The organism is Variovorax sp. YR750 (assembly GCF_900109805.1).
Taxonomy (GTDB): Bacteria; Pseudomonadota; Gammaproteobacteria; order Burkholderiales; family Burkholderiaceae_C; genus Variovorax; species Variovorax gossypii.
In genome coordinates this window covers 52633-109992 of record NZ_FOBJ01000008.1, presented here as the reverse complement: position 1 = coordinate 109992, position 57360 = coordinate 52633, and the positions used below count along the sequence as shown (strand labels likewise).

Sequence of the window (57360 nt, the reverse complement as noted above, 5' to 3'; positions counted from 1 at the left end):
TTGCCATCGGCCTCGGCGGCCGCGCGCGCGGCGCTCACCACATCTTCAGGCACGCCTTCGAGCTCGCCGAGATTGGCGTAGTACGCGAAGGCGTCGGTGGCGTCGAGCGCGTTCTCGCTGAATTTCTGGCTCAGCTCGGCCTGGCGTTCCTGGATGTCGGCGAAGCGCTTCTTGGCCTCGCCCTGCAGCTCGGCGCCGCCCAGCACGAAGTTGCGTACCGCGTTGCTGTGCGCCTGGCGCTGCTCTGCGTTGAGGGTGCCGACGTCGATGGCCTTGTACTTGGCATACAGGCGCTCGTCGGAGCCCAGCCGGGTCCAGAAGGCGGTGACGCGCGGCATCGCCTCGTTGTAGGCGGCGCGCAGCTCGGGCGTGTCGGCCACGGCGTTGAGATGGCCGACGGCACCCCAGGCGCGGCTGAAGCGCTCGGAGGCCACGTCGAGCACCTTGGAGATGGCGTTCCAGTCGGCGGGAAACCCGGGCGCGGTCACGGTCTGCAGCGCGGCCTCGGCATCGGCCAGCAGCGCATCGACGGCGGGCGACACGTGCTCCGGCTTGATCTTGTCGAACAGAGGGAGATCGGTGAAATCGAGGAGCGGGTTGGTCATTGGAGAAATCCTGTTCGAACTGACGGGGCCATTTCGGGAGCCGCTGCGGAACCGCCCGTAAAGGCGGCTGCAGGCAGCGGGCAAGCGACAGGCTGATTCTTATCTTGCGGCGCGCTCTGCGGCTTCAAGGGTGTTGACCAGCAGCATGGCGCGCGTCATGGGGCCCACGCCGCCGGGCACGGGCGTGATCCAGCCAGCCACTTCCTTGACGCCGTCGAAGTCGACGTCGCCGGCGAGCTTGCCATCGGCCTTGCGGTTCATGCCCACGTCGATGACGACCGCGCCGGGCTTCACCATGTCTGCAGTGAGCAGGTCGAGCTTGCCCACCGCCGCGACGATCACGTCGGCCTGGCGCGTGATGGCGCCGAGGTCTTTCGTCGCGCTGTGGCAGATGGTCACGGTCGCGCTCTTGGCGAGCAGCATCATGGCCATCGGCTTGCCGACGATGTTGCTGCGGCCGATGACCACGGCGTGTTTGCCGCGCAGGTCGTAGCCGATGGATTCGAGCATCTTCATGCAGCCGTGCGGCGTGCAGGGCCAGAAGCCGGGCGCACCGGTCATCAGCGCGCCCGCGCTGGCGACGTGGAAGCCGTCGACGTCCTTGGCAGGCGAGATCGTCTCGATGACCTTCTGGCTGTCCATGTGCTTGGGCAAGGGCAGCTGCACCAGGATGCCGTGCACCTTCGGGTCATCGTTGAGCGTGCGGATGCGGGCCAGCAGGTCGGCCTCGCTCATGTCGGCGGGGTAGGTCTCGAGCGTGGCGTCGAGGCCGGTCTGGGCGCTGTCGTTGACCTTGTGCTTGGTATAGACCTGGCTGGCCGGGTCTTCGCCCACGAGGATGATGGAAAGGGCCGGGTTCACGCCACGGGCCTTGAGTGCGGCGGTGCGGCCGGACACCTCGGCGCGGATGGTTTTGGCGAGGGCGTTGCCGTCGATCAGTTGGGCGGTCATCGGTTTCGATTTTCCAAGTAAAAACGCCCGCTTGCGCAGGCGTGGGGGTCATTCGTCGCTATCGGGCGGATAGCTGCTTCTAGGCCTTGGCCGCTGGCGCCGCCTGCCCCAGCGCGATCTTGAGCAGATCGGCCACGGTGTTGGCGTTGAGCTTTTCCATGATGTTGGCGCGGTGCGCCTCGACCGTCTTGATGCTGATGCCCAGGTCGTCGGCGATCTGCTTGTTCAGGCGGCCGGCGACGATGCGCTCGAGCACCTGCGCCTCGCGGCCCGTGAGCTTGGACAGCAGCGCGTCGCGGCTGGCCGATTGCTGGTGCTGCGTGAAGGCGCCGCGCGCATGTTCGAGCATGCGCTCGACCAGCGTGACGAGTTCTTCGTCGTTGAAGGGCTTCTGGATGAAATCCATCGCGCCCTTCTTCATGCTGTCGACCGCCATCGGCACGTCGCCGTGGCCGGTGATGACCACGATGGGCAGCGGGGAGCGCCGTTCGATCAGGCGATCCTGCAGCTCCAGGCCGGTCATGCCGGCCATGCGGATGTCGACTATCAAACAGGCGACTTCACGCGGGTCGTATCGGGAGAGAAAGGATTCGGCGGAATCGAAACAGCGGACTCTGTAGTCCTTGCCTTCGAGCAGCCATTGCAGCGAATCGCGTACGGCTTCGTCGTCGTCGACGACATAGACCGTGCCCTTCTTCGGAATCAAACTCATGCAGGTACCTTTGCCTCGTCGCTAGCTACGGAACTGATAGCGTCCAACACCGGAATCCAGAAGGAAAAACGGCATCCGATCACATCCGGGCCATTGTAGATGTTCTCCGCCTGCATCCGGCCGCGATGCGACTCGACGATGGTGCGGCACAAATTGAGCCCGATGCCCATGCCCTCGGGCTTGGTGGAGAAGAAGGCCTCGTAGAGCCGGTCCATCACCTCGGGCGCCAGGCCCTTGCCGGTGTCCTGCACCGAGAACTCGATGGCGTTGTGGCCCTCGATCACCTTGGGCAGCACGCGTAGCTCGACGCTGCGGCGCGCCAGCGGACGGTCGGCGAGATCGATGGATTCGGCCGCGTTCTTCAGCAGGTTGACCATCACCTGCTCGATGAGGATGGGGTCGACCCGCACCACCGGCAGCCGCGCGGCCACGTAGTGGTTCAGGCGCACGTTGCGCCGGCGAAGCTCGATGCCGGCGAGCTCCACCGCCTCGCTTACCATGGTGGCCACGTCGGCCGGCGTGCGGTTGGGTTCGCTGCGCTTCACGAAGGAGCGGATGCGCTGGATGATCTGGCCCGCGCGCTGGGCCTGCTTCGAGGTCTTCTCGAGCGCGGCGAGCAGGGCGTCGTTGTCGATCGACTGGCCCTTGATGCGCGACATCATCCCGTTGCAGTAGTTGGTGATGGCGGTCAGCGGCTGGTTGAGCTCGTGCGCCACGCTGGAGGCCATCTCGCCCATGGTGATGAGGCGGCTGGCGGCCTGGGCCTTGTCGGCCTGCGCGGCGGCCTGTTCCTCGGCGTCGCGGCGCTGCGTGATGTCGGTGGCGATCACCAGCTGCGCAAGCCGGCCGTCCACCCAGGTCAGGTAGCGCGAGCGCACCTCGAGCCACTTGCCGAGGTGGGGCACGAAGATCTCGTTGTTGGCGGTCTGCGCGGCGGTGAGCGTGTCGATCGGCAGGCCGGCGTACGGGTCCACGTCGTCAAGGCCCTCGTCGTGCGCATTCGAGGCCGGCACGCCCGCCTGCGCGACCATGCCCAGGTGGCCCACGGTGTCGGAGCCGAACCACAGGCGATAAAGCTTGTTGGCGAACAGCAGTTCCTCGCTGCCGATGGGAGCCACCGACACCGCCGCGTCGAGCGCTTCCAGCACCGTGGTGAAGCGCTCGTAGGAGGCCGAGAGCTGCTCGCGGATGCGCGTGGGCTCGGTGATGTCGGTCATCGACGTCATCCAGCCGGTCTGGTGGCCGCGCGCGTCGATCAGCGGAGACACGTAGAGGCGGGCGTTGAACACGCTGCCGTTCTTGCGCTTCACGCGCACCTGAAAGCCGCCGGGCAGGGCGCGGCCGTGCAGTTCTTCCTCGAGCCGCTCGTTCATCACCTCGCGGTCGGATTCGAGCCAGTAGGGGAAAGGCGGCGACTGGCCGACCAGTTCTTCCTCGCTCCAGCCCGTCATCGCGCAGAAGGCGGCGTTGACGTAGGTGATGCGGCCCTGCAGGTCGAGCACGCGCATGCCGGTGAGCATGGAGTTCTCCATCGCCCGACGGAAGTTGGTCTCGGCCACCAGCCGCTGCTGCGCCTGCAGCCGGCGACGCGTGTGTCGCCAGGTGCCGATCAGCATCCAGCTGGTGAGCACGCTGAGCGCGCACACCAGCCAGAAGAGCCCGTTGCCGACCACGCCCTGGGAGGTGCGGTAGGCCTGCGCCCGCAGCACCAGCGCATTGCCGACCGGGGACACCGGCACTTCGTATTCGTTCGTGCGCTCGCTCCAGGGCAGCAGGCGCGTGCCGCTTTCCTTCAGGTTCGTGGTGTTGCCGGCGATCACATGGCCCTTGGCGTCGAGCAGCGACACCGCGTAGCGCGCCTGCACCTCGGAAGGCATGCCGTAGCGCAGCAGCCCGTCGACCGAGAATTCGCCCAGCACCACGCCTGCGAACAGGCCCTGGTCGAAGAGGGGAATATGCAGCTGCAGCATCGACGCCGGGTCGCCGCCGGCCACGGGCTGCGAATAGACCGGCTGGCGCAGCTCGCGGGCCAGCGCGTAATTGCTCTCGATGTCGCCGGGGCGCAGCACGTCGCCGATCAGGTGCTGCTGCGCCGGGTGCACGCTGGGCGCCGCGTAGCCGGCCTTGAAGCGGCGGCGGTCGTCGATCCAGGTGATGGTCTGCAGCTCGGGGAACTGGCTCACCAGCGACTCGGCGCGGCTGGTGAACTCGACGGGGTCGATCTCCCGGTTGGAGGCATCGCGCGCGATGCGCATCAGCTGTTCCTGCCGCTCGAGCAGCCGCAGGCGCATGCGCTGCTGCGCGTACTCGACGTCGCGGCGCACCGACTCCTGCTCACGCTCGACCTCCTCGGTGCGCAGATACCAGAAGGCGGAAACGATGGCGGCGAGGAACAGCAGCACGGCCGCCATCGGCGCGAGCATGGCGACCGCGTCCTGCAGCACCGGAGTCTGGCGTCGCCACCACCTGCGCCACCAGGACAGCGGCGAGGCGTTCACGGCACTGCGGGCAACCGCCAGCGGAGAGGAGAGAGGCATGCGCGGATTCTAGGCTCGCCCCCTCGGCTTGCCACGCCTGGCGCGGGTATCCGGCATGACGGATGCGGCTTGGCAAGACAGGTTTTGCGGCGGGCTTTGCAGGCTCACGTTGTTCTTAAAATTTCATATCAAGAAATCAATGAGCACTATTTGAAATTGCGATGTTTCTATGCGAAACTCCGCCGCGTTCGCCATACGGCGCACTTAAATTACAGCCACTGCCCTAAAAGGAGAGACAAGCATGTCGGCAAATCCCGAGAACCTGTTCGGCTCGGCCGCAAACGATGCGGACGCCCAGGAGACCCGTGAATGGATGGATGCACTGTCCTCCGTCATCCAGAGCGAGGGGCCGGAGCGGGCCCACTTCCTTCTCGAGCAGTTGCTCGAACATGCGCGGCAGAACACGGTCGACATGCCGTTCTCGGCCAACACCGGCTACGTCAACACCATCGAACCCTCGCAGGAGGCTCGCAGCCCCGGCAACCTCGAGATCGAACAGCGCCTGCGCGCCTACATGCGCTGGAATGCGATGGCCATGGTGGTCAAGGCCAATCGCCACCATCCGCCCGAGGGCGGCGACCTGGGCGGCCACATCGGCTCCTTCGCCTCGCTGGCCAGCATGTTCGGCGCCGGCTTCAACCACTTCTGGCACGCCGAGAGCGAGAACCACGGCGGCGACCTGCTCTACATCCAGGGCCACGTCTCTCCCGGCATCTACGCCCGCGCCTACCTCGAAGGTCGTCTCTCCGAAGAGCAACTGCTTAATTTCCGCCAGGAAGTCGACGGCAAGGGCCTCTCCAGCTATCCGCACCCCAAGCTGATGCCCGAGTTCTGGCAGTTCCCCACGGTGTCGATGGGCCTTGGCCCGCTGATGGCGATCTACCAGGCGCGCTTCCTCAAGTACCTGCACGCACGAGGCATCGCCAACACCGAGAACCGCAAGGTCTGGGTGTTCTGCGGCGACGGTGAAATGGACGAAGTCGAATCGCTGGGCGCCATCGGCCTGGCGGCACGCGAGAACCTCGACAACCTGATCTTCGTCATCAACTGCAACCTGCAGCGCCTCGACGGTCCGGTGCGCGGCAACGGCAAGATCATCCAGGAGCTCGAAGGCGAGTTCCGCGGCGCCAACTGGAACGTCGTCAAGCTGATCTGGGGCAAGGGCTGGGACGCCCTGCTCGAGAAGGATCATGACGGCGCGCTGCGCAAGATCATGATGGAGTGCAACGACGGCGACTACCAGTCCTTCAAGGCCAACGACGGCGCCTACGTCCGCAAGAACTTCTTCGGCCGGGATCCGCGCACGCTGAAGATGGTCGAGCACATGACCGACGACGAGGTCTGGAACCTCCAGCGCGGCGGCCATGACTCGCAGAAGGTGTACGCCGCCTTCCACTCGGCCCAGAACCACAAGGGCCAGCCGACCGTCCTGCTCGTGAAGACCGTCAAGGGCTTCGGCATGGGCAAGATCGGCGAGGGCAAGAACACGGTCCACCAGACCAAGAAGCTCGGCGACGAGGACATCAAGGCCTTCCGCGACCGCTTCAACATTCCGATTCCCGACAGCCAGATCGCCGAGCTGCCGTTCTACAAGCCGGCCGACGACACGCCGGAAATGCGTTACCTGCACGAGCGCCGCAAGGCGCTGGGCGGCTACCTGCCGCACCGCCGCGTCAAGGCCGACGAGAGCTTCACGGTGCCGTCGCTCGACACCTTCAAGGCGGTGATGGAGCCCACGGCCGAAGGCCGCGAGATCTCGACCACGCAGGCTTATGTGCGCTTCCTCACGCAACTGCTGCGCGACAAGGCGCTGGGCCCGCGCGTGGTGCCGATCCTCGTGGACGAGGCGCGCACCTTCGGCATGGAAGGCCTGTTCCGCCAGATCGGCATCTACAACCCGCACGGTCAGCAGTACACCCCGGTCGACAAGGACCAGGTCATGTACTACAAGGAAGACAAGTCCGGCCAGATCCTGCAGGAAGGCATCAACGAGGCCGGCGGCATGTCGAGCTGGATCGCGGCGGCCACGTCGTACAGCACGAACAACCGAATCATGGTGCCGTTCTACGTGTACTACTCGATGTTCGGCTTCCAGCGCATCGGCGACCTGGCATGGGCTGCCGGCGACATGCAGGCGCGCGGCTTCCTGCTGGGCGGCACCTCGGGCCGCACCACGCTGAACGGCGAAGGCCTGCAGCACGAAGATGGCCACAGCCACATCCTGGCCAACACCATCCCGAACTGCGTGAGCTACGACCCGACCTTCGCGCATGAAGTCGGCGTGATCCTGCACCACGGCCTGAAGCGCATGGTCGAGAAGCAGGACAACGTCTACTACTACCTGACGCTGCTCAACGAGAACTACGCGATGCCCGGCCTCCAGCCCGGCACCGAAGAGCAGATCATCAAGGGCATGTACCTGTCGAAGCAGGGCCCTGCGATCAAGGCCGCCAAGGGCAAGGAAGCGCCGACCGTGCAACTGCTGGGCAGCGGCACCATCCTGCGCGAAAGCTTTGCCGCACAGGAACTGCTCGAACAGGACTGGGGCGTGTCGGCTTCCGTGTGGAGCTGCCCGAGCTTCAACGAGCTCACCCGCGACGGCCAGGACGCCGACCGCTGGAACCTGCTGCACCCCGACCAGACGCCGCGCGTGCCCTTCGTGGCCGAGCAGCTCGCCGCCTCGACCGGCCCGGTGGTCGCCTCGACCGACTACATGAAGGCCTACGCCGAGCAGATCCGCCCCTTCGTGCCGAAGGGCCGCAACTACAAGGTGCTGGGCACCGACGGCTTCGGCCGCAGCGACTTCCGCAGCAAGCTGCGCGAGCACTTCGAGGTCAACCGCCACTACATCGTGGTGGCTGCGCTCAAGGCCCTGAGCGAAGACGGCATCGTGCCGGTTGCCAAGGTGGTGGAAGCGATCAAGAAGTACGGCATCAATGTCGACAAGGTCAACCCGCTCTACGCCTGATCCCCAATCAACAACCAATCAACGAACGAACGGCGCCTGACGGCGGGAGACAACGATATGGCAGCAGTGGAAGTGAAGGTGCCGGACATCGGCGATTTCGATGAAGTCGCGGTGATCGAGGTGCTCGTGAAGGTGGGCGACACGGTCAAGGCCGAGCAGTCGCTCATCACGGTGGAGTCGGACAAGGCCTCGATGGAAATTCCGTCGTCGACCGCCGGCGTGGTCAAGGAACTGAAGGTCGAGGTCGGCAGCAAGGTGAAAGAGGGCTCGGTGGTGCTCGTGCTCGAGGCCGAAGGAGCGGGTGCCGCAGCACCGGCTCCTGCGCCTGCCGCGGCCCCGGCTGCCGCAGCGCCTGCACCGGCCGCGGCAACGCCCGCGCCGGCTCCTGCCGCCGCACCCGCGGCTTCCGGCCCGGTCGAGGTCAAGGTGCCCGACATCGGCGACTTCAAGGACGTCGCGGTCATCGAAGTGCTCGTGAAGGTGGGCGACTCGATCAAGACCGAGCAGTCGCTCATCACGGTCGAGTCGGACAAGGCCTCGATGGAAATCCCGTCGTCGGCTGCCGGCGTGCTCAAGGAACTCAAGGTCAAGGTGGGCGACACGGTCAACATCGGTGACCTGATCGCCGTGCTCGAAGGCGCCGCCGGTGCGGCTGCTCCGGCACCTGCCCAGGCTGCAGCAGCCGCTGCCGCTCCGGCAGCCGCCACGGCAAGCGCTCCTGCTCCGGCTGCCGCGGCGCCTGCACCCGCCGCAGCGGCTCCCGCCCACAACCCGACGGTCGCTCCCACCGGCAGCCTGCCGCACGCCTCGCCTTCGGTGCGCAAGTTCGCGCGCGAACTCGGCGTGCCGCTCGAGGAGGTCAAGGGCTCCGGTCCCAAGGGTCGCATCACGCAGGAAGACATCCAGAGCTTCACCAAGGCCGTGATGAGTGGCCAGGCCAGCACCAAGGCCTCGGCGGCCAAGGCGCCGGCTGGCGGCGGTGCCGACGGTGCGGCGCTGGGCCTCATCCCGTGGCCCAAGGTCGACTTCACCAAGTTCGGCACGGTCGAGCGCAAGGACCTGTCGCGCATCAAGAAGCTCAGCGGCGCGAACCTGCACCGCAACTGGGTGATGATCCCGCACGTCACCAACAACGACGAAGCGGACATCACCGAACTCGAAGCCTTCCGCGTCTCCACCAACAAGGAGAACGAGAAGTCGGGCGTCAAGGTGACGATGCTGGCCTTCGTCATCAAGGCGGTGGTCGCGGCGCTGAAGAAATTCCCCGAGTTCAACACCAGCCTGGACGGCGACCAGCTCGTCTACAAGCAGTACTACCACATCGGCTTCGCGGCCGACACGCCCAACGGCCTCGTGGTGCCGGTGCTGAAGGATGCCGACAAGAAGGGCATCCTGCAGATCAGCGCCGAGATGGGCGAGCTCGCCAAGAAGGCGCGCGACGGCAAGCTCGGCTCGGCAGACATGCAGGGCGGCTGCTTCTCGATCAGCTCGCTCGGCGGCATCGGCGGCACGCATTTCACGCCGATCATCAATGCGCCCGAAGTGGCCATCCTCGGCCTCTCCAAGGGTCAGATGAAGCCGGTGTGGGACGGCAAGCAATTCGTGCCGCGCCTCACGCTGCCGCTGTCGCTGTCGTACGACCACCGCGTGATCGACGGCGCCCTGGCTGCGCGTTTCAACGCCTACCTGGGGCAAGTGCTCGCGGACTATCGCCGTATCCTGCTATGACCACCGTAGTGGCCGTCCGCAAGGGTGGCCAGGTCACGATGGCAGCCGATTCTCTGGTGACCTTCGGCGACACGCGGCTCTCGCACCGCGCCGAGGCGAACCAGAAGATCTTCACCGTCGAGGACGCGGCGGGACAGAGCCTGTTCGCCGTGGCCGGCGCCGCCGCGCACTTCCTGGTGCTGCAGCACGCGCTGGCCGCGCAGCCGCGCGAGCAGCTGATGTTCGGCAGCAAGCACGAGATCTTCCGCACCTTCACGATGCTGCATCCGGTGCTGAAGGACTCGTTCTTCATGCAGACCAAGGAAGACGAGCACGAGCCCTACGAGTCGAGCCAGTTCACGATGCTGATGGCCAACCAGAGCGGCATCTACGGCATCTACAGCTACCGCGAGGTGTTCGAGTTCAAGGAGTTCTGGGCCATCGGCTCGGGACGCAGCTTTGCGCTCGGCGCCATGCACGCGGCCTATGACATCAAGTCGCGCACGTCGCGCGACGTGGCGGAGGCGGGCATCGCCGCCGCCTGCGAATTCGATCGCAATTCGGCCCCACCGGTCGACGTTCTCACACTCAAACTGAAAGTGTCCAAATGAGCGAACAACAAATCAAGGTGCCCGACATCGGCGACTTCGACGAAGTCGCGGTCATCGAGGTGCTGGTCAATGTCGGAGACACGGTCAAGGCCGAGCAGTCGCTGATCACGGTCGAATCGGACAAGGCCTCGATGGAGATCCCGTCGTCCGCCGCCGGCGTGGTGAAGGCGCTCGCGGTGAAGGTGGGCGACAAGGTCAAGGAAGGCTCGGTGGTGCTGACGCTGGAAGTCGACGGTGCCGCGGCCCCCGCGCCCGCAGCGGCGGCGCCCGCCCCGGCGGCAGCGGCTCCTGCACCGAAGGCGGCTGCTCCCGCGCCGGCCCCCGCTGCACCGGCCGTGGCCGTGTCCAGCTACGGCGGCAAGGTCGATGTCGAGTGCGACGTGATCGTGCTCGGCGCCGGCCCCGGCGGCTACTCGGCGGCCTTCCGCGCCGCAGACCTCGGCCTGAAGGTCGTGCTGATCGAGCGCTACGCCACCCTCGGCGGCGTGTGCCTGAACGTGGGCTGCATCCCTTCGAAGGCGCTGCTGCACGTGGCCTCCGTCATGGACGAGGTCAAGCACTTCGCCGATCTCGGCGTGAGCTTCGCCGCCCCGACGGTCGATCGCGCCAAGCTGCTCGGCCACAAGAACAAGGTGGTGGGCAAGCTCACCAGCGGCCTCACGGCCATGGCCAAGATGCGCAAGGTGACGGTGCTGCGCGGCGTCGGCAACTTCATCGACCCGTATCACATCGAGGTCGAGGAAACCTCCGGCACCAGCTGGGACACCACTGGCAGCAAGCAGACCGTGAAGTTCCGCAGTGCCATCATCGCGGCCGGCTCGCAGGCCGTGAGCCTGCCCTTCATGCCGAAGGATCCGCGCGTGGTCGACTCGACCGGCGCGCTCGAGATGGGTACCGACCCCAAGCGCATGCTGATCCTGGGCGGCGGCATCATCGGCCTCGAGATGGGCACTGTGTACTCCACGCTGGGCGCGCGCCTGGACGTGGTCGAAATGCTCGACGGCCTGATGCAAGGCGCGGACCGCGACCTCGTGAAGGTCTGGCAGAAGATGAACGCGCCGCGCTTCGACAACATCATGCTCAAGACCAAGACGGTCGGCGCCGAAGCCACGAAGGAAGGTATCAAGGTCACTTTCGAGGGCGAGAACGCGCCGAAGGAGCCGCAGGTGTACGACCTGGTGCTGCAGGCCGTGGGCCGCAGCCCCAACGGCAAGAAGATCGGCGCCGAGAAGGCTGGTGTCACGGTGAGCGACCGCGGCTTCATCCCGGTCGACATCCAGATGCGCACCAACGTGCCGCACATCTTCGCCATCGGCGACATCGTGGGCCAGCCCATGCTGGCGCACAAGGCGGTGCACGAGGCGCACGTGGCGGCCGAAGTCATTGCCGGCGAGCTGAAGGGCGACAAGGAGCTGTCGAGCGCGGCCTTCAACGCCCGCGTGATTCCGAGCGTGGCCTACACCGACCCCGAAGTGGCGTGGGTCGGCCTGACCGAGGACCAGGCGAAGGCCGAGGGCATCAAGGTCAAGAAGGGGCACTTCCCGTGGACCGCTTCGGGCCGCGCCATCGCCAACGGCCGCGACGAAGGCTTCACCAAGCTGCTGTTCGACGCGGAGACGCACCGCATCCTGGGCGGCGGCATCGTCGGCACGCATGCCGGCGACATGCTGGGCGAGATCGCGCTGGCGATCGAGATGGGCGCGGACGAGATCGACATCGGCAAGACCATCCATCCGCACCCGACGCTGGGCGAGAGCATCGGCATGGCGGCGGAAGTGGCTCACGGCACCTGCACGGACCTGCCGCCGCAGAAGAAGAGCTGACGGAAAAGAGCTGAAGGCGCCGGTCGACCGACCGGACGCCCATAAAAAAATCCCGCCGAGGCGGGATTTTTTTTCGTCCTTGATCAGGAGATCAGTAAACCGGGAAGAGGGCGGGGCTCAGTTGCCGGTATTGGCGACAGCCGCGGCCTTCACTTCGTCCGCCGGTCCGCCGACCACGCGGCGGGCACCGTCGAAGCGGCGCTGCCAGTAGCTGCCGTTCATGTCTTCCACGCGAACCTGGGCGCCGGAGCGGGGGGAATGGATGAACTTGCCTTCGCCGACGTAGATACCGACATGGCTGAAGGCGCGGCGCATGGTGTTGAAGAACACGAGGTCGCCGGGCTTGAGCTGATCGCGGTCGATCTTCTCGGTGGCGGCGGCCTGCTCTTCGGCGCGGCGGGGGAGCATGTGGCCGACCGTCTGGTTGTACATGGCGCGGACGAAGCCGCTGCAGTCGAAACCCGATTCGGCGGTGTTGCCGCCGCGACGGTAGGGAACGCCGAGGAATCCGATGGCGGTCACCACCAGGTCGGAGGTGCGTTCGGTGACGGTTTGACGAACCTGCTTGAGTTGTCCGATCAGACCTTTGTCGGCAAGCATTCGTGCCAGCTCGTCATCGGTCTTTTCCTGTTGGGGGGCTGCATGGACTGCAACGGCAAAGAGGAGGGACGCGGGTAGGACGAAAAAACGCATGGCGCGTAGGATATTGATGACGTGCGGTTATGTCAATTTAAAAAGAATTAGCGAATCCCTCTGTAAGTCATTGATTTACATGGAAAATTTCGATTCGGCCAAAGAAAAAATGTAACGACGAACGTTTATGCTCCATAAACGGTTGACCGCGAAAAGGCCTTCGCGAGTCGGGAGAACCAAGGGTTTTGCTGGATTCGGTCGTTATTTATCGACAAGATCCATGCAACTTCACGGAAAAGTCATGAACTTGCAGTGCTCCCCGTCTTTGATTTCTTTTCGCCGCTGGACATTTGTCACGGTAATCGGTTTCTGCGCGGCCGCTGCGGCCCAGACCAGGCCCGAGACGGTGGCCACGGGTCTCGAAAATCCGTGGGGCGTCGCCTTCCTGCCTGGCGGCCGTTTCGTGGTGACGGAGCGGCCCGGCCGCCTCCGGCTGGTCGGCGCCGACGGCAAGGTCGGTGCTCCCATCGCCGGCATGCCTCCCATTGCGGCAGGCGGCCAGGGCGGCCTGCTCGACGTGCTGGCCGACTCCGGCTTCGAGAAGAACCGCACGCTGTATTTCTGCTTCTCCGAGCCCGATGCCGCCGGCTCCGCCAACAGCACGGCGCTGGCCCGCGCCAACCTGTCGGCCGACGGCACGAGGCTGGAGGAGTTGAAGATCATCTTCAGCCAGCAGCCCAAGGTGGCCAGCCGCAATCACTTCGGCTGCCGCATCGTCGAGGCGCGTGACGCCACGCTGTTCCTCACGCTCGGCGACCGCTTCAGCCGCAAGGAAGACGCGCAGAAGCTCGACAACCATCTGGGCAAGATCGTGCGCATCGCCAAGGACGGCTCGGTGCCCAAGGACAACCCCTTCGTCGGCAAGGCGGGCGCGCTGCCCGAAATCTGGAGCTACGGACACCGCAACGGGCAGGGCGCCACGCTCGCGCCCGACGGCCGCCTCTGGATGACCGAGCACGGCCCGCAGGGCGGCGACGAGATCAACATTCCACTGGCAGGCCGCAACTATGGCTGGCCCGTCATCACCTACGGCGAGAACTATGGCGGCGGCAAGATCGGCGACGGCATCACGGCCAAGGAAGGCATGGAGCAGCCGCTGCACTACTGGGTGCCGTCGATCGCACCCTCCGGCATGGCGTTTCTGACCAGCGACCGCTACGGCGCCGCCTGGAAGGGCAACCTGTTCGTCGGCTCGCTCAAATTCGGCTATCTCGACCGTATCGAGCTGAAGGGCGGCAAGGTGGCCGCCGAGCACAAGCTGCTGGCCGAGGGCCGCGCCCGAATCCGCGACGTGAAGCAGGGGCCTGACGGATTGCTTTACGTGCTGACCGACGAAGCCGACGGCAAGCTGCTGCGCCTGCGGCCGAATTGAGCTCCGGTTGCCCGTTCAGCCGGGGCAGCCCGGCAGCGGCAGGGTCGGCAGCATGCGGCGCCAGAGGCGGTTCCACTCGGGCCAGTCGTGCCCGCCTTCGGTCGTGAAGATGCGTTCGGGCGGCAGCACGTTCGCCAGCAGCCGGTTGCTGAAGGCGAAACGGTCATCCAGGCCGTAACCCAGATAGAGCGGCGGCCGGGCGCCCGCCGTGTTCGTGAAGCCCGAATAGCCGCGCAGCCATTGCCAGAGCTGGGTCTCATCGGGCGTGCGGGGAGGGCTTGCGGCAGGGTCGACCAGCGGGCCGCGCCAACTGGCGAGACCACCGGCATTGGCGATGTCGGCGCTGAGCGCGCGCTCGCCGAGGTAGGGCGCCAGCGTCACCAGTCCCGCGAGTTCGCCGGGGTGGGTCTGCGCATAGAGCATTCCGCCGAAGCCGCCGAGCGAGATACCGACGAACCAGATGTGGCGATAACCCCGGCTGCGTGCCGGCACCATCACGTCGGCGCTCAGGCGGTCGAGGACGGACTTGTCGTTGAAGTAGCCGAGGTGCGAGTCGACCAGCATCACGTCGGCCGCGATGCGGTTCTCACGGACCGCGCGGACGAAGCCTTCGCGCTCGAATTCGTCGGGCGTCGAGTACGCGCCGGGGAGCATCACCAGCAGCGTGTCGACGTTGCCGCGCGGGCAGCTGCTTTTCTCGAGCGAGGTCGCCATCGGCACCGTGGCCTTGCGCACGCCGCCGCATGCCATGACGAGCAGCGCGGCGCCCAGGCCCACTGCTGCGAGCCGCAACCGTTTCGAGAAGAGCTTCATCCGCCGAAGTCTAGGCGCGCCGCGAGGCCGGCAGGTTGACCATCACGGACTGCCCGGGCGCGGTGCAGCCGGTGTCGCAGCACTTGCCGGGCTGGCGGTTGCGGGTGATGGCGCGCTCCGGGTCGTGAGGCGCGGCCGAGGGCGAGCCGTCGGCCGCGATGCCTCGTTCGAGGATGCGCTCGACCAGCTCGACCTTGGAGCCCACCGGGTAGTTGCGCCAGATCTCCTGCTTCATCGCCGCGGGCGAGCCGCCGCCGTGCAGGCTGATCACGCTGTACCAGCCGCCCTGGTAGCCGGCCGTCAGGTCTTCGATGAAGCGGGCGGTCTCGATGCGCTGCTCGTAGGGAATGGCGGGGTTGGCGCGCAGCACATCGGACAGGCGGGCGGCGGTCTCGGGGTTGTGGTCTTCGTCGGGGCCGGGCAGGGTGACGATCAGGCCTCCGCTCACGTAGTGCGCGATGCGGTGCATGTCGTAGATCTTCGTGGCGAGCAGCAGCTTGCCGATGTTGCTGAACACCGGATCGGGCATGAAGACCTCGCAGTGCTCGTCGGCCTTGCCGTACACGCTGGCCGCCACGCCGCAGGCGAAGAAGCTCTCGGTGATGGTGATGAGCTCGACCATCTGCTCGCGCAGGTGGGTTTCCTTGCCAGGGTCGAAGCCGTTGGCCTCGCACATCAGCGCGCCTGCGCCGATCAGCAGGTCGCCGAAGCCGGCGCGCGCACCGATGCAACTGTGGCGGTGGTGCGTGGCATAGCTGTAGGTCAGGTGGCCGGAGTGTTCCCACTCGCCGGCGTAGAACACGCGCTCCCAGGGCACGAACACCCTGTCGAACATGCACACGCCGGTGCTCTGGCCGTACTTGCGGCTGAACAGGGCCTCGCCGTGCTCCAGCTTCTCGCCGGGCCGGCCCGCCGGTCGCGCGACGATGGTGAGGCCCGGCGCATCGAGCGGCACGGCGCAGCAGACGGCGAAGTCGGCGTCCTCCCGGCCCATGTTGCGGCAGGGCATGACCAGCAGTTCGTGCACGTAGGGCGCCCCGGTCACGATGGCCTTGGTGCCCGAGATGAAGATGCCGCGCGCATTGCGCTCGACCACGTGCAGGTAGCTGTCGACGTTGGCCTGCTCGTGCGGGCGGCGGCTGCGGTCGCCCTTGGCGTCGGTCATGGCGACGCCGAGCGTCAGGTCCTGGTCTTGCACGCGGTGCAGGTATTCGTGGAAGCGCGCCGTGTGCTCGGTGCTGCCGCGGGCGTCGTCGATGCGGGCCGACACCTGGGCGATGGCGTTGAGCGCGTCGTGCGTCAGGTAGCGCTGGGCGCAGCCGGTTTCCTGGCAGACCAGACGTACGGCCTCGAGCTTGTTGAGCAGGTCGCCCGCGCTGGTGTTGATGTGGGAGAGCCGGTTGACCCGCTTGCCGCTGGTGTGCTGTACGGCAGTCATCAGCGGCTCGTATTCCTTCTTCAGGGCGTAGTCGTAGGTGAGGGCGATGGCATTGATGCCGGGCTGGAAGGCGGGTTCGTCGGCCACGCTGTCGACGCGGCGGCCATCGACGAAAACGGTGGGCTCGTAGCGGCGCAGCGATTCGCGGTAGTCGGCGCCGGACATGAGGGAGGCGCTGGGAAGCGGGGCGTTCATCGAGTTTGTCTCCTGGCTGTTCTGTCAAGATTTAAACACCGTTTAATTTTTCGATCAACGATCAAAAAACTGAATCGACAATCAATCCGAGGGCTATAGTCCCGCCCATGCACGCCAAGCTCCAACGCCGACAGGCGCTCACCGATGCCCGCCGTTCGCTCGTGCTCGATGCCGCCCGCGCGGTCTTCCTGGAGGCCGGCATCGAGGGGGCGAGCGTCCGCGAAATCGCCAGGAGGGCGGGCTATACCCCGGGCGCGATCTATTCGTACTTCGAGAGCAAGGAGGCGATCTACGCGGCCCTGCTCGACGAGTCGATTCAGCGGCTGCAGGCTGCGGTGGCCGAGGCCCCGGTGTCGCAGGACGGCCCCGGCCAGGCGCTCGCCGCGAGGGCCCAGGCGTGGTTCGACTTCTACGCCGCGAATCCGCGCGAACTGGACCTTGGCTTCTATCTGGTGCAGGGCATGCGACCGCGCGGCCTGACCAGCGAGCTCGACCACGAGCTGAACGACCATCTCTACCAGGCCCTGCGTCCCTGCGAGGAGGCGCTGCAGGAGCTGGGGCTCGACGCGGACGCCGCTCTGCGCGAGAACACCGCGCTGTTCGCCCATGGCGTCGGCCTGCTGCTGATGCAGCACACGGGGCGCATCCGCATGTTCAGGCAGTCGGCCGACGCGCTGTTCAAGGCCTATGTGGCGCAACTGGTGCAGCGCGTCGATGGCGGCACGCGTCAACCCGGTCTTTTCGGTGGTACGGTTCAGCCCGATTCAACCGATTCCTGAAAGAAACTGTTCATGCTGCTCGACGTCTCGCAATCCCAACTCGTCCTGGTCGACTACCAGGAGCGCCTGATGCCGGCGATCTTCGAGGGAGAAGCGGTCGCACAGAACGCCGTGCGGCTCGGCAAGATGGCGAAGCTGCTCCAGGTGCCGGCGTGGGGCACCGAGCACAACCCCTCCAAGCTGGGCCAGAACCTGCCCGACATCCGCGCGCAGTGCCAGCGCACCCTGTCGAAGATGCATTTCAGCGGCGTGGAGGAGGGCCTGGGCGAGTGGTTGCGCGTGCCGGCCAAGGCGCCGCAGGGCAATGCGCGGAGTCTGCCCAAGCATCTGCAGAAGCCGCAGACGGCCGCAGAGGAGCGCAACAGCATCGTCATCGCCGGCTGTGAGGCCCATGTCTGCCTGCTGCAGACGGCGCTCGATTTGCTGGAAGACGAGTTCGAGGTCTGGGTCGTCACCGACGCCTGCAGCTCGCGCACCGAGCGCAACCGCGATGCCGCCTTCGACCGGCTGGCCGGTGCCGGCGCCGAACTCGTGACGACCGAGATGGTCGGCTTCGAGTGGCTGCGCACGGCGGAGCATCCCGCGTTTCCCGAAGTGCTCTCGCTCATCCGGTAACCGAGGCAGCGGAGGAAAGCCGGGTTGCTCCGGCTGTCAGCTTGCTGCAAGATCGGTCTCCATAATTATGAATTCAGTTTTGGCGCGACAGCCGGAACGGAACGAATAACAGGAGACAAACCGAGATGAGCCGCTATGAAGAGTTCTATCGTCAATCCGTCGACGCGCCCGAGGCCTTCTGGGCCGAGCAGGCGAAGCTGATCGACTGGCAGACGCCCGCCCAGCAGATCCTCGACGCCAGTCAGCCGCCGTTCGCGCGCTGGTTCGTGGGGGGCACGACCAACCTGTGCCACAACGCCGTCGACCGGCATCTGGCGGCGCGGGGCGACCAGCCGGCGCTGATCTTCGTTTCCACCGAAACGGGCGTCGAGAAGAGCTACAGCTTCGCCGAGTTGCACGCCGAGGTGCAGCGCACGGCCGCCAGCCTCGTCGAGCTGGGGGTGGGCAAGGGCGACCGCGTGCTCATCTACATGCCGATGATTCCGGAAGCCGCCTTCGCGATGCTGGCCTGTGCGCGCATCGGCGCCATCCACTGCGTGGTGTTCGGCGGCTTCGCCAGCGGCTCGCTGGCCACGCGCATCGAGGATGCCGAGCCCAAGGTGATCGTGAGCGCCGATGCGGGCTCGCGCGGCAACAAGGTCATCGCATACAAGCCGCTGCTCGACGAGGCGATCCGGTTGTCGAAGCACAAGCCCTCGGCCGTGCTGCTGACCGACCGCGGCCTCGCGCCGATGGACCTGACGCCCGGCCGTGACCATCTGGCCCCCGAGCTGCGCCGCAAGCACCTCGACGCGAAGGTGCCCTGCACCTGGCTCGCCTCCACCGACATCAGCTACACCATCTACACGAGCGGCACCACCGGCAAACCCAAGGGCGTGCAGCGCGACGTGGGCGGCTACGCGGTCGCGCTGGCTGCGAGCATGAAGCACATCTTCGACGGCCGGCCGGGGGAAACCTATTTCTCCACCAGCGACATCGGCTGGGTGGTGGGCCACAGCTATATCGTCTACGGTCCGCTGATCGCGGGCATGGCGACCATCATGTACGAGGGGCTGCCCACGCAGGGCATCGACCGGGAGCCCGACGGCGGCATCTGGTGGCGCCTCGTCGAGAAATACAAGGTGACGGTGATGTTCAGCGCGCCCACGGCGGTGCGCGTGCTGAAGAAGCAGGACCCGGCGCTGCTGAAGAAGTACGACCTGTCGACCCTGCGCGCACTGTTCCTGGCCGGCGAGCCGCTGGACGAGCCCACCGCCCGCTGGATCAGCGAGGGCCTGGGCGTGCCGATCATCGACAACTACTGGCAGACCGAGTCGGGCTGGCCGATGATCACCATCGCCAACGGCGTCGAGGCCAAGGCCAGCAAGTTCGGCAGCCCCGGCGTGCCGATGTACGGCTATCGCATCAAGATATTGCACGAGTCGACCGGCGAGGAGCTCACCGGCGCGAACGAGAAGGGCGTGGTCGTGGTCGAGGGGCCGACCCCGCCGGGCTTCATGCAGACCGTCTGGAAGGACGACGCGCGCTTCGTCAACACCTACTGGAAGAGCGTGCCCGGCAAGATGGTCTATTCGACCTTCGACTGGGGCATCCGCGACGAGGACGGCTATTTCTACATCCTCGGGCGCACCGACGACGTGATCAACGTGGCGGGCCACCGCCTCGGTACCCGCGAGATCGAGGAAAGCATCTCGGGGCATCCCAACGTGGCCGAGGTGGCGGTGGTCGGCGTGGCCGACGCGCTGAAAGGGCAGGTCGCGATGGCCTTCGTGGTGCCGAAGGACGGCAAGGCCGTGGCGGACGCCGACGCGGCCCTCAGGCTCGAGGGCGAGATCATGAAAGTGGTGGCCGACCAGCTCGGCGCCCTGGCGCGGCCGGCCCGCGTGCGCTTCGTCTCCGGCCTGCCGAAGACCCGCAGCGGCAAGCTGCTGCGCCGGGCCATCCAGGCCGTCTGCGAGCAGCGCGACCCCGGCGACCTGACCACCATCGACGACCCCGCCACCCTGCAGCAGATCAAACAGTTACTCGCTTCCGCCTGAATGAGCGGCGAATGAGCAACAGGAGGGGTTGCGAAGCCCGGTTGGACCGTCATATGGTTGACGTGGCACAATGCCAAGGTACTCAGGCCCTTCCCCAGCCACAGTCGCATCCGCCAATCGGTTCAGCCGTGTCGCGGAAGGTTTCTTAAACCAGCTAGTGCTTCCCTCAGGGAAGCGAAGGTCAGCGGATCATGAGCGATTCCTCTACGCCCTCGGCGTATACCGCCTATCAAGGCAACACGTACCTCTTCGGCGGCAACGCCCCCTATGTCGAGGAGATGTACGAGAACTACCTCTCCAACCCCGGCAGCGTGCCCGACAACTGGCGTTCGTACTTCGACGCGCTGCAGAACGTCCCCGCCGCCGACGGCACCAACACCCGCGACGTCCCCCACCTGCCGGTCATCAACGCCTTCGCCGAACTGGCGAAGCAGGGCACGACCAAGGTCGTGCAGGCCAGCGGCGCCGACTCCGAACTCGGCCGCAAGCGCACGGCAGTCCAGCAGCTGATCGCCGCCTACCGCAACGTCGGCGCCCGCTGGGCCGACCTCGACCCGCTCAAGCGCGCGGAGCGTCCCTCCATTCCTGAACTCGAGCCCTCGTTCTACGGCTTCGCCGACGCGGACCTCGAGACGGTGTTCAACACCAGCAACACGTTCTTCGGCAAGGACACCATGTCCTTGCGCGACCTGCTGAACGCGCTGCGCGAAACGTACTGCGGCACCATCGGCGCCGAGTACATGTACACCACCGACCAGAACCACAAGCGCTGGTGGCAGCAGAAGCTCGAGAGCGCCCGCACCAATCCCAAGCTGAACGCCGACCAGAAGAAGCGCGTTCTCGACCGCCTGACCGCGGCCGAAGGCCTGGAGCGCTTCCTCCACACCAAGTACGTCGGCCAGAAGCGCTTCTCGCTCGAAGGCGGCGAGAGCTTCATCGTCGCGATGGACGAGCTCATCAACCGCGCCGGCGAGAAGGGCGTGCAGGAAATCGTGATCGGCATGGCCCACCGCGGCCGCCTGAACGTGCTGGTGAACTCGCTGGGCAAGATGCCCGCCGACCTGTTCGCCGAGTTCGACCACACGGCTCCCGAAGAGCTGCCCAGCGGCGACGTGAAGTACCACCAGGGCTTCAGCTCCGACGTCAGCACCCCTGGCGGCCCGGTGCACCTGTCGCTGGCCTTCAATCCCTCCCACCTCGAAATCGTGAACCCGGTCGTCGAAGGTTCGGTGCGCGCGCGCATGGACCGTCGCGGCGACAAGGAAGGCGACTCGGTGCTGCCGGTGCTCGTGCACGGCGACGCGGCCTTCGCCGGCCAGGGCGTGGTCATGGAAACGCTGGCGCTGGCCGAAACCCGCGGCTACTACACCGGCGGCACGGTCCACATCGTCATCAACAACCAGATCGGCTTCACCACCAGCGACCCGCGCGACAGCCGCTCGACGCTGTACTGCACGGACATCGTGAAGATGATCGACGCGCCGGTGCTGCACGTGAACGGCGACGATCCCGAAGCCGTGGTGCTGTGCATGCAGCTCGCGCTGGAGTTCCGCCAGGAATTCAACAAGGACGTGGTCATCGACATCGTCTGCTACCGCAAGCTGGGCCACAACGAGCAGGACACCCCCTCGCTCACCCAGCCGCTGATGTACAAGAAGATCGCCCAGCACCCCGGCACCCGCCGTCTGTACGCCGACAAGCTGGCCGCGCAAGGCATGGGCGACACGCTCGGCGACGACATGGTCAAGGCCTACCGCGCCGCCATGGACGCGGGCAAGCACACCATCGACCCGGTGCTGACCAACTTCAAGAGCAAGTACGCGGTCGACTGGAGCCCCTTCCTCAACAAGAAGTGGACCGACGCCGGCGACACCGCCATCCCCACGACCGAGTGGAAGCGCCTGGCCGAGAAGATCACCACCGTGCCGCAAGGCTTCACCGTGCACCCGCTGGTGAAGAAGGTGCTGGACGACCGCGCGGCCATGGGCCGTGGCGACGTCAATGTCGACTGGGGCATGGGCGAGCACATGGCCTTCGCCTCGCTGGTGGCCAGCGGCTACCCGGTGCGCCTGTCGGGCGAGGACTCGGGCCGCGGCACCTTCACGCACCGTCACGCGGTGCTGCACGACCAGAACCGCGAGAAGTTCGACGAAGGCACCTATGTGCCGCTGCAGAACGTGGCCGACAACCAGGCTCCGTTCGTCGTCATCGACTCCATCCTCTCGGAAGAAGCGGTGCTGGCCTTCGAATACGGCTACGCCTCGAACGACCCCAACACCCTGGTGATCTGGGAAGCGCAGTTCGGCGACTTCGTCAACGGCGCCCAGGTCGTGATCGACCAGTTCATCGCCTCGGGCGAAGTGAAGTGGGGCCGCGTCAACGGCATCACCATGATGCTGCCGCACGGCTACGAAGGCCAGGGCCCCGAGCACAGCTCGGCACGCCTGGAGCGCTTCATGCAGCTGGCCGCTGACGCCAACATGCAGATCGTGCAGCCGACCACGGCCAGCCAGATCTTCCACGTGCTGCGTCGCCAGATGGTGCGCAACCTGCGCAAGCCGCTGATCATCATGACGCCGAAGTCGCTGCTGCGTAACAAGGACGCGACCTCGCCGCTGTCCGAGTTCATCAAGGGCGGCTTCCAGACCGTGATCCCCGACAGCCGCGACCTGAAGGCCGAGAAGGTCAAGCGCCTGATCGCCTGCTCGGGCAAGGTCTACTACGACCTGGCCAAGAAGCGCGAGGAGAAGGAAGCCGACGACGTCGCGATCATCCGCGTCGAGCAGCTCTATCCGTTCCCGCACAAGGCATTCGCCGCCGAGATCAAGAAGTACCCGAATCTCGTCGACGTGGTCTGGTGCCAGGACGAGCCGCAGAACCAGGGCGCCTGGTTCTTCGTGCAGCACTACATCCACGAAAACATGCAGGAAGGCCAGAAGCTCGGCTACTCCGGCCGTGCCGCCTCGGCATCGCCGGCGGTGGGCTACTCGCACCTGCACCAGGAACAGCAGAAGGCGCTCGTCGATGGCGCGTTCGGCAAGCTCAAGGGCTTCGTGCTGACCAAGTAATCCAGTCCTCTTTCACACGAACACCCTGAAGAACAAATCGGAGCCCACTCCAAATGTCTATCGTTGAAGTCAAAGTCCCCCAGCTTTCCGAATCCGTGGCCGAGGCCACCATGCTCACGTGGAAGAAGAAGGCCGGCGAAGCCGTCGCCGTCGATGAAATCCTGATCGAGATCGAGACCGACAAGGTCGTGCTCGAAGTGCCCGCTCCCTCGGCCGGCGTGCTGGCCGAAATCGTCCAGCCCGACGGCGCCACCGTGGTTGCCGACCAGCTGATCGCCAAGATCGACACCGAAGGCAAGGCCGGCGCGGCCGCTCCGGCAGCGGCACCCGCCGCCGCGGCGCCGGCGCCTGCTGCAGCTCCGGCCGCAGCCGCTGCCGCCGCCACCGGCGGCTCGAAGGCCGACGTGGCCATGCCCGCCGCCGCCAAGCTGCTGGCCGACAACAACCTGAAGACCGGCGACGTGGCCGGCACCGGCAAGGACGGCCGCGTCACCAAGGGTGACGTGCTCGCCGCCGTTGCCTCGGGCGCCAAGCCCGCCGCACCCGCAGCCACCATCGCCGCGCCGGCTGCCAAGCCCGCGCTGCCGCAGGTCGCCGCTCCGACGAGCGCGCCCGACCTGGGCGAGCGCCCCGAGCAGCGCGTGCCGATGAGCCGCCTGCGCGCCCGCATCGCCGAGCGCCTGCTGCAGTCGCAGTCGACCAACGCCATCCTGACGACCTTCAACGAAGTGAACATGGCACCCGTCATGGAGTTGCGCAAGCGCTTCCAGGACAACTTCACCAAGGAACACGGCGTGAAGCTCGGCTTCATGTCCTTCTTCGTGAAGGCGGCAGTGCACGCACTCAAGAAGTACCCGGTGCTCAACGCCTCGGTCGACGGCAACGACATCCTGTACCACGGCTACTTCGACATCGGCATCGCCGTCGGTTCGCCGCGCGGCCTGGTGGTGCCGATTCTGCGCAATGCCGACCAGATGAGCTTCGCCGACATCGAGAAGAAGATCGCCGAGTACGGCAAGAAGGCCCAGGAAGGCAAGCTCGGCATCGAAGAGATGACCGGCGGCACCTTCTCCATCTCCAACGGCGGCACCTTCGGCTCGATGCTCTCGACCCCGATCATCAACCCGCCCCAGTCGGCCATCCTCGGCGTGCACGCCACGAAGGACCGCGCAGTGGTCGAGAACGGCCAGATCGTGATCCGTCCGATGAACTACCTGGCGATGAGCTACGACCACCGCATCATCGACGGCCGCGAAGCCGTGCTGGGCCTGGTCGCCATGAAGGAAGCGCTGGAAGATCCGTCGCGCCTGCTGTTTGATATCTGACCCACCCCCGTTGCTTGCTCACTTCGTGTAGCCGCCTCCCCCCTCGAGGGGGCGCACCCTGCGGCCCGGCAAAGCCGGTTCCGCGGGTGCCTCCGAACAGGCCTGCGCTTCGCGCGGCCCTGATCGGAGGCGGTACACAGGATTACGAAAGAACCTATGTCCAAACAATTTGACGTGATCGTCATCGGCGGTGGCCCCGGCGGCTACATCGCGGCCATCCGCGCTGCGCAACTCGGCTTCAACGTCGCCTGTATCGACGAGTGGAAGAACGGCAAGGGCGGCCCCGCACCGGGCGGCACCTGCACCAACGTCGGCTGCATTCCTTCCAAGGCGCTGCTGCAATCGTCGGAGCACTTCGAGCAGGCCGGCCATCACTTCGCCGACCACGGCATCAAGGTCGAAGGCCTGGGCCTCGACGTCGAGAAGATGCTGGCCCGCAAGGACCAGGTCGTGAAGCAGAACAACGACGGCATCCTGTACCTGTTCAAGAAGAACAAGATCGCCTTCTTCCATGGCCGCGGCTCGTTCGTGAAGACGGACGCAGGCGGCTACGAGATCAAGGTGGCCGGCGCCGCCGAAGAGTCGATCGTCGGCAAGCACATCATCCTGGCCACGGGCTCCAACGCTCGCGCGCTGCCGGGCGCGCCCTTCGACGAGGAAAACATCCTCTCGAACGACGGCGCTCTGCGCATCGGCGCGGTGCCGAAGAAGCTGGGCCTGATCGGCTCGGGCGTTATCGGCCTCGAAATGGGCTCGGTGTGGCGTCGCCTCGGCGCGGAAGTCACGGTGCTCGAAGCACTGCCGACCTTCCTCGGCGCTGTGGACGAGCAGATCGCCAAGGAAGCCAAGAAGGCCTTCGACAAGCAGAAGCTCAAGATCGAGCTCGGCGTGAAGGTCGGCGAGATCAAGTCGTCGAAGAAGGGCGTGAGCGTTGCCTGGACCAACGCCAAGGGCGAAGCCCAGACGCTGGAAGTCGACAAGCTGATCGTGTCGATCGGCCGCGTGCCCAACACCATCGGCCTGAACGCCGAAGCCGTGGGCCTGAAGCTCGACGAGCGCGGCGCCATTGCCGTGGACGACGAGTGCAAGACCAACCTGCCCAACGTGTGGGCCATCGGCGACGTGGTGCGCGGCCCGATGCTGGCGCACAAGGCCGAGGAAGAGGGCGTTGCCGTTGCCGAGCGCATTGCCGGCCAGCATGGTCACGTCAACTTCAACACGATCCCGTGGGTGATCTACACCAGCCCCGAGATCGCGTGGGTGGGCCAGACCGAGCAGCAGCTCAAGGCCTCGGGCCGTGCCTACAAGGCCGGCACCTTCCCGTTCCTCGCGAACGGCCGCGCACGCGCGCTGGGCGACACGACCGGCATGGTCAAGTTCCTGGCCGACGCCGCGACCGACGAGATCCTGGGCGTGCACATCGTGGGCCCGCAGGCCAGCGAGCTGATCTCCGAAGCCGTCGTGGCGATGGAGTTCAAGGCCAGCGCGGAAGACATCGCGCGCATCTGCCACGCGCACCCGTCGCTGTCGGAAGCCACGAAGGAAGCGGCACTCGCCGTGGACAAGCGCACGCTGAACTTCTGATCTCACCGATCTTTTGACCAGCGTCAAACAGGCCTACGAGGCGGAACTCGCTGCGCGCGGGTTCAAGAGCGATCCCGCGCAGCTGCGCGCCGTGGAGGCGCTGGATCGCTGCGCCACCGAATGGGCCGCGTACAAGGCCCAGCGCTCGAATGCGCTGAAGAAGTTCATCAACAGGCCGGAGCTTCCGCGCGGCGTCTACATGTATGGCGGCGTCGGGCGGGGCAAGAGCTTCCTGATGGACCTGTTCTTCAACGCCGTGCCGCTGCGGCGCAAGACGCGCCTGCACTTCCACGAGTTCATGCGCGAGGTGCACCGTGAGCTGCGCGAGCTGCAGGGCACGGTCAACCCGCTCGACGAGCTCGGGTTGCGCATCTCGAAGCGCTACAAGCTGATCTGCTTCGACGAGTTCCACGTCGCGGACATCACCGACGCGATGATTCTTCATCGGCTGCTGGTGTCGCTGTTCGACAACGGCGTGGGCTTCGTGACCACCTCGAACTTCAAGCCCGACGACCTGTATCCCGGCGGACTGCACCGCGACCGCATCCTGCCCGCTATCGAGCTGCTGAACGAGAAGCTCGAGGTGCTGAGCGTGGACAACGGCACCGACTACCGGCGCCGCACGCTGGAGCAGCTGCGCATGTACCTCACGCCCAACGACGCGGCGGCCGAGAAGGAGATGCGCAAGGCTTTCGACAAGCTGGCCGAGACGGCCGACGAAAGCCCGATCCTGCACATCGAGCAGCGCGAGATTCGCGCGCTGCGCAAGGCCGGCGGCGTGGTCTGGTTCGACTTCAAGACGCTGTGCGGCGGCCCGCGCTCGCAGAACGACTACCTCGAGATCGCGAGCCAGTTCCACACCGTGCTGCTGTCCGACGTGCCGCACATGCCGGTGCGCATGGCCTCGGAAGCACGCCGTTTCACATGGTTGGTCGACGTCTTGTACGACCGGCGATGCAAGCTCATCATGTCGGCTGAGGTTCCACCCGAGGCGTTGTACACCGAAGGACCGCTGTCGCACGAGTTCCCGCGCACGGTCTCCCGGCTCACCGAAATGCAATCGAGCGAGTTCCTTGCCCTGGAACGCCGCATCGTCGACACCCGACTCACATGAAGAAAACCGCTCTTGCCCTGCTCATGGCGTTGGCCAGCCTGCCGCTGTGGGCTCAGTCCAACGCCGCGGCGGGCAACGCCGATCTCGAGGCCGAGAAGCGCCGGCTTTCCGGCGAGCGCGAAGTCATCGAGAAGCGCTACGCCGAGGAGCGGGCAGCCTGCTACAAGAAGTTCGCGGTGGAAGATTGCCTGCGCGAGAGCCGCGGCCGGCATCGCAAGGACACCGACAACATCAAGCGGCAGGAAACCGCCATCAACGACATCCAGCGCCAGCGCAGCGGCGCGGCCGAACTGCAGAAGCTCGACCAGAAGGCGGGCACGCAGCGCTCGGTGGATACGCCCGAGAAGCAGCAGCAGTCGACACAGAACCAGAAGGATCGCGAGCAGCGTGCAGCAGACCACGCTGCCAGCCGCGCCGCCACGGCGGCCGAGGCTGCCGAACGCGAGCGCCAGTTCCAGTCCAAGCAGCAGGCGCATGCCGACGAGCAGGCCAAGGCCGCCCAGCGCAGGGCGGAGGCGCCCGAGGCGGTCAAGCGTTTCGAGGAAAAGCAGAAGCGCGCGGCGGAACACCGCGCCGCCCGGGAGCGGCAGAACGCCAACCGAGACAAGCCGCGCGGAGCCCCGCTGCCACCGCCGCCGGCCGAGCCTGCGAAGCCCTGAACCTGTGCTTTGCGTTCAGCCGGGTGTCGCCGGCAGCGGATCGAGCTTCAGCACGGCGATCGAGATGTTGTCGCCGGTGCCTCGGGCACGGCGGCGCGCTTCGCCCACCAGGATCTCGACCGCATCGCGCGGCGGTTGCGCATAAAGCACGCTCGCCAGCTCTTCGGGGCTGAAGTAGTGCCAGAGTCCGTCGCTGCAGGCCATCAGCAGGTCGCCGTGGGCCAGTTTCGGGATGTAGTAGGGGTCGATGGGCGGCGGCGTGGTCTTCATGCCCAGGCAGCCGAGCAGGATGTTGCCCTGCGGGTGGATGTTGGCCTCGGCCTCGGTGATCTGGCCGCGGTCGATGAGCACCTGCACGTACGAGTGGTCGCGCGTGCGCTTGACGAGCTCCCCATCGTGGAAGTGATAGATGCGCGAGTCGCCGGCATGGATCCAGGCGCAGTCGCCCTTGGGATTCATCAGGAAGGCGGCGATCGTGCTGTGCGGCTCCTGTTCGCTGGAGACGGCGGTGAGCTTGATGACAGTGTGCGAGTCTTCGAGGATCTGCCGCAGCACGACTTCGGGGTCGTCCTTGCCGGGCTGGTAGCGACCGAAGAGCTGGCGGGCCGTCATGAGCACCTGGTCGGAGGCCTTGCGCCCGCCGCTGCGCCCACCCATGCCGTCGGCCACGACGCCCAGCACGCAGCCGGGCACGCGGGGATGGCTCATCAGCAGCACCTGGTCCTGCTGGTACGGGCGGTCCCCCTTGTGGAGGCCGGTGGCCGCAGCGAGTCGAAAGCCTTGGGTCATGAAGCAATGTGCGCCTGAAGCGCGTGTTCCTGTCTTCTCGGAGATTCGTGTCAGGACGTATTATCGAATGAACATGCGCCGCGGAAACCACGCGTGCGCCCCCCACCGTTGGACTCCAATCTTCACTCCCTTTCCCGCCAGCTGATCGAACTGCGCATCGAGCATGCCGATCTCGACGCCACCATCGACCGGCTGGCCGAAGGCTCGCCTCAGGACGAGCTCCTGCTGCGCCGCCTGAAAAAGCGCCGTCTCGCGCTGCGCGACCAGATCGCCCGCCTCGAGAACATCCTCGATCCGAAAGAGCCGGCGTGACGGGGGCGCTCGAAGACAAGGTGCGCGACGCCTTCGCGCAGGACGGCGCACTGTCGCGCGCCGCGGAGCAGTTCCGCGAACGCACCGGCCAGACCGAGATGGCGATGGCCGTGGCCCGCACCATCGACCAGGGCGGGGTGCTGGTGGTCGAGGCGGGCACGGGCGTGGGCAAGACCTTCTCGTATCTCGTGCCGGCGCTGCTCAGCGGCGAGCGCGTGCTGTTGTCGACCGCCACCAAGACGCTGCAGGACCAGCTGTTCGGCCGCGACCTGCCGCGCCTCGTGGAGGCGTTCGGCCTGCCGGTGCGCACCGCGCTGCTCAAGGGGCGCGCGAGCTACCTCTGCCTGCACCGGCTCGACATGGCCCGCCACGACGCCTCCTTGCCGGAGCGCGGCAGCCTGCGCACCCTCGCCAAGATCGAGCAGTGGTCGAAGGCCACGCGCACGGGCGACCTGGCCGAACTGCCCGGGCTCGATGAGCGCTCGCCGCTGATCCCGCTGATCACATCCACGCGCGAAAACTGCCTGGGTGCCCAATGCCCGCAGTTCAAGCCCTGCCACGTCAACCTGGCGCGGCGCGAGGCGCTGGCGGCGGACATCGTTGTCATCAACCACCATCTTTTCTTCGCCGATCTCGCGGTGCGCGAGACCGGCATGGCCGAGCTGCTGCCGACGGTGAGCGTGGTGGTGTTCGACGAGGCCCACCAGCTCAACGAGACCGGCGTGCAGTTCCTGGGGGCGCAGCTCGGCAGCGGGCAGGCGATCGATTTCGCGCGGGACATGCTGGCCGCGGGCCTGCAGCATGCGCGTGGTCTCGTGGACTGGCAGCAGCTGGTCTCCACGGCCGAGCGGGCCGCGCGCGAGCTGCGGCTGGTGGTCGGCAAGCAGTGGCCGGGGGCCAAGCTGCGCTGGCTGGGTGCTGCGCCCGAGGGTGTCGACCCCGCCGCATGGCAGCGCGCGCTGGACGATCTGCTGCAGGCCTTCGAGATGGCCGCGGAGGGGCTCGCCACCGTCAGCGAGATATCGCCCGATTTCGTGCGACTGCACGAGCGGGCGCGCCAGCTCGCCAAGCGCACTGCGCGCTTCGCCTTGCCGTGCGAGGTCGACTCCGTACGCTGGGTGGACGTGGGATCGCAATTGCGGCTCATCGAGTCTCCGCTGGACATCGCCGACGCGATGCGCAAGCGGGTGCTCAAGATCGCGGACGAGGCCGATGACGCAGATTCGGCCGATACCGACGATGAAGAGCTGGATGCCTACGGGGAGCGCTCGGCACGCGAGAGCGGTGAGCGACTGGACAGCGGCCGCGCCTGGGTCTTCACCTCAGCTACTTTGGGTGATGAGCCCACGCTGCGCTGGTTCACCGAGCCCTGCGGCTTGCAGGACGCGGAGGTACTGCGGGTGCAGAGCCCGTTCGACTACGCCTCGCAGGCCGCCCTCTACGTGCCGCGCGCGTTTCCCAAGCCCAACGACCCGTCGCACAGCCAGCGCGTCGCGCAACTGGCGGCCCGCGGTGCGACCGAGCTCGGCGGCCGCACGCTGGTGCTGACCACCACGCTGCGCGCGCTGCGAACCATCGGCGACGAGATGAGGCAGCAGTTCGAGCTGCTCGATGCCCAGGTGCGGCCCGACGTGCTCGTGCAGGGCGAACTGCCCAAGCGGGTGCTGATGGATCGCTTCCGCGAAGGGGCGAGCGCCGGCCGGGCTGGCTGCGTGCTGGTGGCGTCGGCCTCGTTCTGGGAAGGCTTCGACGCGCCGGGCGACGTGCTGCAACTGGTGGTGATCGACAAGCTGCCGTTTCCGCCGCCCAACGATCCGCTGGTGGAGGCGCGCTCGCAGCGCCTGGAGGCGCAGGGCCGGAGTTCTTTCGCCGACTATTCGCTGCCGGAAGCGGCGGTGGCTCTCAAGCAGGGGGCAGGGCGGTTGATTCGCCGGGAGACCGACAGCGGCGTGCTGGCGATCTGCGATACGCGGCTGGTGGCGATGGGCTATGGCCGCCGGCTGCTGGCGGCCCTGCCGCCGATGCGGCGGCTGGAGAGCGAGTCGGATTTCAACGCGGCGCTGGACGCGCTCAGGACCTAGCTGCCCAATGAAGCCGGCGGAGCAGTTGCTGTTCCGCCGGGGTTGCTCTTACCAGAGCTTCCACCAAGGGTCGTCCTTGCCCTTGAAGCCGTTCGCGAGATAGGTGCTCTGCGGATAGTTGGTGGTCAGCACGCGCTGGGCGTCGTCCCGCAGATCCTTCATGCCGAGCGCGTCGTACGACTTGACCATGATGTACAGGGCTTCTTCGAGCGCCGGCACTTCGCGGTAGTCGGCCAATGCGACCTGGGCCCGGTTGATGGCCGCCAGGTAGGCGCCGCGCGAGTAGTAGTAGCGGGCCACGTGAACTTCATACTGCGCGAGCGAGTTCACGATGTAGTTCATGCGCTGACGCGCGTCGGGGGCATAGCGCGAATCGGGGAAGCGCGTGACGAGGTCCTTGAACGACTCGAACGATTCCTTGGCCGCCTTCTGGTCGCGTTCCGACAGGTCCTGGCGCGTCATGAACGCGAACATGCCGAGGTCGTCGTTGAAGTTGATCACGCCCCGCAGGTAGAGCGCGTAATCGAGGGCCGGGCTCGCCGGATGCAGCTTCATGAAGCGGTCGATGGTGGCGATGGCTGCAGCCTTTTCGCCGGACTTGTGCTGGGCGTAGGCCTTTTCCAGCTGCGCCTGCTGTGCCAGCGGCGTGCCGGCGGCGCGGCCTTCGAGCTTCTCGTAGAGCGGAATGGCCTTGTCGTAGGCGCCGGATCCGGCCTCGTCCTTGGCTTCCGAATAGATGCGGTTGGGGCTCCAGGTAGCGGTCTTGTCGACGGTGGAAGTCGACGAGCAGCCTGCTGCCAGCAGAGCCGCCGCGCTGAGCGCGATCCAGGCGGGGACCGATAATTTGGCGCGAAACATCACATACGGCTTTCGTGAAACAGTTGCCCTCAATTATATCGACCGACCCTTTGGGCAATATCCCCGAGAGCGTGGAGGTGGCCGAGCACGAAGAAGGCGCGGATCCCATCGAGCCCAGCGAGCGGCGGCCCTTCGTCATCGATCAGGCCCACCACGGCCAGCGGCTCGATCGCGCGCTTGCCGCGCTGGTCCCCGAGTTTTCCCGGAGCTACCTGCAGCAGCTGATCGAGGCCGGCGCGGTCGAGCTGCAGGGGCGCACGCTCACCAAGGCGTCGGCTCCGGTGAAGGCGGGGCAGTCCGGCCACATCGAGCTGCGCCCCACGCCCCAGAGCCAGGCCTTCCGGCCCGAGGCAATAGACATCGTCACCGTGTACGAGGACGAGCACCTGCGCATCGTCGACAAGCCGGCCGGCCTCGTGGTGCACCCGGCACCGGGGCACTGGAGCGGCACGCTGCTGAACGGCCTGCTGGCGCTCGATCCGAAGGCCGTGCTGCTGCCGCGCGCCGGTATCGTGCACCGGCTCGACCGCGATACCAGCGGTTTGATGGTGGTGGCGCGCACGCGCGCCGCCATGGACGCGATGGTGGCGCTGATCGCCGCGCGCGAGGTCAAGCGGCAATACCTCGCCATCGGCCACAGGCAGTGGGAGGGCGCCGCCGCGCGCCATGTCGATGCCCCCATCGGCCGCGATCCGCGCAACCGGCTGCGCATGGCCGTGGTCGACCTCGAGAGGAATGCGGGCAAGACGGCGCGTACGCTGATCGAGCGGCTCGACAGCAACGCCGAGGGCTGCGCCGTGCGCTGCACCCTCGAAACCGGGCGCACCCACCAGATCCGCGTGCACATGGCGTCCATCGGCCATCCCCTGGTGGGAGATTCGCTCTACGGCGGCGCGCCGGCTGCGGGGCTGTCGCGGCAGGCACTGCATGCATTCAGGCTGGCCTTCGTGCATCCCGTCACGCAGGAGGCGCTGGAGTTCCGTTCGCCGTTGCCGGCGGACCTCATCCAGGCTTTGCAGTCCTGGGGGCTGGATTACAATCGCGCCTGACGGCCCGAGGGCCGCGCCGGTCGCCCGAGACCGGCCTTGCGTTGCATTTGCCGCGTGCCTGCAGCGCCTACTCCTTCCATCCATCTGAACAAAGCGCCCCCAGGCGCCTTTTCCCGGATAACGCGAACCATGAATACGGCGGATGCCAAGCGCATTCTCGAAACCGCCTTGATCTGTTCGAGCCAGCCGTTGCCGGTGCGCGATATGCGCGTGCTGTTCGACGACGAGCTGGGTGCGGACACCATCAAGGCGCTGCTGCTCGAACTGCAGGAAGACTGGGCGCAACGTGGCCTGGAGCTGGTGAGCGTCGGCAGCGGCTGGCGCTTCCAGAGCCGCCCGGAGATGCGCGACCACCTCGATCGCCTGCACCCCGAAAAGCCGCCGCGCTACACGCGCGCCGCGCTCGAGACGCTGGCCATCATTGCCTACCGCCAGCCCGCCACGCGCGGTGACATGGAAGACATCCGCGGCGTGACGATCAACTCGCTGATCCTCAAGCAGCTGGAGGACCGCGGTTGGGTCGAGGTCATCGGCCACCGCGAAACGGTCGGCCGGCCGGCCTTGTATGCGACCACGCGCCAGTTCCTCGACGACCTGGGCCTGGCTTCGCTCGACCAGTTGCCGCTGATCGAGACGCCCGCGCAGCAGGCTGCGCTCGTCGACGCGCTCGAGCAGGCCTCGGGCGAGCAGCAGGGGCTGCCGATCGACGCTGCTCCGGAGACCGCGGCACTCGCCGAAGGCGATGCCGACGCATCCGGAATGGCGGAGCTGGAGCTTTCTTCGGCCGCTGATGTGCCTCCAGGGCCGGATGCCGAGATTGCTGCCGCGCAGCAAGGCGAGGGCGTCGAGGCAGAAGCTCTCGCAGTGCCGGAAGCGCCGGCGCAGGAGCCCGACATCGTCGATAGCGCCGAGATCGCCCCCGAAGTCGCCGAACCGGCGGAAGCGATCGAAGCCGCCCAGGCGCAGTTCATCGAGAACGAGGCGGGCGCCGAATCCACCCCCATCGAGCCAGAACAAGAACCCGCGTCAGAACCCGATGCCCCGTCCGAGGACGAGGCCGACCCTCACGCTCCCTCTCCCGGAAAAACCTCATGAGCACAACCGACACCGAAGACGCAGCGATGCTGCCGGTCGAGCCCGAAGTCAAGAAGAAGAAAAGGGCGACCACGGCCAAGAAGGCTGCGGTTGATGCTATTGAAACGGTAGCGCCGCCCGAACCCGAGGCGCCCAGGAAGCCGCGTGCACCCCGCAAGAAGAAGGTGGTCGAGCCGGCTGTAGTGGAAGGCGAAGCGGTAGCCGTGCCAGCTGCGGAGGCAACTCCGGAAGTGACCGAGCCGCAGGCCGTTGCGGCCGCCGTCGAGCAGGAAGCTCCTGTTGCTGCTGCAGAGGCGGCTATTGACCCGGCGCCTGTCGAGGCTGCCGCCGATACGCCCCGGCCTGCGCAGGCGGAACGCCTCGAAGACCGCGACGACGAAGACCAGGACGACGACGAAGAAGAGCCCGACGAGGAAGAGGACGACCTCGACCGCGCCCGCCGCGCCGCCGAGCGCGAGCAGCGCAACGCGCCGCCGCCCGAGCCGATCCGCTTCGCGGACGTCATCTCGGGCCAGTTCGATGCCGACGAGGAAAGCCCCGAAGTTCCGCCGCTCAAGCGCGTGCTTCTGCCCGAGGCCGATTCGCCCAAGCTGCACAAGGTGCTGGCGCAGGCTGGTCTCGGTTCGCGGCTCGAAATGGAGCAGCTGATTCTCCAGGGGCGCATTTCCGTCAACAACGAGCCGGCCCACATCGGCCAGCGCATCCAGTACGGCGACCAGGTCAAGATCAACGGCAAGCCGATCCGCTACCGCATCGCCCCTCCGCCGCCGCGCGTGATCGCGTATCACAAGCCGGTTGGCGAGGTGGTCACGCACGACGATCCGCAGAACCGTCCGACCGTGTTCCGCAAGCTGCCGCGCCTGCAGCAGGGCAAGTGGCAGTCGGTCGGCCGTCTCGACCTGAACACCGAAGGTCTGCTGCTGTTCAGCAGCTCCGGCGACCTGGCCAACCAGCTCATGCACCCGCGCTTCGGCCTGGAGCGCGAGTACGCAGTGCGCGTGCTGGGCGCGCTCACCAGCGAGGAAAAGCAGAAGCTGCTCGATGGCGTCCGCCTCGACGACGGCATGGCCCAGTTCGGCGCCATCGAGGACGGTGGTGGCGAGGGCTCGAATTGCTGGTACCGGGTGACCATTTCCGAAGGCCGCAATCGTGAAGTGCGCCGCCTGTTCGAGTCGGTGGGCCATGCGGTCAGCCGGCTGATCCGCATCCGCTATGGCGCCATGGTGCTTCCGCGCGGCCTGAAGCGCGGCGCGTGGATGGAACTCGACGATCGCGATATCCGGGCCCTGTTCCAGGCTTCGGGTGGCGCGGTCGCCCGGCCGGGGCAGCAGCAGCGTGGCCCGGGGCAGGAGGGCGGCGGCGGCAATGGTCGTGGTGGCCGCAACAAGAAGCGCCGTGGCAATCGCAATGGCGGTGGCGGCCAGCAGCAACCGCGCGACATGCGCGAGGCGCGTGATGACGGCGGCCGCGAGGCACCGATCCCGAATCCGCTGGGCGACGGACGTCCGCCGCGCGGCGATCGGGGAGGGCGTTCCAACCGAGGTGGCGGCAATGGCGGCCAGCCTCAGGGGCAGGGGCGTCGTGGCAACGGCAACCGTCAGGGTGGCGGCAATCGCCAGGGCGACGACCGCCAGCCGGGAGGCGCCAACCAGCCCGATCCGATGAAGACCTCGCTGGGCTACATCGGCGCCGACAGCTTCTCGCGCCAGCGCAAGGAGCAACGCGGAGGCCAGCGCCGAGGCGGCGGTGGTGGTGGCGGCGGTGGCTTCGGTGGTCAGGGCGGCGGTCGTCGCCGCGGGCGCTGAAAGTCTGCCGTCGCAGCGCGGCCTTTCGCGGGGTTTTCACCGATCCGCAAGGCCGCGCCGGTTAAAATCAGAGGCTTTGTCGACATGTGACGAAACAAATTCGTTGCAGTTGTGACAAAACACTTCAAAATCAAAGCTCCAGGAAGCATTTCAATGGCTATCGAACGTACCCTTTCCATCATCAAGCCCGACGCAGTTGCCAAGAACGTCATCGGCAAGATCGTTTCCCGTTTTGAAGCTGCCGGCCTCAAGATCGTCGCCGCCAAGCTGGTGCACCTGTCGCGCAACGAAGCCGAACAGTTCTACGCCGTGCACAAGGAGCGTCCCTTCTTCAAGGACCTCGTCGAGTTCATGATCTCGGGCCCCGTGTTCGTGCAAGTGCTCGAAGGCGAAAACGCCATCGCCAAGAACCGCGACCTGATGGGCGCCACCGACCCGAAGAAGGCAGCCGCCGGCACCATCCGCGCCGACTTCGCCGACAGCATCGACGCCAACGCCGTCCACGGTTCGGACGCTCCGGAAACCGCAGCGAACGAAGTCGCCTTCTTCTTCGCCGGCCTCAACGTCTACGCGCGCTGAAGCCCGCCTCTCGCCCGATTCCATGACCACGGCCAATCTGCTCGATTTCGATCTCGAGGGGTTGGCTGCGTTCTGCGAAAAACTCGGCGAGAAGAAATTCCGCGCCACGCAGCTGTTCCGCTGGATCCACCAGCGTGGCGCCAGCGACTTCACCCAGATGACAGATCTGGCGAAGTCGCTGCGCGAGAAACTCGCGACCACCGCTCGCGTGGAGGCCCTGCCGGTCATCACGCAGCACGAATCCAAAGACGGCACGATCAAGTGGCTGTTCGACGTCGGTGACGGCAATGCCGTCGAAGCCGTATTCATTCCCGAGGACGACCGCGGCACCTTGTGCGTGTCGTCCCAGGCCGGCTGTGCGGTCGGTTGCCGCTTCTGCTCCACGGGGCACCAGGGCTTCAGCCGCAACCTGAGCACGGGCGAGATCGTCGCCCAGCTCTGGTTTGCCGAACACTTCCTGCGCAAGCATCTCAAGCGCGACGAACGCATCATCTCCAACGTGGTGATGATGGGCATGGGCGAGCCGCTGCAGAACTACTCGGCGCTGGTGCCCGCGCTGCGCACCATGCTCGACGACAACGCCTACGGGCTGTCGCGCCGCCGCGTGACGGTGTCGACCTCCGGCGTGGTGCCGATGATCGATCGCCTGGGCGCCGATTGCGCCGTGGCGCTGGCCGTTTCGCTGCATGCGCCCAACGATGCGCTGCGCGACGACCTCGTACCGCTCAATCGCAAGTACCCGATCGCCGAGCTGATCGAGGCCTGCAAGCGCTACCTGGCGCATGCGCCGCGCGACTTCATCACCTTCGAGTACTGCATGCTCGACGGCGTGAACGACCAGCCCGAGCATGCACGCCAGCTCGTCGAGCTGGTGCGCAAGCACGACATCTCGTGCAAGTTCAACCTGATTCCGTTCAACCCGTTCCCGGCCTCGGGCCTGCTGCGCTCGCCGCAGCCGCGCGTGCTGGCGTTCGCCAGGGCGCTGAGCGAGGCAGGGCTCGTCACCACCGTGCGCAAGACGCGCGGCGACGATATCGATGCCGCCTGCGGCCAGCTCGCCGGCGACGTCAAGGATCGCACCCGCGCGGCCGAGCGCATGGCGCAGCGCCGTGCGGCGCAGGAGCGCCCCGTTGTTTTGCATCCGGTCCGCAAGACCGTCTCCCAGGAGCATTGAACCGATGAGCATGGCCATTTCGATGACGACCGCGAACGTGCAGCGGATGCTGACTGTGGGTTTCGCGGGCGTCGCCGTGTCGCTGCTGCTTGGGGGCTGCGTGAGCACGCGCACCACCACCACCAGCCTGGCCGACAACAGCAACTCGTCCAAGGGCACCGAGATCGTCACCGAGTCCGATGAGTCCAGCCGCCAGCGCCGCGCACGCCTGCGCATGGAGCTGGCCGCGGGCTATTTCGAGCACGGCCAGACCACCGTCGCGCTCGACGAGATCAAGCAGGCGCTGGCCGCCGACCCCAACAATGCCGACGCCTACAACCTGCGCGGCCTGGTCTACATGCGGCTCGACGACGCCGGCCTGGCCGAGGACAGCTTCCGCCGCGCCATCGCGATCAATCCGCGCGACCCGAACACACGCCACAACTACGGCTGGCTGCTGTGCCAGCAGAACCGCTATGGCGACGCGGCCGCGCAGTTCAACGAGGCCCTGGCCGTGCCGACCTACGCCGACCGCGCCAAGACGCTCATGACGCAGGGCGTGTGCGAACTCAAGGCCGGCCAGCGCGACAAGGCCGAGCGCAGCCTCATGCAGGCCTACGAGATCGACGCCGGCAATCCGGTCGTCGGCTTCAACCTGGCTTCGGTGCTGGCGCAGCGCGAGGAATGGTCGCGCGCGCAGTTCTACATCCGCCGCGTCAACAACAGCGCTGCGGCCAGCGCCGAGACGCTCTGGCTCGGCATCAAGATCGAACGTAAGCTGAACAACCGCGAGGCAGTCGCGCAGTTGGGAGGCCAACTGCAACGACGCTTCCCCCAGTCGCGGGAGGCAACAGCGTACGAGCGCGGGAATTTCAATGACTGATCGGGTTTCGGAGTTCGGCACTTCCGCATCATTGCCACTGGAAGCTGGCGATATCGCGAACAAGACTGCCGGCGATCTGCTGCGCGAGGCGCGCGAGGCCCACGGCCTGCACATCGAAATGGTGGCCGCCGCGCTGAAGGTGCCGCCGCAGAAGCTCATGGCGCTCGAGGCGGACGACATCGGTTCGCTGCCCGACCCGGTCTTCGCCCGTGCACTGGCGAGCAGCGTCTGTCGCGCGCTGCGCATCGATCCGGCCCCCGTGCTTGCAAAGCTGCCGAGCACCCAGAAGGTGTCGTTGGCCGAAACCGATCGCACCCTCCGCACGAACATCAGTTCGGGCACGCCGCGCTGGAACGGCAACAGCCGCTCCAGCGGGTTGCCTTCGCGGCCGCTGCTGATCGTCGTGCTTCTGCTGCTGATCGGCGCAGGTGCGTTGTTCTGGTTGCCGCAATCGGTGTTCGACCAGCTCAGCGCTTCCGTGGCGCGGCTGACGGCGCGTGGCGATGCCGGTAGCGAATCTGCCCCCTCCAACGGGCCGGGCGTGGCCGCCGGTTCCGTGGCCGAGACCGTGCCCACGCAGGCCGTGGCTCCCACCGGCCCGGTGGCCGGCGAAGCTCCGACTGCTGCTCCTGCTCCCAATGCGCCCGTTGCTGCTGCCGCTGCTGCACCGGCTGCCGCGGCGCCCGCCGCCACGCCCGTGGCGGCAGCAGCCTCGAGCAGCCAGCAGCTCGTCTTCGTGGCACGCGAGGAGTGCTGGATCACCGTGACCGAAGCCGGCGGCAAGCAACTGCTGCGCCGCAGCCTGCAGGCTGGCGAAACCGTGGGGCTCTCGGGCACGCTGCCGTTGTCCGTCGTGGTCGGCCGCGCCTCGAGCGTCGACGTGCAGGTGCGGGGCCAGCCCTTCGACCTGAAGCCCTTCACCAAGGGCGGTGGCGTGGCGCGTTTCGAGGTGAAGTCATGACCTCCGGCAACTGCACTCCCGTTCCCATCGAGGCCGCTGCTCCCAAGCCGCGCCGTTCGCGCCAGGCCAGCGTGGTCTGGGGTCCGCGCGTGGTCACGGTGGGCGGTGACGCCCCGGTGCGCGTGCAGTCCATGACCAACACCGACACCGTCGACGCCATCGGCACGGCGATCCAGGTGAAGGAGCTGGCACAGGCCGGCTCCGAGATGGTCCGCATCACCGTCAACACGCCAGAGGCCGCGGCCCAGGTGCCCTACATCCGCGAGCAGCTCGACCGCATGGGCATCGACGTGCCGCTGGTGGGCGACTTCCACTACAACGGCCATCGCCTGCTGACCGAGTATCCGGCCTGCGCCGAAGCGCTGAGCAAGTACCGCATCAACCCCGGCAACGTGGGCAAGGGCGACAAGAGGGACAAGCAGTTCGGCCAGATGATCGACGCGGCCATGCGCTGGAACAAGCCGGTGCGCATCGGCGTCAACTGGGGCAGCCTCGACCAGGAGCTGCTCGCCAGCCTGATGGACACCAACAGCCAGCGCGCCGAGCCCTGGGATGCCAAGCAGGTGATGTACGAGGCTCTGATCACCTCGGCCATCGAGTCCGCGAAGCTGGCCGAGTCGATGGGCATGGCCGGCAACCAGATCATCCTGTCGTGCAAGGTGAGCGGCGTGCAGGACCTGATTTCGGTCTACCGCGAGCTGGCCCGCCGCTGCGACTATCCGCTGCACCTGGGCCTCACCGAGGCCGGCATGGGCACCAAGGGCACGGTGGCGTCGGCCACGGCGCTGTCGATCCTGCTGCAGGAGGGCATCGGAGACACCATTCGCGTGTCGCTCACGCCGCAGCCGGGCGAATCGCGCACGCAGGAGGTGGTGATCGCCTCCGAGATCCTGCAGGCGCTGGGCCTGCGCGTGTTCGTGCCGAGCGTCACGGCCTGCCCGGGTTGCGGCCGCACCACCAGCACCACCTTCCAGGAACTGGCCAAGCAGATCGACGACTACCTGCGCATGCAGATGCCGGTCTGGCGCAAGAAATATCCGGGCGTCGAGACGCTGAAGGTGGCCGTCATGGGCTGCATCGTCAACGGCCCCGGCGAGAGCAAGCATGCCGACATCGGCATCAGCCTGCCCGGCACCGGCGAGGCGCCCGCGGCGCCCGTCTTCATCGACGGCGAAAAGGCCCTCACGCTGCGCGGCGACAATATCGCCAACGAGTTTCACCAGCTCGTGGAAACCTACATCGAAAAGCGCTTCGGCGGCGAACACCACGCTGTCGCGGCCTGACATCTCCGCAGACTCATGGCTGAAAAACTGAATGCCGTCAAAGGCATGAACGACATATTGCCGCCCGAATCGGCGCGCTGGGAGTGGCTCGAGGCCACCGTGCGCGACCTGATGGGGCGCTATGCGTACCGCAATGTCCGCACGCCGATCCTGGAGCACACGGCACTGTTCGTGCGCGGCATCGGCGAGGTGACGGACATCGTCGAGAAGGAGATGTACTCCTTCCAGGACCGCTCCGACAAGTATGGCGACAACGACCACCTGACCCTGCGCCCCGAGAACACGGCGGGCCTCGTGCGTGCCGTGATCGAGCACAACATGCTCTACGACGGCGGCAAGCGCCTCTGGTACACGGGCCCGATGTTCCGCCGCGAGAAGCCGCAGCGCGGGCGCTTCCGCCAGTTCCACCAGATCGGTGCCGAGGCACTGGGCTTTGCCGGCCCCGACGTCGATGCCGAGCTGATCCTGCTGGCAAGCGCGCTCTGGAAGACCATCGGCCTGACCGATGTCCGCCTCGAGCTCAACAGCCTGGGCCAGCCGGCTGAGCGCGCCCTGCATCGCGCCCAGCTCATCGCCCACTTCGAGAAGAACGCCGACAAGCTCGACGAAGACGGCAAGCGCCGCCTGCACAGCAATCCGCTGCGCATCCTCGACACGAAGAACCCGGCAATGAAGGAAGTGATCGAGTCGGCGCCGAAGCTGATCGACTTTCTCGGCGCGGAGTCGCTGGCTCACTTCGAGGGGCTGCAGGCCATCCTGAAGGCCAACGACATCGCGTTCACCATCAATCCGCGCCTCGTGCGCGGGCTGGATTACTACAACCTCACGGTCTTCGAGTTCGTTACCGATCGTCTCGGCTCGCAGGGCACCGTGTGCGCGGGTGGTCGCTACGACGACCTGATCGCGCAGATCGGCGGCAAGCCCGCTCCGGCCGTGGGCTGGGCGATGGGCGTCGAGCGCGTGCTGGACCTGATGAAAGAGCAGGGCACCGACATCCCGCTGCCGACCCCGGACGTCTACGCCGTCGTGCCCGATGCCGCCGCCATGCCGGTGGCGCTGCGCACGCTGCAGCAGTTGCGCGATGCCGGCGTGCGCGTGCAGATGCACGCCGCGACGGTCGACGGCCTCGGCAGCTTCAAGTCGCAGTTCAAGCGGGCCGACAACAGCGGCGCCACCTACGCCCTGATCTTCGGCGCAGATGAACTCGCACGCGGCGAAGTGACTCTCAAGGCGCTGCGCGACGGAAGCGGCGCGCAGACCGCCCGGTCTCTTGCCGAGGTGGCCACCTGGGCCGCCACCCTACAATCGCCGGCTCCCAATACCTGACAGCGCATGGCAACCCATCTCGACCTCGAAGAACAGGAACAGCTCGACCAGCTCAAGCATTTCTGGAATACCTACGGCACCCTGATCACCTCGATCGTGCTGCTCGTCGCCGGCGCCTTCGTGGCCTGGAACGGCTGGCAATGGTATGGCCGCAACAAGGCGGCACAAGCCTCGTCGCTCTACGACGAAATCGAGAGGACGGCGCAGGCGGGCGACCCGGCGCGCATCGCGCTCGTGCTCGACGACATGAAGAAGCGCTTCGCGGGCACTACCTATGCGCAGCAGGCCGGCCTGCTGGTCGCCAGGACGCTGTACGAGAAGGGCAATGCCGCGGGTTCGCGCACCGAGCTCGAGTGGGTCGCGCAGAACGCCATCGACCCCGGCTACAAGGCTGTCGCGAGGCTGCGCCTGGCGGCCGAGCTGCTCGACGGAAAGTCCTATGACGATGCCCTGAAGCAGCTCGACGGCAGCGTGCCCAAGGAATTCGAACCGCTGGTGGCCGATCGCAAGGGCGACATCTACCTGGCCCAGGGCAAGCGCACCGAGGCGCAGGCCGAATACCGCAAGGCTTGGACCGGCCTCGGCCCGACTTCGGACTACCGCCGCCTGATCGAGATCAAGCTCAACGCGGTCGGCGTCGATCCCAAGAGCCTGGCGCCTGTCGTCACCGTCACTCCCGCAGCACCCAAAACTCCCTGACCGCATCATGAATTTCAAGCGTTTCATGCCTGAATCGACCGCCCTGCGTGCGGGATCAGCTCTTGTTTTGGTAGCGTTCCTCGCCGCCTGCTCTGGCTCGGCCAAGCCGAAGCCGGACGAACTGCCCGCCAACCCGGCCCTGATGGGCGTGCGCCAGGCATGGACGGTGCGCATCCCCGACGTGCAGTTCCCGCTGACCACCGACGTCAGCGGCGACACGATCACCGTGGCCGGCAGCGACGGCACGGTGGTCGCCATCGATGCGCGCGCGGGTCGTGAAATCTGGCGCGCCAGCGCCGGCGCTCCCCTGGCGGCAGGTGTCGGCAGCGACGGCCAACTGGCCGCAGTCGTCACCACCGGCAACGAGCTGGTCGGTATCGAGAACGGCAAGGTCCTGTGGAAGCAGAAGCTCTCGGCCCAGGCCTTCACCGCACCGCTGGTGGCAGGCCGCCGCGTGTTCGTGCAGACCGCCGACCGCAGCATCAGCGCCTGGGACGGCCAGAGCGGCCGCCGCCTCTGGATCCAGCAGCGCGCCGGTGAAAACCTCGTGCTGCGCAAGTCGGGCGTGCTCCTGGCCGTCGGCGACACGCTGGTGGCTGGCATCGGTGGCCGGCTGGCAGGCATCAACCCCGCCAACGGCACTTCGCGTTGGGAAGCGCCCATCGCCGCGCCGCGCGGCACCAACGACGTGGAGCGTCTGGTCGACCTGACCGGCAGCGTGAGCCGCTACGGCGACACGGTCTGCGCGCGTGCCTACTACGCCAGCGTCGGCTGCGTCGAGACCGTGCGTGGTTCGTTGGTCTGGAGCAAGCCTGCCTCGGGCGCGGACGGCGTCAGCGGCAACGAGAGCTTCATCTACGGCACCGAGTCCGACGGCAGCGTCGTGGCCTGGCGCCGTGCCGACGGAGAGCGCGCCTGGCAGATGTCCCGCTTCAAGAACCGCGTGCTGACTTCGCCGCTGGCCGTGGGCCGCTCGCTCATCATCGGCGAGAACACCGGTACGCTGCATTTCGTGTCGCGTGAAGACGGCGCGCTGCTCAATCGCGTCACCCCCGATGGCTCGGCCATCACCGTTGCTCCGGTGCTGGCCGGCAATACGGTCGTGGTGGTGACCGCCAAGGGTGGTGTGTTTGGCTATCGCCCCGAATAATCCCGTTCTTTTTCCTTTCTTCTCTTTCCAAGGCCCGACCATGAAAACCGCGCCCTCGAAAGGCCGGCCATGAAGCCGGTCGTGGCCCTGGTCGGGCGGCCGAATGTCGGCAAGTCGACCCTCTTCAATCGCCTGACGCAGACGCGCGACGCCATCGTCGCCGACTTCGCGGGGCTCACGCGCGACCGCCACTACGGCAACGGCCGCCTGGGCAAGCGCGAATTCATCGTCATCGACACCGGCGGCTTCGAGCCCGACGCGGGCAGCGGCATCTACAAGGAGATGGCCAAGCAGACGCGGCAGGCCGTGGCCGAGGCCGACGTCGTGATCTTCGTGGTCGATGCGCGCGAGGGGCTCTCGGCGCAGGACCATGACATCGCCAACGAGCTGCGCCGCATCGGCAAGCCCTGCGTGCTGGTGGCCAACAAGGCCGAAGGCATGCACGACGGCACCAAGCTGGTGGACTTCTACGAACTGGGCTTCGGCGAAGTACACGGCGTGTCCGCGGCGCACGGGCAGGGCATGCGCGGACTGGTCGAGTTGGCGCTGGCGCCGCTGAACCTGCCCGAGGAAGATGAAGACGCCGAGGAAGACGATGTCAACAAGCCGATCAAGCTGGCTGTGGCCGGTCGGCCCAACGTGGGCAAGTCCACGCTGATCAACACCTGGCTTGGTGAAGAGCGCCTGGTGGCCTTCGACATGCCTGGCACCACGCGCGATGCCATCTCGGTGCCCTTCGAGCGCAATGGACAACGCTTCGAGCTGATCGATACGGCCGGCCTGCGCCGCAAGGGCAGGGTGTTCGAGGCGATCGAGAAGTTCTCGGTGGTCAAGACGCTGCAGGCCATCGAGTCGGCCAACGTCGTGCTGCTGCTGCTCGATGCCACCCAGGGCGTGACCGACCAGGACGCGCACATCGCCGGTTACATCCTCGAAAGCGGCCGTGCGGTGGTTATCGCCATCAACAAGTGGGACGCGGTCGACAGCTACCAGCGAGAGCAGATCCAGCGGCAGATCGAGACCCGGCTGCCGTTCCTGAAGTTCGCGGCGCTGCATTTCATCTCGGCCATCAAGCGGCAGGGCCTGGGCCCGGTGTGGCAGGCAATCGCGCAGGCCCACAAGTCGGCCACGCGCAAGATGTCGACGCCGGTGCTGACCCGGCTGCTGCTGGAGGCGGTGCAGTTCCAGGCGCCCAAGCGCGGCGGCATGTTCCGTCCCAAGCTGCGTTATGCGCACCAGGGAGGCATGAATCCGCCGGTGATCGTGATCCACGGGAATTCGCTCGAACATGTGACCGATGCTTACAAGCGCTTCCTCGAGGGGCGCTTCCGCAAGGAGTTCGACCTTGTGGGTACCCCCTTGCGCATCGAGTTCAAGAGCTCCCACAATCCCTTCGTCGACAAGGACGACTGAACCCTATTGGCGGCGGATGGCCGCCGTTGAGTTCCGACTGGGGTTGAAGTTCCGGCTTTTGAGAGACGTTATTTTTCAAAGGCTTTTGGGTGCGATTGCTGCGGCGCGGAAACCCTGTGTTAAGGTCTTCTCCTCCAACAACTACTCTTGAACACGGAGAATATCGTGAGCAATAAAGGGCAACTTCTGCAAGACCCGTTCCTGAACACCTTGCGTCGCGAGCATGTGCCGGTTTCCATTTACCTGGTGAACGGTATCAAGCTGCAAGGCCAGATCGAGTCTTTCGACCAGTACGTCGTGTTGCTTCGCAATACGGTGACGCAGATGGTCTACAAGCACGCCATTTCCACCATCGTGCCAGGCCGTGCCGTCAACTTCTCGGCTACCGAGAACGACGACGCCGCAGCCTGATCGCGCGGAGCGCGGCAGCCCCCGCTGCCGCGCTTTTTCCAAATTTCCGATCCCGCTTGTCTGAACTGATTCCCCGCCAGGAAGGCGCCGCCGTTCTCGTCGGCGTCGATTTCGGGCTGCCCCATTTCGACAGCGAACTCGAGGAACTCGGCCTGCTCGCGCAGACCGCGGGCCTCACTCCCGTCGCCCGTCTCGCGTGCAAGCGCAAGGCGCCCGACGCGGCATTGTTCGTTGGCAGCGGCAAGGCCGAAGAAATCAAGGAACTGGCCGCCCTGTACAGGGCGAGCGAGGTCATCTTCGACCAGGCCCTGAGCCCTGCGCAGCAGCGCAACCTCGAGCGCCAGCTCGACGTCGCGGTCTACGACCGGACCTTCCTCATTCTCGAGATCTTCGCCCAGCGCGCGCGTTCGCATGAAGGCAAGCTGCAGGTCGAGCTGGCTCGCCTGCAGTACCTCAGCACGCGGCTGGTGCGCCGCTGGTCGCACCTGGAGCGCCAGACCGGCGGTGCAGGCGTGCGCGGCGGCCCGGGCGAGAAGCAGATCGAGCTCGACCGCCGGATGATCAGCGAGTCGATCAAGCGCACGCGCGAGCGCCTCGCCAAGGTGCAGAAGCAGCGCGGCACGCAGCGCCGACAGCGCGAGCGGCGCGACACCTTCAACATCTCGCTGGTGGGCTACACCAACGCGGGCAAGTCGTCGCTGTTCAATGCGCTGGTCAAGGCGCGCGCCTATGCGGCCGACCAGCTGTTCGCCACGCTCGACACCACCACGCGCCACCTCTACCTGGGGGATGCGCGGCGGCAGGTGTCCATATCCGACACCGTGGGCTTCATCCGCGACCTGCCGCACGGGCTGGTCGATGCCTTCAAGGCCACGCTGCAGGAGGCGGTCGATGCCGACCTGCTGCTGCACGTGGTCGACGCTTCCAACCAGCACTATCCGGAGCAGATGGCCGAGGTGCAGTCGGTGCTGCACGAGATCGGCGCGGACACCGTGCCGCAGCTTCTGGTCTTCAACAAGCTCGATGCCCTTGAAAGCACGCAGCATCCGCTGCATCTGCAGGACGAGATGGAAATCGACGGCGTACAGGTCCCCCGCATCTTCCTCAGCGCCAGGACCGGCGAGGGCGTACCGCTGCTGCGAGCCGAGCTCGCCAGGCAGTCGGGCTCAGCACCCGATACGATGACCCCTGCTGCGGACGCTGAATTGCACGATGCAACCGATGGATTGGGCACAATCCCGCCACTGACAAGAGAACGAAGCGAATGAATTCAAAGCCAGCGCGGAGAGGGTTTCTGGGCATGTTCAACCTGAACGACGGCCGATGGGGGCGTGGCGACGAGCCGTCCTCCAACGGCGACCGCCCGGCCGGCAACCGGCCTCCTGATGCCAATCCCCCCGGCGCTCCGACGCCTCCGCCCTCGGGCAACAACAACGACAACCGTCCCCGCGGACAGGGCCCCAACCAGGGCCCGCCCGACCTCGACGAGCTCTGGCGCGACCTCAACCGCAAGCTCGGCGGCTTCTTCGGCGGCAAGGGCGGCGGCAATCGCCCGAACGGCGGCAGCGGCGGTGGCGGCAACGGTTACAAGCCCGACATGAAGAACGCGGGCTTCGGCATCGGCCTCGTGGCCGCGGTGGCCGTCCTGATCTGGCTCGGCACCGGCTTCTTCATCGTGAATGAAGGCCAGCAGGCCGTCATCACCCAGTTCGGCAAGTACAAGAGCACCGTGGGCGCGGGTTTCAACTGGCGCCTGCCTTATCCCATCCAGCGCCACGAAGTCGTGGTGACCACGCAGATCCGCTCCGCCGACGTGGGCCGCGACGCCATCGTGCGCTCCACCGGCCTGCGCGAGTCGGCGATGCTGACCGAGGACGAGAACATCGTCGAGATCAAGTTCGCCGTGCAGTACCGCCTGAGCGATCCGCGCGCGTGGCTCTACGAGAGCAAGTCGCCCGCCGACACCGTCGTGCAGGTGGCCGAGACCTCCGTGCGCGAGGTGGTCGGCAAGATGAAGATGGACGCCGCGCTCGCCGAAGAGCGCGACCAGATCGCCCCGCGCGTTCGTGCGCTGATGCAGACCATCCTCGACCGCTACAAGATCGGCGTCGAAGTCGTGGGCATCAACCTGCAGCAGGGCGGCGTGCGCCCGCCAGAGCAGGTGCAGGCCGCCTTCGACGACGTGCTCAAGGCCGGCCAGGAACGCGAGCGGACCAAGAACGATGCGCAGGCCTACGCCAACAACGTGGTGCCCCTGGCCACCGGTACGGCCTCGCGCCTGAAGGAAGAGTCCGAGGCCTACAAGGCGCGGATCGTGGCGCAGGCACAGGGTGATGCAGGCCGCTTCAGCGCGGTGCTGTCCGAGTACCAGAAGGCCCCGCAGGTGACGCGCGACCGCATGTACACCGACGCCATGCAGCAGATCTACGCCAGCACGACCAAGGTGCTGGTGGACAGCAAGCAGGGTTCGAACCTGCTGTACCTGCCGCTCGACAAGCTCATGCAGCTCAGCGGCAGCGGCAATGCCGCCACGCCGGTCGATGCGGCCAGCCCCAGTGTCGCCGGCACCGCGCCGGCGCAATCCTCGGTGATCCCGGTGGCCCCTGCCACGACCGACGTGCGCGGCCGCGATGGCCGCTCGCGTGACCGCGACGTGCGTTGAGAAAGGCCCGCAAGAACATGAACAGAATCGGATTCATCGCCACCTCGATCCTCGTGCTGCTCGTGCTGGCAAGCTCGACCCTCTTCGTGGTCGACCAGCGGCAGTTCGGCGTGGTCTACGCACTCGGCCAGATCAAGCAGGTCATCACCGAGCCCGGCCTCAACTTCAAGCTGCCACCGCCGTTCCAGAACGTGTCGTACATCGACAAGCGCCTCCTGACGCTGTCTAGCGTGGACACCGAGCCGATGCTCACCGCCGAGAAGCAGCGCGTGGTGATCGACTGGTACGTGCGCTGGCGCATCAGCGACCCGCAGGCCTACATCCGCAACGTCGGCCTCGACGAGAACGCCGGTGCCATGCAGCTCAACCGCGTGGTCCGCAACGCGTTCCAGGAAAACATCAACAAGCGCACGGTGCGCGACCTGATCTCGGTGCGCCGCGAGGCCCTGATGGCCGACGTGCAGCGCGAGGTGCTGTCGGTGGTGAAGGGCGCCAAGCCCTGGGGCGTCGATGTGGTCGACGTGCGCATCACCCGTGTCGACTACGTGGAAGCCATCACCGAATCGGTCTACCGCCGCATGGAGGCCGAGCGCAAGCGCGTGGCCAACGAACTGCGTTCGACCGGTACGGCCGAAGGCGAGAAGATCCGCGCCGACGCCGACCGCCAGCGCGAGGTGATCGTGGCGAACGCCTACCGCGATGCCCAGAAGATCAAGGGCGAGGGCGACGCCCAGGCCGCCGCCGCCTACAGCGAGGCCTTCGGCCGCGACCCGCAGTTCGCGCAGTTCTATCGCAGCCTCGAGGCCTACAAGCAGAGCTTCAACAAGAAGAGCGACGTGATGGTGCTCGACCCGTCGTCGGACTTCTTCCGCGCCATGCACGGCTCGGGATCGACCACCAACGCACCTCGCCGTTGATTACTTCCGGCCGCAGCCGTCTTCAGGAGCCGTGAGCGCCGACACTTTCTGGAGCGCGTTGGCGCTCGTCCTGGTGATCGAAGGCATCCTGCCTTTCGTGTCGCCGGGAGGGTGGCGGCGCGGCTTCGGCCAGCTGATGCAACTGCGCGACGGCCAGCTTCGTTTCTTCGGGCTCTGCAGCATCCTGCTGGGGCTGGTTCTGCTCTGGATCCTGGCCTAGTCCGGCCCGTCGATCGACCCCCGCGCGGGACCGGGTGCCCGGTGCCGGTAGAATCCCGTTTTAACCACGCCCCCGATCCCCATGTCCGCCTGGGTCCTCCCGGATCACATTGCCGATGTGCTGCCCTCCGAGGCGCGCCACATCGAAGAACTTCGACGCCAGCTGCTCGATACCGCCCGTGGCTACGGCTACGAGCTGGTGATGCCGCCGCTGCTCGAGCATCTCGAGTCGCTGCTTTCCGGCACCGGCGAGGCGCTCGACCTCCAGACCTTCAAGCTCGTCGACCAGCTTTCCGGCCGCAGCATGGGCCTTCGTGCCGACACCACCCCCCAGGTGGCGCGCATCGATGCCCACCTGCTGAACCGCGACGGCGTGGCCCGCCTGTGCTACTGCGGCCCGGTGCTCCACACCCGGCCCGATCGCCCGCATGCCACCCGTGAGCCCCTGCAGTTCGGTGCAGAAATCTACGGCCACGCCGGCCTCGAGGCCGACACCGAAACCCTCCTGCTCGCGCTCGACTGCCTAGATGCCGCCGGCCTGCGCGAGGGCGTGATCGTCGACCTGGCCGATGCCCGCATCGTGCGTGCCCTGTTTGCCGGCGTGCCGGTCGACGGCGCCACGCTGGCCCAGGTGCATGCCGCGCTGGCCGCCAAGGACGCGAGCGAGCTCGAGTCGCTCACCAAAAACTTCCCCGCCGCCTCGCGCGACGGCCTGCGTGCGCTGATCCAGCTTTATGGCGACGAGTCGGTGCTCGACGAAGCGGCCAAGGCCCTCAAGGGCACGCCCGCGGTCGGTGCGGCGCTGGCCGACCTGAAGCAGCTTGCCTCCGGCCTGAAGGGCGTGGCCGGCCGCCAGATCAGCTTCGACCTGGCCGACCTGCGCGGCTATGCGTACTACAGCGGCATGCGTTTCGGCATCTACGTGCCCGGCGCGGCCGACTCGCTGGTGCGCGGCGGCCGCTATGACGAGGTGGGGGCCGTGTTCGGCCGCAACCGTCCGGCCGTCGGCTTCAGCCTCGACGTGCGCGAACTGGTCGGCGTGCTGCCGGCCCGCCCGCTGCGCGCCGCCATCCGCGCGCCCTGGAGCGACGCGGCCGGCCTGCGTCAGGCCATTGCCCAATTGCGCAAGTCCGGTGAAACGGTAGTCTGCGTGCTGCCGGGCCATGGCAGCGAAATCGATGAATTCCACTGCGACCGCGAGCTCGTCGAGCAGGCCGGCCAGTGGAGTGTCCGTGCGATCTGATTTTTCAAGTAATGGAACGAGCATGAGCGTAACCACCGGAAGAAACGTGGTCGTCGTCGGCACCCAGTGGGGCGACGAAGGCAAAGGCAAGCTGGTCGACTGGCTGACGGAGAGCGCCCAGGGCGTGGTCCGCTTCCAGGGCGGCCACAACGCGGGCCACACGCTGGTCATCAACGGTGTGAAAACCGCGTTGCACCTGATCCCGAGCGGCATCATGCGGCCCGGCGTCAAGTGCTACATCGGCAACGGCGTGGTGCTGTCCGCCGCCAAGCTGTTCGAGGAAATCGAAGGGCTGGAGAAGGCCGGCGTCGAGGTCCGTTCGCGCCTGCGCATCAGCGAGGCCTGCCCGCTGATCCTGCCGTTCCACGCTGCGCTGGACATCGCGCGCGAGGCCTACCGCGAAAAGGGCGGCATCGAGAAGATCGGCACCACCGGCCGCGGCATCGGCCCGGCCTACGAAGACAAGATCGCCCGCCGCGCGCTGCGCGTGCAGGACCTGAAGCACCCCGAGCGCTTCGCCGCCAAGCTGCGCGTGCTGCTCGAGCTGCACAACCACGTGCTGACCCAGGTGCTGGGCGCGCCCGCCATCGACTTCGACGAAGTCTTCAACGAAGCGATGAAGCACGCCGAGCTGCTCAAGCCCATGATGGCCGACGTCTCGCGCGAGCTGAACGACGCCAACCGCGACGGCGCCAACCTGCTGTTCGAAGGCGCACAGGGCACGCTGCTCGACGTGGACCACGGCACCTACCCGTACGTCACCTCCAGCAACTGCGTGGCCGGCAACGCCGCCGCCGGTTCGGGCGTGGGCCCGGGCATGCTGCACTACATCCTTGGCATCACCAAGGCCTACTGCACGCGCGTGGGCGGCGGTCCGTTCCCCACCGAACTCGACTGGGCCACGCCCGGCACCCCGGGCTACCACATGAGCACCGTGGGCGCCGAGAAGGGCGTGACCACCGGCCGCAGCCGCCGTTGCGGCTGGTTCGACGCCGCGCTGCTCAAGCGCTCGGCGCAGGTCAACGGCCTGTCGGGCCTGTGCATCACCAAGCTCGACGTGCTGGACGGCCTCGAGAAGCTCGAGCTGTGCACCGGCTACGAGCTCGACGGCGAAACCACCGACATCCTGCCGATGGGCGCGGACGAGATCGAACGCTGCACGCCGATCTACGAAACCCTCGAAGGCTGGAGCGAAAGCACCGTGGGCGTCACGCAGTACGACAAGCTGCCGATCAATGCGCGCCTCTACCTGCAGCGCATCGAGCAGGTCACCGGCGTGCCGATCCACATGGTGTCGACGAGCCCCGATCGCGACCACACGATCATGATGCGCCACCCCTACCTGGCCGACTGAACAAAGAGAGAGGAAAAGAAAACCCCATGTTGACCGAAGACGGCAAGCATCTCTACGTCAGCTACGACGAGTACCACAACCTGATCGAGAAGCTCGCGATCAAGGTGCACCAGTCGGGCTGGCAGTTCGACACCATCCTGTGCCTGGCGCGCGGCGGCATGCGGCCCGGCGACGTGCTCTCGCGCATCTTCGACAAGCCGCTGGCGATCATGTCGACCAGCTCGTACCGCGCCGATGCAGGCACGGTGCAGGGCCACCTCGACATCGCCCGCTACATCACCACGCCCAAGGGCGAGATCGCCGGCAAGGTGCTGCTGGTGGACGACCTGGCCGACTCGGGCCACACGCTGCACGCCGTGATGGACATGCTGCGCAACAACTACCCGCCCATCACCGAGCTGCGCAGCGCCGTGATCTGGACCAAGGCGCTGTCGACCTTCACGCCCGACTACCAGGTGGAATTCCTGGCGACCAACCCGTGGATCCACCAGCCCTTCGAAGGCTACGACTCCATGGGCGCGGAGAAGCTGCTCGAGAAGTGGTCGGTCTGATCCGGCCACACTGGCGCCGGCCTACCCGGCGTCGGTGAACATGGCGGTGTAGCGCCGCTGCATTTCCTCCGGCGTCAGCTTCTCGATGCTGTGCCCCACGTTCCAGCGATGGCCGAAGGGGTCATGGAAGACGCCGGAGCGTTCCCCATAGAACTGGTCCTGCGGCGCCATGTCCAGCGTGGCGCCGGCGGCGACCGCGCGCGCCACCACCGCGTCGGCATCGTCCACGTGCAGGTGCAGCGAGACGGACGTGTTGCCCAGCGTCTTCGCGCTGAGGATGCCGAATTCGGCGAACTCCTCCGAGATCATCAGGATCGCGCCGTTGTGGAAGTCCAGCTCCGCGTGGCCGATGCGGCCGCTCGGCTCGGTCAGGCGGAAGATCTCTTTCACCTCGAAGACCTTGCAATAGAACTCGATGGCTGCCTTGGCGTCGTGGACGCAGAGGTACGGAAACAGTTCGTGGATGGCCATGGCCTTGTTGTCCCTTCAGTTGAGATGGGCGCGATTCTGGAATTCGCGACGCTTCGGGTCTTGAACGAATTTGACCTTGCCGACGCGCAGCCCGGTCAGATCTGCACGTGCCGTGAAGACGCAGGCGCCGCGCGCCGATAGGCCTGGGGCGACATGCCGGCGATCGCAAGGAACTCGCGATTGAAGTGCGCCTGGTCGCTGTAGCCGGCCTCCAGCGCCAGCTCGACCCAGGGCCGGGCTGGGTCCAGCACGAACTGTCCCAGCACGCGATCGAAACGCAGCATGCGCGTGTACTGCTTGGGCGCGATGCCCGTCATGCCGCGGAACAGCTCGATGAAGCGGCGGTGGCTGTAGCCGCTTTGCTTCACCAGTTCGCGGATGGCAACTGCCTGCCCGTCGTCGTCGGCGCTGGACAGGCTCGCCAGCGCCTGTGCCACCGCAGGGTGCAGGCCATGCATGGCGCGAGCGGCCAGGCGCGCACTCAGCAGGGCCTCGAGGATCGCAAGCTGGTGCTCCAGGGAGGTCGCACCCTGGAGCTGTTCGAGCGCGAAGCCCGCGTCGGCGCCCCAGAGCGCATCGAGCGGCGTGTGGCATTCGGCCAATGCGTCTTCGGGGGCACCGAGCAGCGCCCGCGCCGCACCCGGGTGCAGCATCACGCCGACCGAGTGTGTCTGGATCGACACGTCGCGCACGAAGAAGGCGGAGCGGGCGCCGCCCACCATGGCGTGGCCCACGGTGAAGCCATCGGCATCCGCGCCGTTCCGGAAAAGACGCAGCGGAGGACCGCCGAGCCGGAACACGAGATGCATGCCGCCCGTGGGCAGCACATGCTCGCGCGCGCCCGGTCGCTCGACGGGTTCCCCTGCGGGCGCAGAGGCCCACATCAGCCGGACGAAGGGTCGAAGGCGCGGGGAGGGCAGGCGTGTCAGCTGCATGCTGTCCCTATCTATCGGCCCGGGAGCCGTTCGAAGATGGTCGCGTCCTCGGGCAGGTGGTGGAAGGCCTGCTTCTCCTGCGTCCAGAACACCATGTCGGCCTTCCCGAAGGCGCCGGGGTCATCCAGCGCACCTACCTTGACGATCAAGCCACCGGGGGCCTTGGGCGAACGGGAGGCCACATGCACGCCGCATTCGGCGCAGAACTCGCGCGCCGGTGCGTCGGACGCGTCCGCGCGGGCGAATCTGCGCGGCTCGCCGCGGGTGTATCGGAAGGCCGCAGCCTCCAGGCCCACGAACAGGTTGCCGGCGCCTCCCGAAACTTTCTGGCAGGTCCGGCACAGGCAGAGCCCGCGTATGCGCACCGGCCCGTCGATCTCGAATCGCAACGCACCGCAGAGGCAGCCACCGGTCAGGGTCATTCGCAGGTTCCAGCTTGGTTGCCGGATTCTGGCAAGGGCATGGACCGCGCGCAAATCGGGGCTCCGTCGCCGCAGAAAGCGCCGCAGGCAGGCCTGAGCGGCAGGCCCCGGATTCGATCCACTAGCATCTGCACATGAGCAAGCCCTCCACGACCCTGATCCACCACCCCTACGTTCCGCCCGCAACCTTCGCCGCGCCGCAGCCCGGCGTGTTCAAGGCGTCGACCGTGTTCTTCGCCGACGTGGCCGCCATGCGCGCGCGCGACTGGCGCACCAAGGCCGGCTACACCTACGGCCTGCACGGCACGCCCACCACCTTCACGCTGGAGGAGCGCCTGGCCACGCTCGAAGGCGGCACCGAATGCCTGCTCGTGCCCAGCGGGCTCGCGGCCATCTCGCTGGTCTCGTTCGCCTTCCTGAAGACGGGCGACGAGGTGCTGATCCCCGACAACGCCTACGGCCCGAACAAGGCGCTGGCCACCGGCGAGCTGGCGAACTTCGGCATCACCCATCGCCTGTACGACGCGATGAACCCGGCCGACCTCGCGGCCAAGCTGTCGGATCGCACGCGGCTGGTGTGGGTCGAGGCGGCGGGCTCGGTGACCATGGAATTCCCCGACCTGCCCGCGCTGGTGAACATCTGCCGCGCACGCGGCGTGATGACCGCGCTGGACAACACCTGGGGCGCCGGCCTGGCCTTCGCGCCCTTCGATTTCAACGGCAGCGGGCAGGGCGTCGACATCTCCGTGCATGCGCTCACCAAGTACCCCAGCGGCGGTGGCGACGTGCTCATGGGCAGCGTGACCACCCGCGACGAGCGCCTGCACCGCGCGCTCAAGCTCACCCACATGCGCATGGGCTTCGGCATCGGCGTGGGCGACGTCGAGACGCTGCTGCGTTCGCTTCCGAGCATCGCGCTGCGCTATGCCGCGCACGACCGCGCGGCGCGCGAACTGGCAGGCTGGCTCAACGGCTGCGAGGAGATCGCGCAGGTGCTGCATCCCGCGCTCGAGGACTCGCCGGGCCATGTCCACTGGCGTGCGCTCTGCGGTGAAACCAACCTGGCCGCCGGGCTGTTCTCGGTGGTGTTCGACGAGCGCTACAGCACCGAGCAGGTCGACCGCTTCTGCGACAGCCTGCAGCTGTTCCGCCTCGGCTACTCGTGGGGCGGGCCGATCAGTCTCGTCGTGCCCTACGACATCGGCCTGATGCGCGACGCCAGCGTGGCGCGCTGGCCCTACAAGGGAACGCTCGTGCGTTTTTCCATCGGCCTGGAGGACGTCGACGACCTGCGCGCCGATCTGCAGCAGGCCCTGGCCCGGATGTAATAAACCGCTTCCCATGGCCCGGGGCGCGTCGTGGGGTACCCTCCCGGGACTGCACCGTTATCGCTTACAGTAGGCCACGTGCAGTCACCCTGACTGCCGCGCCTAAGGAGAAGCAGTGGCAACACCCAACTACGGCTACGAGAAGCGCCAGAAAGAGCTGGCCAAGAAGAAAAAGAAGGAAGAAAAGCTCCGGGAAAAGGCGAACCGCAAACTCAATCCGAGCAGCGACGGCCTGGCTCCTGGAGACCCGGAGACCGATGTGGCTTCGCTCGAACGCGATCCCCCCACGGTTCCCGAGTTGCCTACCAAGAACGGTTGATTCGCTTCTGGCGTGCCAATCAAAAAGCCGCTGCGGGCCTGCGCCCGCGGCGGCTTTTTTCATTGCTTCGGCAGGAGCTTGCGCAGCTCGGGCCAGACGTTGTCGAGCAGTCGAGGCTGCGCGGCCGCCGTAGGGTGGATGCGGTCGGCCTGGAACAGCGAGAGCGCATCGGGCGCGTCGGCCACGCCCTTGAGCAGGAAGGGCACCAGCCCCGACTTGGTCGCCTCGGCCACCTTGGAGAACACCGCCTCGAAGCGCCGCGTGTAGTCGCCGCCGTAGTTCGGAGGCACCTGGATGCCGACGATCAGCACCTTCGCGCCCGCAGCCTGGGCCGCCTTGGTGATCTGCATCAGGTTGTTCTCGGTGTCGGTGAGCGGCAGGCCGCGCAGGGCGTCGTTGGCGCCGAGCTCGAGCACCACGAGGCTGGGCTTGTGCTGCGCGAGCAGCGGCGCGAAACGTGCGCGCCCGCCGGAACTGGTGTCGCCGCTGATGCTGGCGTTGACCACGGTGGCCGCGACCTTCTGCTGCGCAAGCCTTTTTTCGAGCAAGGGTACCCAGCCTTCGCCGCGCTTGAGGCCGTACTCTGCGCTCAGCGAATCGCCGAGCACCAGGATCACCGGCTTGCCCGAAGACGAAGATGTCTGGGACTGAGCCTGGGCCTGTGCCGCGGTCGTCCATAGCCCCGCGCCGCCGAGCGCGGTGGTGGTCAAGATAAAGTCACGTCGATTCAAAACCAGAGCCTTTCCATGTCCCAACCCCCGTCTGATGCCATTGTCGCCGTCGAGCATGTGTTCAAGTCCGTCACCGATTCGACAGGCACGCTGGACATTCTGCAGGACATCGATTTCACCCTCGGCGCGCGGGAAACCGCCGCCATCGTCGGCGCCTCGGGCTCCGGCAAGAGCACGCTGCTGTCGATCATCGCGGGGCTGGACACGCCCACGCGCGGCACGGTGCGCATAGCGGGTGAAGACATCTTCGCGATGAACGAGGACGAGCGCGCCGCCCTGCGAGGCCGCCATGTCGGATTCGTGTTCCAGAGCTTTCAATTGCTGGCCAACTACACGGCACTCGAGAATGTGATGCTTCCGCTGGAAACGGCCAACCGCAAGGATGCCCGCAAGGCCGCCACCGAAATGCTCGGCCGCGTCGGCCTGGGCCAGCGGCTCGGGCACTACCCGAAAGTGCTCTCCGGCGGCGAACAGCAGCGCGTGGCGCTGGCCCGCGCCTTCGTCGTCCAGCCGGCGCTGCTGCTGGCCGACGAGCCCACCGGCAGCCTCGACTTCGCCACCGGCGAGCAGGTCATGCAGCTGATGTTCGACCTGAACCGCGAGCTCGGCACCACGCTCGTGCTCGTCACCCACGACCGGGGCATCGCGGCGCGTTGCGAACGACGTATCACCATCGAGGCCGGGCGCGTCGCTCTTAATGAAAAAGTGGCTCTGGCGCCCGCCTGACAAGCGCAATAAGCTATGAAACATAAA

At 66.7% G+C, this 57360-nt stretch carries 51 protein-coding genes (1 of these 51 only partly in view); 38 read left to right on the top strand and 13 right to left on the bottom strand.

Annotation, left to right across the window (positions count from 1 at the left end):
• The 4 genes from BMY35_RS17710 to BMY35_RS17695 all read right to left on the bottom strand — a co-directional run.
• A protein-coding gene (locus BMY35_RS17710) for a M3 family metallopeptidase (RefSeq protein ID WP_093201639.1) crosses the window boundary here: on the bottom strand, positions 1 to 605 show its start. The gene continues 1444 nt to the left of window position 1, outside the view; only the first 605 of its 2049 coding nucleotides appear in the window; it begins with the start codon at positions 603 to 605; the stop codon falls past the left edge of the window.
• A gap of 99 nt (positions 606 to 704) precedes the next feature.
• Positions 705 to 1556: a bifunctional methylenetetrahydrofolate dehydrogenase/methenyltetrahydrofolate cyclohydrolase FolD gene (gene folD, locus BMY35_RS17705; RefSeq protein ID WP_093201637.1), complete on the bottom strand. Its 852-nt coding sequence runs from the start codon at positions 1554 to 1556 to the stop codon at positions 705 to 707.
• Positions 1557 to 1635: 79 nt separating this feature from the next.
• Positions 1636 to 2268: a response regulator transcription factor gene (locus BMY35_RS17700; RefSeq protein ID WP_012747279.1), complete on the bottom strand. Its 633-nt coding sequence runs from the start codon at positions 2266 to 2268 to the stop codon at positions 1636 to 1638.
• Positions 2265 to 4805: a PAS domain-containing sensor histidine kinase gene (locus tag BMY35_RS17695; protein WP_093201634.1), complete on the bottom strand. Its 2541-nt coding sequence runs from the start codon at positions 4803 to 4805 to the stop codon at positions 2265 to 2267. Before BMY35_RS17695 ends, BMY35_RS17700 begins: the two co-directional genes overlap by 4 nt.
• Before the next feature lie 241 nt (positions 4806 to 5046).
• Here BMY35_RS17695 and aceE point away from each other — a divergent pair, with 241 nt between their 5' ends.
• Genes aceE through lpdA (BMY35_RS17675) form a run of 4 tightly spaced genes read left to right on the top strand, consistent with a single transcriptional unit; the run spans position 5047 to position 11914 of the window.
• Complete coding sequence (gene aceE / locus BMY35_RS17690) at positions 5047 to 7773, top strand: pyruvate dehydrogenase (acetyl-transferring), homodimeric type (RefSeq protein WP_093201632.1); 2727 nt, start codon at positions 5047 to 5049, stop codon at positions 7771 to 7773.
• A gap of 57 nt (positions 7774 to 7830) precedes the next feature.
• Entirely contained in the window at positions 7831 to 9501 is a 1671-nt protein-coding gene (gene aceF, locus BMY35_RS17685; protein WP_093201629.1) for a dihydrolipoyllysine-residue acetyltransferase, read from the top strand.
• Entirely contained in the window at positions 9498 to 10091 is a 594-nt protein-coding gene (locus tag BMY35_RS17680) for an Ntn hydrolase family protein (protein ID WP_093201627.1), read from the top strand. The genes aceF and BMY35_RS17680 overlap by 4 nt, the downstream gene beginning before the upstream one ends.
• Positions 10088 to 11914: a dihydrolipoyl dehydrogenase gene (gene lpdA / locus BMY35_RS17675; RefSeq protein ID WP_093201624.1), complete on the top strand. Its 1827-nt coding sequence runs from the start codon at positions 10088 to 10090 to the stop codon at positions 11912 to 11914. Before BMY35_RS17680 ends, lpdA (BMY35_RS17675) begins: the two co-directional genes overlap by 4 nt.
• Before the next feature lie 117 nt (positions 11915 to 12031).
• Here the strand turns inward: lpdA (BMY35_RS17675) and BMY35_RS17670 are convergent, their stop codons facing one another.
• On the bottom strand, positions 12032 to 12607 hold the full coding sequence (locus BMY35_RS17670) for a C40 family peptidase (protein WP_093201621.1): 576 nt from the start codon (positions 12605 to 12607) through the stop codon (positions 12032 to 12034).
• Positions 12608 to 12848: 241 nt separating this feature from the next.
• On the opposite strand from BMY35_RS17670, the gene BMY35_RS17665 reads away from it, so the two are divergent.
• Positions 12849 to 13979, top strand: coding sequence for a PQQ-dependent sugar dehydrogenase (locus tag BMY35_RS17665; RefSeq protein WP_093201618.1), 1131 nt, complete (start codon positions 12849 to 12851; stop codon positions 13977 to 13979).
• A 15-nt stretch (positions 13980 to 13994) separates the two neighbouring features.
• Here BMY35_RS17665 and BMY35_RS17660 read toward each other — a convergent pair whose 3' ends face one another.
• Both BMY35_RS17660 and BMY35_RS17655 read right to left on the bottom strand, forming a co-directional pair.
• A complete protein-coding gene (locus BMY35_RS17660; protein WP_093201616.1) occupies positions 13995 to 14792 on the bottom strand; it encodes an alpha/beta fold hydrolase in 798 nt (265 codons plus the stop codon).
• A 10-nt stretch (positions 14793 to 14802) separates the two neighbouring features.
• Positions 14803 to 16425 (bottom strand): 4-hydroxyphenylacetate 3-hydroxylase family protein, encoded by a 1623-nt coding sequence (locus BMY35_RS17655; RefSeq protein WP_093201613.1) that lies wholly within the window; start codon positions 16423 to 16425, stop codon positions 14803 to 14805.
• A gap of 107 nt (positions 16426 to 16532) precedes the next feature.
• On the opposite strand from BMY35_RS17655, the gene BMY35_RS17650 reads away from it, so the two are divergent.
• From BMY35_RS17650 to BMY35_RS17615, 8 genes are all read left to right on the top strand, one after another.
• Positions 16533 to 17204: a TetR/AcrR family transcriptional regulator gene (locus tag BMY35_RS17650; RefSeq protein ID WP_093201611.1), complete on the top strand. Its 672-nt coding sequence runs from the start codon at positions 16533 to 16535 to the stop codon at positions 17202 to 17204.
• 12 nt (positions 17205 to 17216) lie between these two features.
• Entirely contained in the window at positions 17217 to 17819 is a 603-nt protein-coding gene (locus BMY35_RS17645) for an isochorismatase family protein (RefSeq protein ID WP_093201609.1), read from the top strand.
• Between the two features lie 71 nt (positions 17820 to 17890).
• A complete protein-coding gene (locus BMY35_RS17640) occupies positions 17891 to 19858 on the top strand; it encodes a propionate--CoA ligase (RefSeq protein WP_256228784.1) in 1968 nt (655 codons plus the stop codon).
• A gap of 191 nt (positions 19859 to 20049) precedes the next feature.
• Positions 20050 to 22926, top strand: a complete 2877-nt coding sequence (locus BMY35_RS17635; RefSeq protein WP_093201603.1) for a 2-oxoglutarate dehydrogenase E1 component — start codon at positions 20050 to 20052, stop codon at positions 22924 to 22926.
• A gap of 53 nt (positions 22927 to 22979) precedes the next feature.
• On the top strand, positions 22980 to 24251 hold the full coding sequence (gene odhB / locus BMY35_RS17630; RefSeq protein ID WP_093201601.1) for a 2-oxoglutarate dehydrogenase complex dihydrolipoyllysine-residue succinyltransferase: 1272 nt from the start codon (positions 22980 to 22982) through the stop codon (positions 24249 to 24251).
• 156 nt (positions 24252 to 24407) lie between these two features.
• Entirely contained in the window at positions 24408 to 25835 is a 1428-nt protein-coding gene (gene lpdA, locus BMY35_RS17625; RefSeq protein ID WP_093201598.1) for a dihydrolipoyl dehydrogenase, read from the top strand.
• 13 nt (positions 25836 to 25848) lie between these two features.
• On the top strand, positions 25849 to 26949 hold the full coding sequence (zapE, locus tag BMY35_RS17620) for a cell division protein ZapE (protein WP_093201595.1): 1101 nt from the start codon (positions 25849 to 25851) through the stop codon (positions 26947 to 26949).
• Complete coding sequence (locus BMY35_RS17615) at positions 26946 to 27608, top strand: hypothetical protein (protein WP_093201593.1); 663 nt, start codon at positions 26946 to 26948, stop codon at positions 27606 to 27608. Before zapE ends, BMY35_RS17615 begins: the two co-directional genes overlap by 4 nt.
• Before the next feature lie 15 nt (positions 27609 to 27623).
• Here BMY35_RS17615 and BMY35_RS17610 read toward each other — a convergent pair whose 3' ends face one another.
• The gene (locus BMY35_RS17610; protein ID WP_093201590.1) at positions 27624 to 28397 is read right to left on the bottom strand and encodes a PP2C family protein-serine/threonine phosphatase; all 774 of its coding nucleotides are present in this window, start codon (positions 28395 to 28397) and stop codon (positions 27624 to 27626) included.
• A 108-nt stretch (positions 28398 to 28505) separates the two neighbouring features.
• On the opposite strand from BMY35_RS17610, the gene BMY35_RS17605 reads away from it, so the two are divergent.
• Together BMY35_RS17605 and BMY35_RS17600 are read left to right on the top strand one after the other, a co-directional pair.
• Positions 28506 to 28709, top strand: coding sequence for a YdcH family protein (locus BMY35_RS17605; RefSeq protein WP_093201587.1), 204 nt, complete (start codon positions 28506 to 28508; stop codon positions 28707 to 28709).
• Complete coding sequence (locus BMY35_RS17600; protein WP_093201585.1) at positions 28706 to 30790, top strand: DNA repair helicase YoaA; 2085 nt, start codon at positions 28706 to 28708, stop codon at positions 30788 to 30790. Before BMY35_RS17605 ends, BMY35_RS17600 begins: the two co-directional genes overlap by 4 nt.
• A gap of 48 nt (positions 30791 to 30838) precedes the next feature.
• Here the strand turns inward: BMY35_RS17600 and BMY35_RS17595 are convergent, their stop codons facing one another.
• Positions 30839 to 31648 carry an outer membrane protein assembly factor BamD gene (locus BMY35_RS17595; protein ID WP_093201582.1) on the bottom strand — a complete coding sequence of 270 codons (810 nt, stop codon included), beginning with the start codon at positions 31646 to 31648 and terminating at the stop codon, positions 30839 to 30841.
• 50 nt (positions 31649 to 31698) lie between these two features.
• Here BMY35_RS17595 and BMY35_RS17590 point away from each other — a divergent pair, with 50 nt between their 5' ends.
• From BMY35_RS17590 to BMY35_RS17495, 20 genes are all read left to right on the top strand, one after another.
• A complete protein-coding gene (locus BMY35_RS17590; protein ID WP_256228712.1) occupies positions 31699 to 32697 on the top strand; it encodes an RluA family pseudouridine synthase in 999 nt (332 codons plus the stop codon).
• Positions 32698 to 32826: 129 nt separating this feature from the next.
• The gene (gene scpB, locus BMY35_RS17585; protein WP_093201579.1) at positions 32827 to 33792 is read left to right on the top strand and encodes an SMC-Scp complex subunit ScpB; all 966 of its coding nucleotides are present in this window, start codon (positions 32827 to 32829) and stop codon (positions 33790 to 33792) included.
• The gene (locus BMY35_RS17580) at positions 33789 to 35597 is read left to right on the top strand and encodes a pseudouridine synthase (protein WP_093201577.1); all 1809 of its coding nucleotides are present in this window, start codon (positions 33789 to 33791) and stop codon (positions 35595 to 35597) included. The genes scpB and BMY35_RS17580 overlap by 4 nt, the downstream gene beginning before the upstream one ends.
• A 153-nt stretch (positions 35598 to 35750) precedes the next feature.
• Positions 35751 to 36176 carry a nucleoside-diphosphate kinase gene (gene ndk / locus BMY35_RS17575; RefSeq protein WP_019653122.1) on the top strand — a complete coding sequence of 142 codons (426 nt, stop codon included), beginning with the start codon at positions 35751 to 35753 and terminating at the stop codon, positions 36174 to 36176.
• A 22-nt stretch (positions 36177 to 36198) separates the two neighbouring features.
• Complete coding sequence (gene rlmN / locus BMY35_RS17570) at positions 36199 to 37350, top strand: dual-specificity RNA methyltransferase RlmN (RefSeq protein ID WP_093201574.1); 1152 nt, start codon at positions 36199 to 36201, stop codon at positions 37348 to 37350.
• Between the two features lie 4 nt (positions 37351 to 37354).
• Complete coding sequence (pilW, locus tag BMY35_RS17565; protein ID WP_093201572.1) at positions 37355 to 38212, top strand: type IV pilus biogenesis/stability protein PilW; 858 nt, start codon at positions 37355 to 37357, stop codon at positions 38210 to 38212.
• Entirely contained in the window at positions 38205 to 39173 is a 969-nt protein-coding gene (locus BMY35_RS17560; protein WP_093201569.1) for a helix-turn-helix domain-containing protein, read from the top strand. The genes pilW and BMY35_RS17560 overlap by 8 nt, the downstream gene beginning before the upstream one ends.
• Complete coding sequence (gene ispG, locus BMY35_RS17555; protein ID WP_093201567.1) at positions 39170 to 40456, top strand: flavodoxin-dependent (E)-4-hydroxy-3-methylbut-2-enyl-diphosphate synthase; 1287 nt, start codon at positions 39170 to 39172, stop codon at positions 40454 to 40456. Before BMY35_RS17560 ends, ispG begins: the two co-directional genes overlap by 4 nt.
• Positions 40457 to 40471: 15 nt before the next feature.
• Positions 40472 to 41782 (top strand): histidine--tRNA ligase, encoded by a 1311-nt coding sequence (hisS, locus tag BMY35_RS17550; protein WP_093201564.1) that lies wholly within the window; start codon positions 40472 to 40474, stop codon positions 41780 to 41782.
• A gap of 6 nt (positions 41783 to 41788) precedes the next feature.
• Positions 41789 to 42481 (top strand): YfgM family protein, encoded by a 693-nt coding sequence (locus tag BMY35_RS17545; protein ID WP_093201561.1) that lies wholly within the window; start codon positions 41789 to 41791, stop codon positions 42479 to 42481.
• Between the two features lie 7 nt (positions 42482 to 42488).
• Entirely contained in the window at positions 42489 to 43631 is a 1143-nt protein-coding gene (gene bamB / locus BMY35_RS17540) for an outer membrane protein assembly factor BamB (RefSeq protein WP_093201559.1), read from the top strand.
• A gap of 69 nt (positions 43632 to 43700) precedes the next feature.
• Positions 43701 to 45044: a ribosome biogenesis GTPase Der gene (gene der / locus BMY35_RS17535; protein ID WP_093201556.1), complete on the top strand. Its 1344-nt coding sequence runs from the start codon at positions 43701 to 43703 to the stop codon at positions 45042 to 45044.
• A 147-nt stretch (positions 45045 to 45191) separates the two neighbouring features.
• Complete coding sequence (gene hfq / locus BMY35_RS17530) at positions 45192 to 45455, top strand: RNA chaperone Hfq (protein ID WP_171022581.1); 264 nt, start codon at positions 45192 to 45194, stop codon at positions 45453 to 45455.
• Between the two features lie 56 nt (positions 45456 to 45511).
• The gene (hflX, locus tag BMY35_RS17525; RefSeq protein WP_093201551.1) at positions 45512 to 46723 is read left to right on the top strand and encodes a GTPase HflX; all 1212 of its coding nucleotides are present in this window, start codon (positions 45512 to 45514) and stop codon (positions 46721 to 46723) included.
• Positions 46724 to 46755: 32 nt separating this feature from the next.
• Positions 46756 to 48117 carry an FtsH protease activity modulator HflK gene (gene hflK, locus BMY35_RS17520; RefSeq protein WP_093201549.1) on the top strand — a complete coding sequence of 454 codons (1362 nt, stop codon included), beginning with the start codon at positions 46756 to 46758 and terminating at the stop codon, positions 48115 to 48117.
• Between the two features lie 17 nt (positions 48118 to 48134).
• Complete coding sequence (hflC, locus tag BMY35_RS17515) at positions 48135 to 49034, top strand: protease modulator HflC (protein WP_093201546.1); 900 nt, start codon at positions 48135 to 48137, stop codon at positions 49032 to 49034.
• 31 nt (positions 49035 to 49065) lie between these two features.
• Complete coding sequence (locus BMY35_RS17510) at positions 49066 to 49254, top strand: DUF2065 domain-containing protein (RefSeq protein ID WP_019653109.1); 189 nt, start codon at positions 49066 to 49068, stop codon at positions 49252 to 49254.
• Positions 49255 to 49335: 81 nt separating this feature from the next.
• Positions 49336 to 50496, top strand: coding sequence for an ATP phosphoribosyltransferase regulatory subunit (locus BMY35_RS17505; protein WP_093201544.1), 1161 nt, complete (start codon positions 49336 to 49338; stop codon positions 50494 to 50496).
• Positions 50497 to 50518: 22 nt separating this feature from the next.
• Positions 50519 to 51850 (top strand): adenylosuccinate synthase, encoded by a 1332-nt coding sequence (locus BMY35_RS17500; protein ID WP_093201541.1) that lies wholly within the window; start codon positions 50519 to 50521, stop codon positions 51848 to 51850.
• Between the two features lie 26 nt (positions 51851 to 51876).
• Positions 51877 to 52401 (top strand): phosphoribosyltransferase, encoded by a 525-nt coding sequence (locus tag BMY35_RS17495; RefSeq protein ID WP_093201538.1) that lies wholly within the window; start codon positions 51877 to 51879, stop codon positions 52399 to 52401.
• A gap of 21 nt (positions 52402 to 52422) precedes the next feature.
• Here the strand turns inward: BMY35_RS17495 and BMY35_RS17490 are convergent, their stop codons facing one another.
• The 3 genes from BMY35_RS17490 to BMY35_RS17480 form a co-directional block, all read right to left on the bottom strand.
• Entirely contained in the window at positions 52423 to 52872 is a 450-nt protein-coding gene (locus BMY35_RS17490) for a VOC family protein (RefSeq protein ID WP_093201536.1), read from the bottom strand.
• 95 nt (positions 52873 to 52967) lie between these two features.
• Complete coding sequence (locus tag BMY35_RS17485; RefSeq protein ID WP_093201533.1) at positions 52968 to 53807, bottom strand: helix-turn-helix domain-containing protein; 840 nt, start codon at positions 53805 to 53807, stop codon at positions 52968 to 52970.
• A gap of 11 nt (positions 53808 to 53818) precedes the next feature.
• Positions 53819 to 54229 (bottom strand): GFA family protein, encoded by a 411-nt coding sequence (locus tag BMY35_RS17480; protein ID WP_093201530.1) that lies wholly within the window; start codon positions 54227 to 54229, stop codon positions 53819 to 53821.
• Between the two features lie 134 nt (positions 54230 to 54363).
• Between BMY35_RS17480 and BMY35_RS17475 the strand changes: the two genes are divergently transcribed.
• Positions 54364 to 55557: a PLP-dependent transferase gene (locus tag BMY35_RS17475; protein WP_093201527.1), complete on the top strand. Its 1194-nt coding sequence runs from the start codon at positions 54364 to 54366 to the stop codon at positions 55555 to 55557.
• Positions 55558 to 55672: 115 nt separating this feature from the next.
• On the top strand, positions 55673 to 55876 hold the full coding sequence (locus tag BMY35_RS17470; RefSeq protein WP_093052173.1) for a hypothetical protein: 204 nt from the start codon (positions 55673 to 55675) through the stop codon (positions 55874 to 55876).
• A 59-nt stretch (positions 55877 to 55935) separates the two neighbouring features.
• Here the strand turns inward: BMY35_RS17470 and BMY35_RS17465 are convergent, their stop codons facing one another.
• Entirely contained in the window at positions 55936 to 56586 is a 651-nt protein-coding gene (locus BMY35_RS17465; protein ID WP_256228706.1) for an arylesterase, read from the bottom strand.
• Between the two features lie 36 nt (positions 56587 to 56622).
• On the opposite strand from BMY35_RS17465, the gene BMY35_RS17460 reads away from it, so the two are divergent.
• Positions 56623 to 57333 carry an ABC transporter ATP-binding protein gene (locus tag BMY35_RS17460; protein ID WP_093201525.1) on the top strand — a complete coding sequence of 237 codons (711 nt, stop codon included), beginning with the start codon at positions 56623 to 56625 and terminating at the stop codon, positions 57331 to 57333.
• Positions 57334 to 57360 lie beyond the last annotated feature (27 nt).

Excerpts from the sequence above, each read along its gene's own strand:
- aceF (WP_093201629.1), top strand. The coding sequence starts at position 7,831 with ATGGCAGCAGTGGAAGTGAAGGTGCCGGACATCGGCGATTTCGATGAA.
- ndk (WP_019653122.1), top strand. The coding sequence starts at position 35,751 with ATGGCTATCGAACGTACCCTTTCCATCATCAAGCCCGACGCAGTTGCC.
- lpdA (WP_093201624.1), top strand. The coding sequence starts at position 10,088 with ATGAGCGAACAACAAATCAAGGTGCCCGACATCGGCGACTTCGACGAA.
- BMY35_RS17500 (WP_093201541.1), top strand. The coding sequence starts at position 50,519 with ATGAGCGTAACCACCGGAAGAAACGTGGTCGTCGTCGGCACCCAGTGG.
- BMY35_RS17485 (WP_093201533.1), bottom strand. The coding sequence starts at position 53,807 with ATGCAGCTGACACGCCTGCCCTCCCCGCGCCTTCGACCCTTCGTCCGG.
- BMY35_RS17695 (WP_093201634.1), bottom strand. The coding sequence starts at position 4,805 with ATGCCTCTCTCCTCTCCGCTGGCGGTTGCCCGCAGTGCCGTGAACGCC.
- BMY35_RS17595 (WP_093201582.1), bottom strand. The coding sequence starts at position 31,648 with ATGTTTCGCGCCAAATTATCGGTCCCCGCCTGGATCGCGCTCAGCGCG.
- BMY35_RS17580 (WP_093201577.1), top strand. The coding sequence starts at position 33,789 with ATGAGCACAACCGACACCGAAGACGCAGCGATGCTGCCGGTCGAGCCC.
- BMY35_RS17495 (WP_093201538.1), top strand. The coding sequence starts at position 51,877 with ATGTTGACCGAAGACGGCAAGCATCTCTACGTCAGCTACGACGAGTAC.
- scpB (WP_093201579.1), top strand. The coding sequence starts at position 32,827 with ATGAATACGGCGGATGCCAAGCGCATTCTCGAAACCGCCTTGATCTGT.
- ispG (WP_093201567.1), top strand. The coding sequence starts at position 39,170 with ATGACCTCCGGCAACTGCACTCCCGTTCCCATCGAGGCCGCTGCTCCC.
- BMY35_RS17475 (WP_093201527.1), top strand. The coding sequence starts at position 54,364 with ATGAGCAAGCCCTCCACGACCCTGATCCACCACCCCTACGTTCCGCCC.
- BMY35_RS17505 (WP_093201544.1), top strand. The coding sequence starts at position 49,336 with ATGTCCGCCTGGGTCCTCCCGGATCACATTGCCGATGTGCTGCCCTCC.
- BMY35_RS17460 (WP_093201525.1), top strand. The coding sequence starts at position 56,623 with ATGTCCCAACCCCCGTCTGATGCCATTGTCGCCGTCGAGCATGTGTTC.
- BMY35_RS17670 (WP_093201621.1), bottom strand. The coding sequence starts at position 12,607 with ATGCGTTTTTTCGTCCTACCCGCGTCCCTCCTCTTTGCCGTTGCAGTC.
- BMY35_RS17480 (WP_093201530.1), bottom strand. The coding sequence starts at position 54,229 with ATGACCCTGACCGGTGGCTGCCTCTGCGGTGCGTTGCGATTCGAGATC.
- BMY35_RS17635 (WP_093201603.1), top strand. The coding sequence starts at position 20,050 with ATGAGCGATTCCTCTACGCCCTCGGCGTATACCGCCTATCAAGGCAAC.
- BMY35_RS17655 (WP_093201613.1), bottom strand. The coding sequence starts at position 16,425 with ATGAACGCCCCGCTTCCCAGCGCCTCCCTCATGTCCGGCGCCGACTAC.
- BMY35_RS17490 (WP_093201536.1), bottom strand. The coding sequence starts at position 52,872 with ATGGCCATCCACGAACTGTTTCCGTACCTCTGCGTCCACGACGCCAAG.
- BMY35_RS17660 (WP_093201616.1), bottom strand. The coding sequence starts at position 14,792 with ATGAAGCTCTTCTCGAAACGGTTGCGGCTCGCAGCAGTGGGCCTGGGC.
- BMY35_RS17615 (WP_093201593.1), top strand. The coding sequence starts at position 26,946 with ATGAAGAAAACCGCTCTTGCCCTGCTCATGGCGTTGGCCAGCCTGCCG.
- folD (WP_093201637.1), bottom strand. The coding sequence starts at position 1,556 with ATGACCGCCCAACTGATCGACGGCAACGCCCTCGCCAAAACCATCCGC.
- hflC (WP_093201546.1), top strand. The coding sequence starts at position 48,135 with ATGAACAGAATCGGATTCATCGCCACCTCGATCCTCGTGCTGCTCGTG.
- lpdA (WP_093201598.1), top strand. The coding sequence starts at position 24,408 with ATGTCCAAACAATTTGACGTGATCGTCATCGGCGGTGGCCCCGGCGGC.
- aceE (WP_093201632.1), top strand. The coding sequence starts at position 5,047 with ATGTCGGCAAATCCCGAGAACCTGTTCGGCTCGGCCGCAAACGATGCG.
- BMY35_RS17560 (WP_093201569.1), top strand. The coding sequence starts at position 38,205 with ATGACTGATCGGGTTTCGGAGTTCGGCACTTCCGCATCATTGCCACTG.
- BMY35_RS17645 (WP_093201609.1), top strand. The coding sequence starts at position 17,217 with ATGCTGCTCGACGTCTCGCAATCCCAACTCGTCCTGGTCGACTACCAG.
- BMY35_RS17700 (WP_012747279.1), bottom strand. The coding sequence starts at position 2,268 with ATGAGTTTGATTCCGAAGAAGGGCACGGTCTATGTCGTCGACGACGAC.
- BMY35_RS17665 (WP_093201618.1), top strand. The coding sequence starts at position 12,849 with ATGAACTTGCAGTGCTCCCCGTCTTTGATTTCTTTTCGCCGCTGGACA.
- BMY35_RS17680 (WP_093201627.1), top strand. The coding sequence starts at position 9,498 with ATGACCACCGTAGTGGCCGTCCGCAAGGGTGGCCAGGTCACGATGGCA.
- BMY35_RS17610 (WP_093201590.1), bottom strand. The coding sequence starts at position 28,397 with ATGACCCAAGGCTTTCGACTCGCTGCGGCCACCGGCCTCCACAAGGGG.
- der (WP_093201556.1), top strand. The coding sequence starts at position 43,701 with ATGAAGCCGGTCGTGGCCCTGGTCGGGCGGCCGAATGTCGGCAAGTCG.
- pilW (WP_093201572.1), top strand. The coding sequence starts at position 37,355 with ATGAGCATGGCCATTTCGATGACGACCGCGAACGTGCAGCGGATGCTG.
- rlmN (WP_093201574.1), top strand. The coding sequence starts at position 36,199 with ATGACCACGGCCAATCTGCTCGATTTCGATCTCGAGGGGTTGGCTGCG.
- hflK (WP_093201549.1), top strand. The coding sequence starts at position 46,756 with ATGTTCAACCTGAACGACGGCCGATGGGGGCGTGGCGACGAGCCGTCC.
- BMY35_RS17545 (WP_093201561.1), top strand. The coding sequence starts at position 41,789 with ATGGCAACCCATCTCGACCTCGAAGAACAGGAACAGCTCGACCAGCTC.
- odhB (WP_093201601.1), top strand. The coding sequence starts at position 22,980 with ATGTCTATCGTTGAAGTCAAAGTCCCCCAGCTTTCCGAATCCGTGGCC.
- BMY35_RS17650 (WP_093201611.1), top strand. The coding sequence starts at position 16,533 with ATGCACGCCAAGCTCCAACGCCGACAGGCGCTCACCGATGCCCGCCGT.
- hisS (WP_093201564.1), top strand. The coding sequence starts at position 40,472 with ATGGCTGAAAAACTGAATGCCGTCAAAGGCATGAACGACATATTGCCG.
- bamB (WP_093201559.1), top strand. The coding sequence starts at position 42,489 with ATGAATTTCAAGCGTTTCATGCCTGAATCGACCGCCCTGCGTGCGGGA.